Below are 55,514 nucleotides of genomic sequence, written 5' to 3' on the forward strand. Positions count from 1 at the left end.
CGGTGAGCGGCGCGGCGAACTGGATCGAGATCGTCTCGGCGAGCTGCAGGTAGCGCAGGGCCAGGAAGTTGAGCGCCGTGGAGGCGAAGAGCAGCAGGGAGCGCGCGATCTGCAGCGGCAGGCGCCGGCTCTTCACGACGCCCGGCGTGCGTACCGGGTTGATGAACAGCGAGATCATGGCGACGCTCGCCGCGTAGCGCATGAAGGTGGTGACCAGGGGATCGACGCCGGCCCGGGCCAGGGTCTTGCCGCAGGCGTCGAGGCTCGCGAAGAAGGCGACGGCCCCGCACATCAGGACGATGCCGACGATCCGCCGGCGGCCGGCGAGGTCGGCCTCCGGAGCGGCGCGCGGCGCGGCGCTGTCGTCGGGGACGGAGGTCGCGACCTGCGTGCTCATGCCTGACCAATCTCGGTAGAGGCTGAAACCCCTGCCACGCCCGGTGCCGCGCGGGTATCCGCCGGCGCGCAGGGGAACCATGCAGCCGGCACGGTCGCCCGCGCCGGCGGCGGCTCAGCGCTTCGCCGCGACCTTCTCGGCAACGGGGGCCTTCTCGGCGGAGGCCGTCTTGGTGGCGGCCTTGGCGAGCTTCGGCTTGGGCGGCGTCGCGCCGGCGATCAGGGCGGCGAGGTGCGACTGGTCGAGCCCCGCGGCGGCGCGCGCGGGCGCAGCGGGAACAGGCGCCGCCGCGGCGACCGGCGCGGGCGCCAGCGCAGCGGCCCGTTCGACCCGGCGCGGCTCGATGGAGCCGGTCGCGGCGGGCTCGGCGAGGCTCGCCGTCGCGACCGCGGGGGCGGCGGACTCGCGCTGGACCCGGAGGGTCCAGTGCGCGGCGGTGGAGAGCGCGGCGATGCCGAGAATCGCCTTGATGCCGCTGGTGAGCAGGGCTCGCATGGTCGTCAGGCCCGAGAGAACGCGGTTACGCGGAACCGGATCCCCGGCCCGGACGCATCATCGCGCGGGAGCGTGAACGAAGCCGCAACGGACCCGGACGACGCTGTCCCGGAACGGGGCAGGGACCCGCGCCCGCGACCCGTCTCGCGGGCGGAATCGGGTGGGAAATCATGTGGGCCATGCGCCGGACCCGCGGTTCCTGTTCCCCGCGCTCCCGACACTCCTGCAGCGACTCGGCCCACTGAGCCTCACAGGAACGGCCCAGAGAACTGGTCCGGACCGTCCCGTCACTGCCGACCCCGCCGCCATGCAGGCCCGAGCGGGCTCGCGAAACCTTCAGGCGCATCGGCCGCTGGGGACAGCCCGTGTAGAGGGTGACAGCCGAGCCGGCAACAGAGGCGGGGCCGTTTCCGGGACCCCGCGGCGATCAGTGCTCCGCCGCGGCCGCGGCGAAGCGCATCAGCGCGGCGATCTCGTCCGCGCCGTCCTCCGCGGCGAGGCGCCGGTAGAGCGCGGCGTAGCCGGAGAAGACCTGCCGCCCGGCCGCGTCGGGCCCGAGGAACCCGGCGATCTCCTCCATCTCGGGCGCCCAGCGATAGGCCTTCGGCACCATGTCGGGCAGCCCCCTGGCGAACCGGGCCAGCAGAGCCGGCTCGTTCTCGGCGAGCTCGGCCAGCAGCGCTTCCCCGGCGCCGGCGCGCCCGGCGGCGCCGATCACGAGCGCGGCGAGCGCCGTCAGGCCCTTGTTGAGGCCGGCATAGCTCATCTTCAGGCTGGAGGCCGCGCCGACCGCGCCGGGGCAGACGCGCAGGTCGAGGCCGAGGTCGCGCAGGACCAGGGCCGGGGCCGTGTCGGGACCCGAGACGTAGACGCGCGGTCCTGCGCTGCCGGGCCTCGGCGGCAGGCCCAGGATCGCCCCGTCGAGGAACGGCGCGCCGGTGGCCGCGACGATCCCGGCGACGCGCCCGACCGTCTCCGAGCTGACGGCGTTGGCGTCGATGTAGACCGGCTTGCGCGGGGCCGCCGCCAGGGCGGGCGCGAGCCGGCGGGCCAGCGCCTCCGCGTCGGCGGGCGGCACGATGGAGAGCAGGAGATCGGCGGCGGCGAGGTCGCCGTCCCCGGCATGCGCCATGCCGGCGGCCGCGGCCCGGGCGCGGCTCGCCGCCCCGCGCCCGTCCAGGGAGGTCAGCACCCGGGCGCCGTGCCCGGCGAGCCGGGCCCCGACGGCGCTGCCCATGGCGCCCGGGGCGATCACCGCGATCGTGGGCACGGGACCCTCCGGGACCTGGGGACCGCTACCGCAGCGAGCCGCAGAAGCGCTGGATGCGCCGGCAGGCCTCCTCCAGCATCGCGTTCGACGTCGCGTAGGAGATGCGCAGGTTCGGGCCGAGGCCGAAGGCCGAGCCGTGGACCGCCGCCACGCCCTCGGCCTGGAGCAGCTCCATGACGAAGTCCTCGTCGGTCTCGATGGTCTTGCCGGCCTCGGTCCGCTTGCCGATCAGCGCCGCGCAGGACGGGTAGACGTAGAACGCGCCCTCCGGGGTCGGGCAGGTCAGCCCGTTGGTCTGGTTGAGCATCGACACGACGAGGTCGCGCCGGCCCTGGAAGGCGGCCCGGAACGTGGCGAGGTGGTCCTGCGGCCCGTCGAGGGCGGCCACCGCCGCCCACTGCGCGATCGTGCTGGCGCCGGAGGTCTGCTGGCCCTGGACGAAGTCCATCGCCTTGATGAGCGCCTCCGGCCCGGCCGCGTAGCCGATGCGCCAGCCGGTCATGGCGTAGCCCTTCGAGACGCCGTTCATCGTCAGCGTCCGCTCGATCAGCTGCGGCTCGACCTGGGCCGGCGTGACGAACGCGAAGTCGCCGTAGGTGAGGTGCTCGTAGATGTCGTCGGTGAGGATGTGCACGTCCGGGTAGCGGAGCAGCACGTCGGTGAGCGCCTTCATCTCGGCGCGGGAATAGGCGGCGCCCGACGGGTTCGACGGCGAGTTGAGGACGATCCACTTGGTCTTCGGGGTCAGCACCCGGTCGAGCTCCTCGGCCTGGAGCTTGAAGCCGTTGGCCATGTCGGTGTCGGCGAAGACCGGCGTGCCGCCGCACAGCCCGACCATCTCCGGGTAGGACACCCAGTAGGGGCGGGGGATCACCACCTCGTCGCCGGGGTTCAGCGTGGCGAGGAACGCGTTGTACAGCACCTGCTTGCCGCCGGTGCCCACGATGGTCTGCGAGACCTTGTAGTCGAGCCCGTTCTCGCGCTTGAACTTGCGCACGATCGCCTCGCGCAGGGGCACGATCCCGGAGACCGGCGGGTAGCGGGTCTCGTTCCGGTGGATCGCCGCGATGGCGGCCTGCTTGATGTGCTCGGGCGTGTCGAAGTCGGGCTCACCCACCGACAGGCTGATGACGTCGACGCCGGAGGCCTTCAGGTCCCGGGCCTTCTGGGTCATCACGATGGTCGCGGACGGCTTCACCCGCGAGAGGACGTCGGCGAGGAGAGCCATGGCGTGCGGTGCTCCGGATTTTTGCGGTCAGGCGCCGCTTCCCCGCGGCGCGGCGGACCCTAGGCCCGGGACGCTGAGCCGGCAAGCGTGAGACGCCGCGGCGGCGCGCGGGAGCGACGTTTCTGCTATGATCCTCGGAATCGGGACGGAACGAGAGGCCCTGCCGATGGGCGAGACGATCAGCATCACCCTGGCACCGGACACGCTCCGCGCCGTGCGGGAGAGCGTCGAGGCCGGTGAGTACGCTTCGGTGGACGCGCTGCTCGACGAGGCCGTGCACGCCCTGCAGCGCCAGCGACGCGAGGATGCCGAGCGTCTCGATGACATCCGCGCCCGCATCCGGCGTTCCCTGGACGATCCGCGGCCGGATCTGAGCATCGAAGAGGTTCAAGAGGATCTCGACAGGATGTTCGCTGAAGCGCGGCACGCCACCCGCCGTGCGTAGACTGCCTGTTGCGTTTCGCCCTCAAGCGCAGGCCGATCTGGCCGGCATCTTCCGAACGGTCTTGCAGCGGAGTCAGAACGTCGCGACGGCGCAGCGCTTCACGCAGCGGATCAAGGATCGGTGCGACCGAATCGGCCACGCACCGCATGCGGGCCGACCCCGTGACGATCTCTTGGAAGGCTTGCGAACGGTGGCGTTCGAGAGATCGGCTGTGATCGCCTATCGCGTGGAACGTGGATCCGTGAGGATCCTCAATATCTTCTATGGCGGCCGCGATTTCGAGGCGGTCTATCCAGGCGATACCACGGAAGAAGCTCAGGAGCCCCCGTCCTGACGAACTGCCCTCGCACCGGCCGGCCCAGACCCCCATCTCACCCGGCATGACCCCGCTCTCCGTCCTCGACCTCTCCTTCGTCAGCGCCGACTCGACCCCGGCGCGGGCGCTGCACGACACGCTGGCCCTCGCCCGCCACGTCGATAACCTCGGCTACCGGCGCTACTGGCTCGCCGAGCACCACGCGCTCCCCAACGTGGCGAGCCCGGCACCCGAGATCATGATCGGCCAGATCGCCGCCGCGACCCGCAACCTCCGGGTCGGCTCGGGCGGCATCATGCTGCCGAACCACGCGCCGCTGATGGTGGCCGAGCGCTTCCGGGTGCTGGAGGCCCTGTTCCCGGGCCGGATCGACCTCGGTCTGGGGCGCGCGCCCGGCACCGACGGCCTCACCGCGCGGGCGCTGCGCCGCCGGGAAGCGCCGGGGGAGGGCGGGGACGACTTCCTCGACCGCCTGCAGGAGCTGCTGTTCTGGGACGGCGGCTTCCCGGAGGGGCACCCGTTCGCGCGGATCGAGGCGAGCCCCGCGGGGGTGCCGCTGCCGCCGATCTTCCTGCTCGGCTCCTCCGACTACAGCGCCCGCCTCGCCGGCGAGATCGGCTGCGGCTTCGGCTTCGCGCAGCACTTCTCCGGGATGCCCGCGGAGCCGCCGATGCTGGATTACCGGAACCGGTTCCGGCCGACGCGGCTCGGCGCGAAGCCCCACGCGATCCTGGCGGTGGCGGCGATCTGCGCCGCCACGGACGCGGAGGCCGAGCGCCTCGCCTCCAGCGCGCGGCTCGCGACGCTGCGGCGGGAGCGCGGCGAGTACCGGCCTCTGCCGAGCCTCGCCGAGGCGCTGGACTACCCGTATTCCGACGGCGAGCGGGTGCAGATCGAGCGCGGCCGCGACCGCCTGCACGTGGGCGGCCCCGAGACCCTGCGGGCCCGGCTCGCCGAGATGGTCCGGCGCACGCAGGCCGACGAGCTGATGATCGTCTCGGCGATCCCCGACCAGGCGGCGCGCCACGACTCCTACGCGCTGCTGGCGCGGGCCTGGGGACTCGGCGTCGCCTCACAGGCGGCCTGAGCCGTCACCCGGCGCCCGCCCGGGTCCTGGCGGCGGCGGCGCCGGCCGTGCAGGCTCCCGCCCGGATCACGCCCGCGACCAGACGGGCCGACCGGAGGAGAGCCAGCATGGGCAACCGACGCGAATTCCTGACCGCCACGGCCGCGGGCCTCGCCGCCGCCGCGGCGCCGGCCCGGGCCGCCGAGGAGCGCACGGCGGCGCCCGGGTCCGGCAAGCCGAGCGCGCCCGCGCCCTTGGGCATGCCCCGGGATATGGTGCTGCTCAACATGCGCCGTGGCGACGGCTACGCCCTGGGGGTGAAGACGAAGGACGGCGTGCTCGACGTCGAAGCCGCCGGCCGGGCCCTCGGGATGCCGGTTCCCGCCGACATGGACGACCTCCTCCATAACGGGCGCGGCCCGGCCCTGCGCGCCCTGATCGACGCCGTCGAGGCCGCGCCCGACGGGCGCTTCGTGCTGGCGGAAGCCGACGTCGCCTACGCGCCGGTGGTCACGCGGCCCGAGAAGATCATCATGATGGGCTTCAACTACCGCCACCACGCGGAGGAGACCGGCACGCCGATCCCCAAGGACCCGCCGCTGTTCAACAAGTACAACAACGCCCTGAACCACCACGGCGGCACGATCGCGCTGCCGACCCAGGCGGCGCGGGAATTCGACTACGAGACCGAGCTGGTGATGGTGTTCGGCCGCGAGTGCCGGAACGTGTCCGAGGCGGACGCCCTCGATTATCTCGCCGGCTACTGCACGGGCAACGATTTCAGCGCCCGGGACCTCCAGACGCTGACCTCACAGTTCATGATCGGCAAGACCTCGGACGGGTTCGCGCCGCTCGGCCCCTACCTGGTGACCGCCGACCGGGTGAAGGACCCGAACAACCTCAAGCTCAAGACGCTGGTCAACGGCCGGGTGCGCCAGGACTGGAGCACCGACGACATGATCTTCAACTGCCGCCAGCTGATCAGCTTCGCGTCGAAGGTGATGACCCTGAAGCCGGGGGACATCTTCTACACCGGGACCCCGCAGGGGGTGATCTTCGGCGAGAAGATCCCGCGCAAGGACCGCGCGTGGCTGAAACCCGGCGACGAGGTCGTATCCGAGCTGGAAGGGCTCGGTGAGCTGCGCTTCAGGCTGGTCTGATCCGTCGTCCGAGCGGTGCGACCCGCACCGTCATCACGAGCGCAGCGACGTGACCCAGGGCAGCGCGACGGCGGGAGTCGTCGCGCCGGCTGGATTGCTTCGCTCCGCTCGCAAGGACGGCTCTGTCGCAGCCATCACCTGAGACGGCCAGGGTGCGCGGGTCGTCCTCAGCGCCCGAGCAGGCGCCCGAGACGGGCCAGGAACCCCGATCCTTCAGCAGGCTTCGCACCGGGCGTCGCTGCCTGCGCGGCCCCCGCCTTCGGCGCCAGGATGAGCCCGAGGGCTGCCGTATCGGTGGTCTCGCGGTCGATCAGGATCAGGCTGCCGGTCTCGCGGTTCTCCGCGTACGGGTCCACCGCCACCGGCCGGTCGAAGCGCAGGCTCACGTCGGCGATGTCGTTCGCCGACAGGCGCTCGGCCGGGCCGGGCTGGCCGGTCTCCGGATCGATCCGCGAGGCGATCCGCTCCACGGTCGCGGTGACCGTGGCGGTGCCGATCTTGGCGAGCAGGCTCGCGCCCGGGCTGAGATCGGTCTCGGCCGCCCAGAACAGGCGCGCGTCGAGGGTCTCGGTGACCCGCATCGGCGCGTCGGTGGCCACGATCACCTGCCCGCGGGAGGCGTCGATCTGGTCGGCCAGCACCAGGGTCACCGACTCGTCCTCGCCGGCCTCGGGCAGGTCGCCGTCGGCGGTGTAGATCCGCGCCACCGTGGAGGTCCGGCCGGAGGGCTGCACCGTCACCGAATCGCCCGGCCGCACCCGGCCGCTGGCGATCCGGCCGCTGTAGCCGCGGAACTCGGAATTGGGCCGGTTGACCCACTGCACCGCCATCCGGAACGGCGCGTTCAGCGCCTCGGCGTGGACCGGCACGGTCTCGAGGTAGTGGAGCAGGGTGCCGCCCGTGTACCAGGGCGCCGCGACGCCCGCGTCCACGACGTTGTCGCCGTTCTTGGCCGAGAGCGGGATCGCCTTGACCTCGGAGAAATTCAGCCCGCGGGCGAAGTCCGAGAACCCCGACACGATGCCGTCGAAGGTGCCCTGCGCCCAGCCAGCGAGGTCCATCTTGTTCACCGCCAGCACGACGCGGCGGATCCCGAGATTCGACACGAGCAGCGCGTGGCGCCGCGTCTGCCGGGTCAGGCCCTGGCGGGCGTCGACCAGGATCACCGCCACGTCGGCCGTCGAGGCGCCGGTGGCCATGTTGCGGGTGTACTGCTCGTGGCCGGGGGTGTCGGCCACGATGAAGGAGCGCTTGTCGGTGGAGAAGAACCGGTAGGCGACGTCGATGGTGATGCCCTGCTCGCGCTCGGCCTGGAGGCCGTCGACGAGCAGCGCGAGGTCCATCTCCTGCCCCTGCGTCCCGTGCTTCCGCGAGTCGCGCTGGAGCGCCGAGATCTGGTCGTCGAAGATCTGCTTGGTGTCGTGCAGGAGCCGCCCGATCAGGGTCGACTTGCCGTCATCCACCGAGCCGCAAGCGATGAAGCGCAGCACCGCCTTGTTGCGGTGGGCGGTCAGGAACGCCGCGTAGCCGGAGGCCCGGTCGGTGAAGGCCGTGGGAGCCTGGTGGAGCGTCATCAGAAATAGCCCTCCTGCTTCTTGCGCTCCATGGCGCCGGCCCCGTCCTTGTCGATCACCCGGCCCTGCCGCTCCGAGGTGCGCGCCGCCAGCGTCTCGCCGATGATCTCAGGGAGCGAGGCGGCGTCGCTCTCCACCGCGCCGGTGAGCGGGTAGCAGCCGAGCGTCCGGAAGCGCACGAGGCGCTGCTGCGGGGTCTCGCCCGGCGCGAGCGGCAGGCGCTCGTCGTCGACCATGATGAGCTGGCCCTCGCGCTCGACCACCGGCCGCTCCTTGGCGAAGTAGAGCGGCACGATCGGAATGTTTTCCTGTTCGATGTAGAGCCAGATGTCGAGCTCGGTCCAGTTCGACAGCGGGAAGACGCGCAGGGACTCGCCGCGCTTCTTCTTGAGATTGTAGAGGTGCCAGGGCTCGGCGCGCTGGCGCTTCGGGTCCCAGCGGTGCTGCGCGGTGCGCAGGGAGATGATCCGCTCCTTGGCGCGGCTCGCCTCCTCGTCGCGGCGCGCGCCGCCGAAGGCGGCGTCGAACTTGTGCTTGTCGAGCGCCTGCCGCAGGGCCTGCGTCTTCATCACGTCGGTGTGGACCTCGGAGCCGTGGCTCACCGGCCCGACACCGCGGGCGAGCCCGTCCGGGTTGGTGTGGACCAGGAGGTCGAGGCCGAGTTCCTTCGCGCGGGCGTCGCGGAAGGCGATCATCTCGCGGAACTTCCACGTCGTGTCGACGTGGAGCAGCGGGAACGGCAGCCGCCCGGGCGCGAAGGCCTTGAGGGCGAGGTGCAGCAGCACCGAGGAATCCTTGCCGATCGAGTAGAGCATCACCGGGTTCTCGGTCTCGGCGACCGTCTCCCGGAAGATGTGGATGCTCTCGGCCTCCAGCCGCTTGAGATGGCTGAGGCGGTCGGCGGCGGTCGGTGCGGGCGTGGGGGCGCTCGGCTGCACGGCGGCGGCGAGGGCGGCGCTCATCGGGCGAACTCCGGCTGGCGGGCTGTCTGATTCGGGGTGGTCTCGAAGGCGGCGGGCTCGAGGATCGCGGGCTCTTGGCCCGGCTGCACGGCCGCACCGGGGCGTCCGACGTGCAGGCCGCACTCCTTCTTGTCTTCCTGCTCCCACCACCAGCGGCCGGCCCGCTCGGGCTCGCCGAGCTTCACGGCGCGGGTGCAGGGGGCGCAGCCGATCGACGGGAAGCCGCGATCGTGCAGGACGTTGTAGGGCACGAAATTGTCGCGCACGAAGCGATCGACCTGCTCCCGCGACCAGTCGGCCAGCGGGTTCAGCTTGATCAGGCCGCGCTCCGCGTCGAAGGCGGCGAGCGGCGTCTCGGCGCGGTTGGCCGACTGGCCGGCCCGCAGCCCGGTGAGCCAGCCGCTCGCGCCGGCGAGCGCGCGGCCGAGCGGCTCGACCTTGCGGAAGCCGCAGCAGGCCTGACGGGCCGCCACCGAGCGCCGGAAGCCGTTGATGCCCTCGCTCCGCACGAAATCCTCGGCGGCCGCGCGTTCGGGGGCGTAGGCGGTGATTCGGATGCCGTAGGCCGACTCGGTCTCGGTCCACGTGTCGTAGGTCTCGGCGAAGAGGCGGCCGGTATCGAGGGTGACGATCTCGACGCGACCCTTCGCGAGGCCCGCCATGGCCAGCGCGTGGGTGAGCGCCTGGTCCTCGACGCCGAGGCTCGTCGTGAAGACGAGGCGGCCGGGGATCTCGGCGGCGATCAGGTGGAGGCGGCCTGGAAGGTCGAGCCCGGACAGCCGCTCCGCGAGGGAGTCGGCCGCCTGTCGGTCCGGACGGGTCATCGCGCCATGTCCCGGGGTTCGCGTGGTGGAAAGGCCACGGCCAGCGCCGTGCCTGTTGTCGAGCGGTCGAAATGTTCGCTATACCGAACGAAGTCAAGGCGCCCCGGCGCGCTTGGCGGGGTCGGACCGGCGGTTCGGCGTGCGGTTGCGCACAGCTTCCGGCGCGGGCAGCATGGGCCCGAGGTAAAAGATTCTTCTCACCGGTCCCGGTAGACACGTATATGCGCTCGCGCCCCGCGCGCGGCGGAAGCCCACGGAGACAGCTTTGGACGCGATCGATCTGAAGATTCTCGCCCTGCTGCAGACGGACGCCACGCTCTCCATCGCGGCGATCGGCGAGCGCGTGGGCCTGTCGCAGACCCCGTGCTGGAAGCGCATCCAGAAGCTGGAGGCCGACGGGGTCATCGACCGGCGCGTGGCGGTGCTCGATCCGGTGAAGCTGGGCCTCGGGCTGACGGTGTTCGTCTCCATCGAGACCGCGGACCATTCCCAGGAGTGGCTGCAGCGCTTCGCCGCAACCGTCTCGGCCATGCCGGAGGTGCTGGAGTTCTACCGGATGGCCGGCGACGTGGACTACATGCTGCGGGTCGTCGTCGCCGACATGCAGGCCTATGACAGCTTCTACAAGCACCTCATCGCGGTGCTGCCGCTCAAGAACGTCACCTCCCGCTTCGCGATGGAGAAGGTGAAATCCACCACGGCCCTGCCGCTGCCGGCGCCCCCGAAGAACGGGCGGCACCTGCCGGGGACGGCCCCCGTCCTCGCCGTGGTTGGAGAATGATATTCTCTTTTTTCGCAGTGCAGCGAACGTGATGTCCTATACGCCGCCCGTTCTGCAAAACGAACGTTTCTCGATTGACACCGGCCGCGCCGGCCCCGACATGGTCCCGTGATGTCCCGCCAGAATCTCCTCCCGCGCACCGCCCCGTTCGGGGACGGCGAGCGCGCCAGCCTCGACGCGGTGCTCGGCACCGCGAGCCCCACGCAGCGCGCCTGGCTCGCCGGCTTCCTGGCGGGCCTCGACGCCGCGGGCGGCCAGCCGGCCGCGGTGCCGGCCGCCCCGCCCAAGGCCGCCGCGCCGCTGACGGTGATCTACGCCAGCGAATCGGGGAACTCCGAGGCGCTCGCCGGCAACGTCGCCAAGCTCGCGCGCAAGCAGGGCTTCAAGCCGAAGGTGGTGGACTTCGCCGACCTCGACGTCGCGACCCTGCCCAAGGCCGGCAAGCTGATCGCCATCGCGGCCACCTGGGGCGAGGGCGAGCCGCCGGCCCGGGCCGTGCGGGCCTACGGCGAGCTGATGGGGGAGGGCGCCCCGCGCCTCGACGGCGTCGAGTTCGCGGTCCTGTCGCTCGGCGACACGTCCTACGCGGAGTTCTGCGCCATCGGGAAGGCGCTCGACGCGCGCTTCGAGGCGCTCGGCGCCAAGCGCGCCGCCGAGCGGGCCGACCTCGACCTCGATTTCGAGAAGCCCGCCGCCGACTGGATCAAGGGCGCGCTGAAGGCGCTCGCCCCGGCCGAGCAGCCCGACAACGTCGTGGCGGTGGACTTCGCCCGCGCCGGCGCCGGCGAGGACGACGAGGCCGAGCCGAGCCGCGAGCCCGTCGTGGTCGAGGTCGTCGAGCACGTGAACCTCAACTCGTCGCGCTCCGACAAGGAGACGATCCACCTCGCGCTCGCCTTCGAGGACGGCGCGCCGGCCTACGAGCCCGGCGATTCGCTGGAGATCTATCCCGAGAACGACCCGCAGCTCGTGGACGAGATCCTGAACGCCGCCGGGCTCTCCGGCGACGAGGCCCTGCGCACGGCTCTGCTCGCCGAGCGGGACATCACCACGCTCTCGGCCGCCACGATCGAGCGCTTCGTGAAGGCGACCGGCCACGCGGAGGCGCAGACGCTCATCGACAGCGGCGAGGCCAAGGCCTGGATCGAGGGCCGCCACCTGATCGACCTGCTGGAGACCTACCCGGCGAAGCTCACGGCCGATCACATCGGCACCATCACCCGGCCGCTGCCGCCGCGGGCCTACTCGATCGCCTCCTCGCGCAAGGAGGTGGGCGACGAGGTCCACCTCGCGATCGCGGCGGTGCGCTACGAGACCCACGGCCGCGCCCGCTCGGGCGTCGCCTCGGTCCACGTCGCCGACCGCATCCGCGACGGCGCCAAGCTGCGGGTGCGGCTGAAGCCGAACCGCCACTTCCGCCTGCCGCAGGATCCGGCCACCGACATCATCATGGTCGGCCCGGGCACCGGCGTCGCGCCGTTCCGCGCCTTCGTGCAGGAGCGCCGGGCCGTGGAAGCCCCCGGGCGGTCGTGGCTGTTCTTCGGCGACCGGCACTTCACCCACGACTTCCTGTACCAACTCGAGTGGCAGGACGCCCTGGAGGACGGGTCGCTCACGAAGATCGACGTGGCCTTCTCGCGGGACCAGCCGGAGAAGGTCTACGTTCAGGACCGGATCACCCAGCACGCGCAGGAGTTGGTCTCCTGGCTGGACGGGGGCGCGCATCTCTACGTCTGCGGCGATGCCAAGGCCATGGCCAAGGACGTGCGCGCCGCCGTGGTGGGCGCGTACCAGAGCGCGAAGGGCCTCAGCGCCGCCGACGCCGAGGCGCAGGTCGCGGCGCTGGAGCGCAGCCACCGCTACCAGCAGGACGTTTACTGAGGACACACCGCTCCCCGCACCGCGGGGGGCCTTCAACGAGATGCGGCAGAGACAGGCGGGACGCAGGTCCCCGCTCCCGGGCGGGAGAGGGACAGGGTGAGGGATCAGGTCTTTCCGGAGAGGGCGCACCCCTCACGCCGACCCGCTCCCGCACGGGAGAGGGGGCGGGTCGCGGATCCGGTTCCAGTCCTGCACCGGCTCCGCTCCGCTCGCCACCTCCCGATCGGGGAGGAAGACGCGTTCAGACAGACGGATTCACCCCATGGACGACCACAGCCCCCGCGACGCCGCCGAGACCCCGGCCCCCGGCCCGACCACCGCCCCGGCCGAGCGCGTCTACGAGACCCCGCCGACGACGCGCCCGATCACGGATGCCGAGGCCGCGCGCGCGGAGAAGCTCGCGGCGAACGAGCACATCAAGATCGCCAGCGGCTACCTCCGCGGCACCCTGGCGGACGGCCTCCTCAAGCACGCCACCGGGGCGATCTCGGAGGATGACGGGCAGCTCGTGAAGTTCCACGGGATGTACCTGCAGGACGACCGCGACCTGCGCCCCGAGCGGACCAAGAAGAAGCTCGACAAGGCCTACAGCTTCATGATCCGCCTGCGCATCGCCGGCGGCGTCATCACCCCGAAGCAGTGGCTGATCCTCGACGACATCGCCCGGACCTACGCGGGCGGGGCACTGCGCGCGACCACGCGCCAGACCTTCCAGTACCACGGCGTGATCAAGTCGAACCTGAAGCGCACGATGGCCGCCATCGACGGCGCGCTGCTCGACACGATCGCGGCCTGCGGCGACGTCAACCGCAACGTCATGGCGGCGACGAACCCCGCTCAGACCGGCGCCCACAAGGCCGCCTACCAGCTCGCCAAGGACATCTCCGACTCGCTGCTGCCCAAGACCAGCGCGTGGCGGGAGATCTGGCTCGACGGCGAGCGCGTGGTCGGCGGCGAGGAGGAGGCCGAGGTCGAGCCGGTCTACGGCCGGACCTACCTGCCGCGGAAGTTCAAGACCGTCGTGGCGGTGCCGCCCTCCAACGAGGTCGACATCTTCGCCCACGACCTCGGCTTCATCGCGATCCTCGACAAGAAGAACCAGGTCACCGGCTGGAACGTGACGGTGGGCGGCGGCATGGGCATGACCCACGGCGAGCCCGACACCTTCCCGCGCACCGCCGACGTGATGGGCTTCGTGAAGCCCGAGGACGCCCTGAAGGTCGCCGAGGCGGTGATGACCGTCCAGCGCGACTGGGGCAACCGCAAGAACCGCAAGAACGCCCGGCTCAAGTACACGATCGAGCGCTACGGCCTCGACGCCTTCCGGGCCGAGGTCGAGAAGCGCGCCGGCAAGAAGCTCGGCGCGCCCAAGCCCTTCACCTTCACGGGCAACGGCGACCGCTACGGCTGGGTCGAGGGCGACGACGGCCGCCACCACCTGACCCTCTACGTGCCCTCGGGCCGGATCAAGGACATCGAGGGCGGCGCGCAGTTCCTCTCGGGCCTGCGCCGCATCGCCGAGGTGCATCAGGGTGATTTCCGCCTCACCGGCAACCAGAACGTCATCATCGCCAATGTCCCGGCCGAGAAGCGCGCCGAGATCGACGCGCTGGTCGACGAGTACGGCCTGACCCGGGGCGCGAGCGCGCTGCGGCGCAGCTCGATCGCCTGCGTGGCCCTGCCGACCTGCGGCCTCGCGCTCGCCGAGAGCGAGCGCTACCTGCCGGACCTGATGACCGAGCTGGAGGAGAGCCTCGCGTCCCACGGGCTCGCCGAGGAGGAGATCACGATCCGCTCCACCGGCTGCCCGAACGGCTGCGCCCGGCCGTTCATCTCGGAGATCGGCCTCGTCGGCCGCGGCCCCGAGCGCTACCACCTCTACCTGGGCGCCGCCCACGACGGCTCGCGGCTCAGCAAGCTCTATCGGGAGGACGTGGCGGCCTCCGAGATCCGCGACACCCTCGACCCGCTCTTCGCCGACTACGCGAAGGGCCGGCAGCCGGGCGAGCATTTCGGCGACTACCTGATCCGCGCCGGCCACGTGGCGCGGACCACCAACGGCCCGGACTTCCACGAGCGGACCGGCGCCCTCAAGCCGGCCACGCTCGGCTGACGAAAGGCCGCGCGCGTCCGGGACGGCGCTTCCGGACGCGCCGGGACCGCGAGGCCGCGGCGGCAGGGTCGCGGGCAGGGTTGCGGAATGCGGGTCGCGGCCCGGCCCCGCCCTGACCGGAGCCGCGCGCCGATCCCGGGCGGCCGGGCCGCGGCGCGAGGGATCCGAGCCCCGGAGGAACTCCCCGCCCATGCGTGGATCCGGACGGCCGTTCCGAGAAAACCGGAACCGCCGCCGGAGACCCGGCCGCGCTCGCGCCGGCACACCCGGTAGATCCCCGCCCTCGCATATCCCCGCCCCAGCGATGCGCTGCCGTCGCAACCCATCGCCCCCGATGAGAATGAACGTTCATTGACATGAGAATGAACGTTCATTATAAGGGTGGGGCAAACAGGAGCGCGCGATGGCTCTCACACTCGAAGGCCGCTGGTCCGATCTCGATGCTGAGCGTTTCGGCGCCCGCGGCCCGGGCGCCCTCGCCCTCGTCCGCGCCGTCTGCACCCCCGCCAACCTGACCTTCGGCGCCGTCCTGGCCCTCGCCTGGCTGGCCCTGATCAACTGGACGGGCGCCGGCCCGGACGGCTGGCAGGCCCGGATCTGCGCGGACCTGCATCAGGGACCGCAATCCTGCGCGGTCGCCAGCCTGGGCAAAGACCAGAGCCGCGTTGCCCCGGTCGCCGTCACGGCGCAGCCGGGATCGTGACCGGCGCGGCGGACAGGGTGGCGGAGGCCCGCGGCAACCCGTCCGCCCGGCGCGAGCACATCCTCGACGCCGCCGAGACCTGCTTCGCGCGCAACGGCTTCCATCGCACCACCATGCAGGACCTCGCCCGCGAGGCCGCGATGAGTCCGGGCAACTTCTACCGCTACTTCGAATCCAAGGAGGCCCTGGTCCTCGGGCTGGTGGAGCGCGAGCGCGAGCGCGGCACGCTCCTGGTCGCCGAGATGGAGGGCAGCGGCGATCCGCGCGGGACGTTGCTGGGCATCATCGCCCGCTACTTCGCGTCGATCACCCGCGAGGCCGCGACCCTGCGGGTGGAGATCTGGTCGGAATCGACCCGCAACCCGGACATCGCCGCCATGACGGCGCGGACCGAGGCGGAGAGCCGCGACTGGTTCGTGGCGACCCTGGCGGGGCTCGCCACCGCGCCGGGATGCGATCCGGCCGGGCTCTACGCCCTGCTCGCGCCGCTGATGAAGGGGATCGTCGTCGGCCGGGCCGCGCTGCCCGACTACGACGTCGCCGCGGCGATCGCCCAGCTCCACGCGCTCCTCGACGCCGGGCTCGACGGTCGCCTGCCGGCCCCGGCGCACGCGGGCCGACACGCCGGCCGCTGATCCCGGCACCGCGGCCGCCGCGCCCCCGGGACGCACCGGCGGCGCGCCGGTCGAACCGCCATCGACGATCGCGCGTCGGACACGGCGCGCGGTACGCCGGCCGGTCCGCGTTTCCCCCCTCGCGCGGGCCGGCCGGCCGTTCTCCCGGGCGATCCCGCGCGATCACGCCCGGTCCCCTGACAGACGCGACGGCGTGAGTCGGCCCGCGGCCCGGGATTCAGCCGGTTGCGAAGGCCACGCATTACACACTCTGTAGTTGGCATCTTTGAATGATTTCAAAGCATTGCCCCTCAAAGCGTGCCCTCCGCGCCACATCCGGGCAGAGGATGCGCGCGTCACCCGCGGCTTTCGGGATCGGCGTTGAGAAAGGACGGCGTTTGCACTCTAGAAACACCGCACCGCGTCGATACGCCGCTCTTGAGAACGATTTTAAACCATGCACGTCGCCCGGATCGACGCCGTCGATCGCATCAAATACTTCCGGTTGCGCCTGAATATCTGCAGCACGGGCCTCGCGACGTCGCTCCTCCTGCTCGCGCCGACGGAGATCCGCGCGCAATCCGACCCGGCCGCCGACGAGGTCGTGCTCTCCGAACTCAGCGTTGCGGGCACGGGCCCGGCCAGCGAGCGGGCCGACGGTCCCGTCGTGGGCTACCGGGCGACGCGCTCGGCGACCGCCACGCGCACCGACACGCCGGTGCGCGACTCGCCGCAATCGATCAACGTCGTGTCCCGCTCGGTGATCACCGACCAGCAGGATCTGCGGCTCACCGATGCCGTGACCAACGTCAGCAACGTGGTCCTGGGCAGCACGGTGCAGGGCCGGTCGCAGAACTACCTGATCCGCGGCTTCTCCACGCAGGTCTTCGCCGTCGACGGCGTGCTGGTCGATCCGGCCATCAACTTCTACCCGGTGACGCGCGACCTCGTGGATGCCGAGCGCGTCGAGGTGATCAAGGGCCCGGCCTCGGTGCTGTTCGGCCGGGGCGATCCCGGCGGCGTCATCAACATCGTGACCCGCCGGCCCACCTTCGAGCCCACGGCCGACGCGAGCGTGCAGGGCGGCAGCTTCGGCTTCCGGCGGTTCCAGGGCTCCGTGTCGAGCGCGCTGCCCGCCGTCGAGGGCCTCGCCGCGCGTCTCAGCTTCGCCGCCCAGGAGGATCCGACCTTCCGCAATTACGGCGGCGACACCAACCGGCGCGTCTTCGTGGCGCCGGCCTTCAGCTGGACGCCGAGCGCCGACACCCGGGTCTACGTGAACTCGGAATTCACCAACCAGCACACCCAGTACGACGAGGGGCTGGTGGCCTTCCGCGGCCGCGTCCCGCTCGACAACATCGGCCGGTTCTACGGTGAGCCGTCCTCGCGCTACTTCGGCGCGTTCAACACGATCACCATGCGGGCCGAGCACGACGTCAACGAGAACCTGACGCTCCGGCAGGTCATCGCCGGGCAATGGGGCACGTTCGACGTGTTCGCCGCCCGTGCCCTATCGGTCAACAATGCCGGCACGCTGCTGAGCCGGCGCGAAGCCACGGTCAATTCGCGCTTCGCCGCGGTCGACAGCCAGACCGAGGCCGTGATGAAGTTCGACACCTTCGGCTTCGCGCATACGGCGCTCCTCGGGTTCGAGTACTCGAACGGCTTCCGCCACGCCTTCTCCCAGCAGGGCAACCTCGCCCCGGTCAGCTTCCTCAACCCGATGTTCGGCGCGGCCTTCCAGCCGCTCCAGTTCCAGGCCGACCTGAAGCAGAAGCTGGAAGTGTTCGGGCTCTACGTCCAGGACCAGATCGTGCTGGCGCCGGGCCTGCAGCTCGTCGTCGGGGCCCGGTTCGATCTCGGCAGCCAGTACTATTTCAACCGGCAGCCGGCCTCGCGGACCCAGCCGCCCGAGCAGAACCTGTTCGGCGCCTCGCCGCGGGTCGGGCTGATCTACCGGCCGTTCGAGCCGCTGACCTTCTACGCGAGCTACGCCACGTCGTTCCTGCCGCAGACCGCCAGCGTGCTGAACGTGGCGAGCCCCCCGCCCAGCACGGGCGAGCAGGTCGAGGCCGGCACCCGGGTCGATCTCACGCCCGGCCTGACCCTGAGCGCGGCCGCCTTCCAGATTGTCCGGGACAACGTCGCGGCCACCGACCCGCGCAATCCGACCTTCTCGGTCATCACCGGCCAGCAGCGGTCGCGGGGTGTCGAGGCCGATCTGGCCGGCGAGATCCTGCCCGGCTGGAGCATCATCGGCAGTGTCGGCCTGATCGACGCGCGGATCACCAAGGACACGACCTTTGCGGTCGGCAACCGGCTCACCGGCGTGCCGGTGTTCAGCGGCAGCCTGTGGACGACCTACGCGTTCCAGGACGGCCCGCTGCGCGGGCTCGGGCTCGGCTTCGGCGTCACCCATGTCGGCCGACGCTACGGCGACCTCGACAACAGCTTCACCGTGGGCGCCTACAACCGGCTCGACGCGCTCGTGTACTACGATTTCGACGCCCACTGGCGCCTGTCGGTGAACATGCGCAACCTGACGAACGCGCGCTACATCGAGGCGCCGACCAACGCGACCAACAACACCCCTGGGGCGCCGTTCACGGTGCTGGCGACGATCACCGCCCGGCTCTGACGGGCGGTGATCGTCGCCCCGCCGGAGGCCGCCGTCAGGGGCTCGCCGTGCGGACGGCGCCCGCCGGCGCCCCGGCCGCGACGGTCCTGCGCCGGGCGCCGGCGCGGCGGCGCAGGACGTAGAGCGTCAGGCCGGTCGCCGCGAAGCCCGGCATGGCCAGCGCCGCGAGGCAGAACAGCAGCGCGACGAGGTCGCCGAAGAAGCGGCCGCGATGCACCTCCAGGACGTTGTCCAGGAGGCGCCGGCCCAGCGGCGCGTCGGCGGCCCGCTCGGAGGCCAGCAGCGCGCCCGTGGCGGGATCGTAGCGGATCTCGTTGCGGGCGCTCGGCGCGTCGACGCCCTTCGGCAGCCAGCGGATGCGGATCGCCTTCGTGTCGGCGCCCGGCAGGGTCAGGACCGCCGTCCCGGCCTCCGCGCCGGTCCGCGCGCGGAAATCCGCCCAGGCGCGGTCGACGGCCGCGCCGTCGGCGGTGGGATCGGCCGGTTTTCCGGCGGCCCTGCGGCCGGCCGGCTTCGCGGCGTCGGGGGCGCCCACGAGCAGCCGCGTCGCGCCGTCCTTGAACCACGGGTAGGACCACGTCAGGCCGCTCAGCGCGATGACCAGGTAGACCGGCAGGAGCCAAGTTCCGACCACGGCGTGCAGCGACCACCAGCGCGGCCGGCCGGGCCGCGACAGGGCCGGCTTCAGCCAGATCCGCCAGCGGTGGATCCGGGGCCAGCGCAGGTAGAGGCCGGTCGCCAGGAAGGCCAGCAGCGCCAGGGTGCAGGCGCCCGTCACGGTGCGGCCCCAGCCCTTGGACCCGCCGGGCAGCAGCAGCCAGCGGTGCAGGTCCCGCACCGTCGTGAAGGCGCCCTCCAGCCGCACCGGGCCGAGCAGCGCGCCGTCGTAGGGGTCGGCGTAGGCGGCGGGCGGCCGCGCGCGGGTCTCGGGATCGCGGGCGAAGCGGACGTGGACGCTCGCGCGCGGGTCGTCCGACAGGGTCAGCACGTTGGCGACGCGGCCGCCCGCCTGCGCGTCGATCCGCGCCGCCAGCGCCGCGGGGGGCAGTGCCGTCCGCCCGCCGGGCGCGACCTCGAGCCGGTCGCGGTTGGCGAAGGCGGTGACCGCCTCCTCGTAGCTCATCAGCGCCCCGGTCAGGCCCATCAGGGCGAGGACGAGGCCGGCGGTGAGGCCGAGCGCCCAGTGCAGGCGGAAGAGCAGGGTCCGGAGGGAGGGAATCGGCAGCGTCATGGCGGTGCCGGCTGCCTAGCAGAGTCCGGCCACGCTGACGACGCGGCGGGACGCATGCCCCGCCCGACCGTCCGGCCGTCGCGCCGGTGAGTCTCAGGTGATCGGCGCGGGGTTGAACAGGGTCAGGTCGTTGAACAGCCCCCACCGGTCCGACCAGGGGCGCTTGCGCCCGCTCGCGACGTCGAGGATCAGGTGGAACAGCTCCCAGCCGACCTCCTCGATCGTCGCCGCGCCTGTGGCGATGCGGCCGGCATCGAGGTCGATCAGGTCGGACCAGCGCTCGGCCAGCTCCGTGCGGGTGGCGACCTTGATCACCGGCGCCTGACTGAGGCCGTAGGGCGTGCCGCGGCCGGTGGAGAACACCTGCAGGGTGATGCCCGAGGCGAGCTGCAGCGTGCCGCAGACGAAGTCGCTCGCCGGGGTCGCGGCGAAGATCAGGCCCTTCTCGCGGACGCGCTCGCCCGGCGCCAGGACCCCGGAGATCGCGCTCGTGCCGGATTTGGCGACCGAGCCCAGCGCCTTCTCGACGATGTTGTTGAGGCCGCCCTTCTTGTTGCCCGGCGACGGGTTGGCCCGGCGGTCGGCCTCGCCCTTGGCGAGGTAGGCGTCGTACCACGCCATCTCGCGGACCAGCGCCGCGGCGACCTCCGGGCTCTTCGCCCGGGGGGTGAGGAGGTGGATCGCGTCGCGCACCTCGGTCACCTCGGAGAACATCACGGTGGCGCCGCAGCGGACCAGCAGGTCGGCCGCGAAGCCGAGCGCCGGGTTGGCGGTGACGCCCGAGAACGCGTCGCTGCCGCCGCACTGCAGGCCGACCACCAGCTCGGAGGCCGGGCAGGCCTCGCGCGTCCGGCGGTTCAGCACCTTCAGGCGGGCCTCCGCCATGGTCAGGATGCTGTCGATCATGGCCGAGAAGCCGTGGTGGCGCTCGTCCTGCAGCCGCACCACCCCGTCGCCGGCCGCGCCGCTGTCGGGCAGGAGCCGCTCCGAGACGAGCTTCTCGCAGCCGAGGCCGACGACCATGACCTCGCCGCCGAAATTCGGGTTCTGCGCGAGGCTCTGGAGGGTCCGGATCGGCACCACCGCCTCGGGGGCGTTGATGGCGACGCCGCAGCCGTAGGCGTGGGTCAGGCCGACCACGTCGTCGACGTTGGGGTAGCGCGGCAGCAGCTCCTGCTTGATCCGCCGGATCGCCACGTCGAGGGTGCCGGCGACGCACTGCACGCTGATCGAGATCGCCAGGATGTTCTTGGTGCCCACCGACCCGTCCGGGTTGCGGTAGCCCTCGAAGGTGTAGCCCTCGAGCGGGGGCAGGGGGGCCGGCACGCGGGTGGCCATCTCCAGGGCGTCGAGGGCGGGGGCGACCGGCGTCGCGACGCGGGATTCCTCCACCCAGGCGCCCCGCGGGATCGGTTGCGTCGCGATGCCCACCACCTCGCCGTAGCGGCGGACCTCGCCGCCCTCCGGGATGTCGGTGAGCGCGACCTTGTGGCCCTGCGGCACGAACTCGACGAGTTCCAGCCCGTCCGGGAAGACCGTGCCGGCCGGCAGCCCGAAGGCGTTGACCACGATCGCGACGTTGTCGCAGTCGCTCAGGCGGATCGTGCGCGGCACGTCGCCGGCGGCCCCTCCGGCCCCGGCGCCGGCCGGCTGCGGGCGGGTCGGGGCTTCGATCTCGGCCTGCATCGGATGCTCCTTCCGTCTCGCGCCCGTCCGGGCTCCTGTCGGGATCAGGCGGCGTCGCCGACCGCGTGGTTCGCCAGGGCCTCCAGGGCCTTCACCATGGCGGAGTGGTCCCAGGCCGCGCCGCCCTGGGCCACGCAGGCCGAGAACAGCTGCTGCGCCAGCGCCGTGGCGGGCAGGCTGAGGCCGAGCGTCCGGGCGTTGTCCAGGGCGAGGTTCAGGTCCTTCTGGTGCAGGCCGATGCGGAAGCCGGGATCGAAGGTCCGCTCGATCATCCGCGCGCCGTGCAGCTCCAGGATCCGCGAGGTGGCCAGCCCGCCGGTGATCGCCTGCCGCACCTTGGCGGGATCGGCGCCGGCCTTCGAGGCGAAGAGCAGCCCCTCGGCCACCGCCTCGATGGTCAGGGCGACGATGATCTGGTTGGCGACCTTGGCCACCTGTCCGGACCCGACCGGGCCGACATGCGTGACCGTCTTGCCCATCGCGGCGAACAGGGGCTCGGCGCGCGCGAAGGTCCCGGCCTCGCCGCCGACCATGATCGAGAGCGCGGCGTTCTTGGCCCCGACCTCGCCACCGGAGACCGGCGCGTCGAGATAGGCGCCGCCCCGCTCGGCGATCCGGGCGGCGAAATCCTTGGTGGCGAGCGGCGTGATCGAGCTCATGTCGATCACGGTCTTGCCGGGCGACAGCCCCTCGGCGACGCCGCCCGCGCCGAACAGGACCTGCTCCACGTCCGGGGTGTCGGGCAGCATCAGGATGATCGTGTCGGCGCGCTCGGCGACCTCGGCGGCGGTGGCGCAGGCGGTGCCGCCCGCCGCGAGCAGGGCCTCGGGCACGCTGCGCCGGGTCTTGAGGAACAGGCTGTGGCCCGCCGCGATCAGGTGTCCGGCCATGGGCGTGCCCATGATGCCGAGGCCGATGAATCCGATGTTCATGGGTACGATCCCGTTGCGGAACTCAGGCGCGGAAGCGGGCGGCGAGCGCCTCGGAGCTGCGGGCGAGGAGCCCCATGTCGGAGCCCACCGCGGTGAAGCGGGTGCCGGCCGCGATGTAGCGGCGGGCCAGCTCCTCGCTCGGCGTGAGGATGCCGGCCTGCTTGCCGGCCCGGACGATCCGGGCGACCGCCGCCTCGATGGTGGCGACCACCTCCGGGTGGCCCTGCTGGCCGACATAGCCGAGGCTGGTGGAGAGGTCGCCGGGCCCGATGAACACGCCGTCCACGCCCTCCACGGCGGCGATCGCGTCCAGATTGTCGAGGGCGCGGCGGGACTCGACCTGCACCGCCACGAAGATCTCGGCCTCGCAGCGGGTGTGGTAGTCCTTGATCCGGCCGAACCGGGCGGCGCGGGGCGCCTGCGAGAAGCCGCGGATGCCGCGGGGCGCGTAGCGCGTCGCCGCGACCACGCGGGCGGCCTGCGCGGCGTCGTCGATGTTGGGGATCATCAGCGACTGGGCGCCGGCGTCGAGGATCCGCTTGATGGTGATCGGGTCGTCGCTCGGCACCCGCACCATCGGGTGCGTGTCGCCCTCCATCATCGCCTGGAGCTGGGCGTAGATGTCCCGGAGGTCGTTGGCCGAGTGCTCCATGTCGAGGAGCAGCCAGTCGAACCCGGCCCCGGCGACCACCTCGGTGGAGATGGGACTGGCGAGGCTGCACCACAGGCCGATCTGCTGGCGCCCCTCGGCGAGGGCCGCCTTGAAGCGGTTGGTGAGGTTGTCCATCACGATCCTCCCTGGGGGCGTCGCGGCGTCTGCGCGCCGTCCGCCCCATCACGCGCAGCCTTCCGCCGCGAGGTCAAAGCCAAACACTGGATCGATCGATGCGGATCGCGCATCGATCGACCGTGCGGGCTCACGCGGGCGGCATCTCGGCCACGATCGAGACAAGCTGGGCGATGAGGGGGTCGTCCGCGTCGCGCCGCCACGCGAGGAGGAGTTCCACGGGGCGCGGCGCCGGCAGGACGAGGGGGCGGAACACCACGCCCTCGAAGCGCAGGCGCTCGGCGGCGGCCGGCACCAGGGCGATGCCGAGCGCCGCCCGGACCAGGGCCAGGATCGAGTGGATCTGCGTGAGCTGCTGGACCGTCGGGGGCCGGATCTCGGCCTCGGCGAGCAGGCCGAGGACGAGGTCGTGGAAGTAGCGCGCCTCGTTGGGCGCGTAGCCGATGAGCGGCTCGCGCCCGAGATCGGCGGGGGTGAGCCCGTCGCGCAGGGCCAGGGGGTTCCCGGCCGGCAGGGCCACCACCAGGGGCTCGGCCAGCGCCCGGACGGCGATCAGGTCCGGGTGCGTCACGGGCGGCCGCACCAGCGCGGCGTTGATCCGGCCGGCGAGCAGCTCCTCGATCTGGTCCTTGCTGACCATCTCGCGCAGCGCCAGCGTCACGTCCGGCAGCGCCCGCCGGAACGCGGTGACGAGGCGCGGCAGGAAGTCGTAGGCCGAGGCCGCCGTGAAGCCGAACTTGAGGACGCCCGCGCGCCCCGCCGCGACCTGCCGGGTGACGTGCGTCGCGGTCTCGGCGAGCCGCAGGATGCGCTGCGCCTCGGGCAGGAAGCTGCGACCGGCGGCGGTCAGCCGGACCGTGCGGCTGGTGCGCTCCAGGAGCTGCACGTCGAGGACGCGCTCCAGGACCTGGATCTGCCGCGACAGCGGCGGCTGCGTCATGTTCAGCCGGGCGGCCGCACGCCCGAAATGCAGCTCCTCCGCCACGGCGGCGAAGCACCGGAGCTGACTGAAGTCGAACATGAAGGCTCCCTCTCCCGGACCGCGGCGCAGTCGAGCGGGAGCTTAAGGCCTTCGCGGCGGCCACGTTGCGATCGCCGCCCTCATCCAATTAGGTAAGGCGGCGGCCTCCGGGCCCGACCGGCCTACGGGGTCACCTCGTGCCCGGCATAGTCGATCCGGCCGTCCGGCCCCTTGGTCCACTCGTAGATGACGTAGTCGGGGCGGGTGAGGTCGCCCTTCCCGTCGTAGGCGATCGGGCCGACCACCGTGTCCACCGGCTTGCCCCGGTGCAGCCAGTCGGCGAGCGCCTTGCCGTCGCTGGAGCCGGTCTCGGCCATCGCCTTGGCCAGGACCTGCACGGCCGCGTAGGCGTAGAGCGTGTAGGCCTCGGGATCGATGCCCCGGGCGTTGAACGCCGCCACCACGCCCCTGGCGTTCGGGTTCTTGCGGGCGTCCGGCGCGAAGGTCATCAGGGTCCCGGCCGCGCCCGGGCCGGCGATCTGGACGAATTCCTTGTCGGGGATGGCGTCGCCGCTCATCATGCGGGCGGCGAGGCCCTGATCGCGCATCTGCCGGATGATCAGCCCGGCCTCGGTGTGCACGCCGCCGAAATAGACGACGTCGACGTTGGCGGACTTCATCTTGGAGACGAGCGCCGCGTAATCCTTCTCGCCCGGGTTGATGCCCTCGAACAGCACCTCCTTGCCGCCCCTGGCCCTGAACGCCTTCAGCGTCTCGTCGGCCAGCCCCTTGCCGTAGGGGGTCTTGTCGTGGACGAAGGCGATCTTCTTGCCCTTGAAGTGCCCGGCCAGGTAGCTGCCCGCCACCGCGCCCTGCTGGTCGTCGCGGCTGCAGGTGCGGAACGTGTTCCACATGCCGCGCTCGGTGAACTTCACGCTCGTGGAGGCCGGCGTGACCTGGATGATGCCGGCGTCCAGGTAGACGTCGGAGGCCGGGATCGTGACGCCGGAATTGTAGTCGCCGACGACCATCTTCACGCCGTCGCTGGCGAACTTGTTGGCCACCGAGACGCCCTGCTTCGGGTCGGAGGCGTCGTCGCCGACCGTGACGGTCAGCGTCCTGCCCTTCAGCGTGCCGGCCCTGTTGATGTCCTCGACCGCCTGGCTCACGCCGTTCCGGATCTGGGCGCCGAAAGCCGCGTTCGGCCCGGTCATGGGCGCGGCGACGCCGATCTTCACCGGCGCGCCGCCCTCCTGACCTCGCGCCGCGGTCATGAACAGCAGCCCGGCCAGGCCGGCCATCAGTAGTCGCGTCATCTTTCCCCCAAGATGTGGCCGGACAGATCGCCGACGAACGCTGAATTCGGATAGATCAACGCGGATCCCCGCGCGTCGAGTCGCAGATCACCCGGCGCGATCCTGTCGCTCACCTTCACCGGGGTCAAGGTTTGGGGGTGGGCCGAGACGGTCACCGGCGCGGGCGCGCGATCGGCCGGCGGGCCCTCACGGAGCCGTGCGGCGGCCCGAAGGCCCGACGGGTCGGGATGGCGCCGATGATGCATCGGGCCGGCGCATCCGCAGCAACCCGCCGTGACCGATGACCGCCTCCCGTCCCCGCCGCACCCCCAGCCCCGGCCGACCGGGCCCGCGTCCGGGACGCGGCTGATGGGGCCGCGCGCGGACGAGGATCGGGACGGGGATCGGGACAGGGATCGGGACAGGGATCGGGGCGAGGGTCGAGACGCGTCGGTGGACTGGGCCGAGCGTCGCCGGATCGCCGAGCAGGGACGGGGCGACCGGGCGTGGTCGCTCTGGGGCCCCTATCTCAGCGAGCGGCAATGGGGGACCGTGCGGGAGGATTACAGCCCCTGCGGCAACGCCTGGGCCGCCCTGACGCACGAGGACGCCCGCTCGCGCGCCTATCGCTGGGGCGAGGACGGGCTGGCCGGGATCTGCGACGAGCGCGGCAACCTGTGCCTGGCCCTCGCCCTCTGGAACGGGCGCGACCGCATCCTCAAGGAGCGGCTGTTCGGCCTGACCAACCAAGAGGGCAACCACGGCGAGGACGTGAAGGAGGTCTACCACTACCTCGACGCGGTCCCGAGCCACGCTTACCTGAAGATGCTGTACCGCTACCCGCAGGCGGCTTTCCCCTACGCGGACCTCGTCGACGAGAACGGGCGGCGCGGGCGGGAGCAGCCCGAGTACGAGATCGAGGAGACGGGCGTCTTCGACGGGGACCGGTTCTTCGACGTCACCGTGGAGTACGCCAAGGCCGACGCCGACGACGTCCACGCGGTGATCACCGCGCTGAACCGGGGGCCCGAGCCCGCCGACCTCCACCTCGTCCCGCAGCTCTGGTTCCGCAACACGTGGTCGTGGGAGGCCGGGCAGGCGCGCCCGCGGATCGCCCGCGCGCCCGACGGGGGCGCCGTCTGCACCCACGAGCGGCTCGGGCCGTACCGGCTCGCCTTCGACGGGGCGCCGGACCTGCTGTTCTGCGAGAACGACACCAACCTGCGGCGGCACGGCGGGCAGCCGGACGCCGCGGGGCCGTTCAAGGACGGTCTCCACGCGGCGATCGTCGACGGCGATCCCGCTTCGGTGCGCCGGGACGCGGGCACCAAGCTCGGCCTGCACTACGCGCTGCGGCTGGCGCCCGGGGAGACCGCCCGGATCCGCCTGCGGCTGTCGGCGGGCCTGCGCGCCCGGGCCGTCGACGACGGGTCCCTGGTCCGCCGCCGGGTGGCCGAGGCGGACGCGTTCTACGAGGAATTGCAGGACGGCATCGCGAGCGCGGATTCCCGCGCGATCTTCCGCCAGGCCGCCGCCGGCCTGATCTGGTCGAAGCAGCTCTACAGCTACGACGTGCGGCGCTGGCTGGAGGGCGACCCGCTCCAGCCGCCGCCGCCCCGGGGGCGCGCGGGCGGCCGCAACGGCCAGTGGCGCCACTTCGCGGCGGCCGACGTGCTGTCGATGCCCGACACCTGGGAATATCCCTGGTTCGCCGCCTGGGACCTCGCCTTCCACTGCCTGCCGCTCGCCCTGCTGGACCCGGACTTCGCCAAGAAGCAGCTCCTGCTGCTCACCCGCGAATGGTACATGCACCCGAACGGCCAGCTCCCGGCCTACGAGTGGGAGTTCGGCGACGCCAACCCGCCGGTCCACGCCTGGGCCACCTACCGGGTGTTCGAGATCGACCGGGACCGGCGGGGCGGGCGCGGCGACCTCGCCTTCCTGGAAGGCGTGTTCCACAAGCTCCTGATCAACTTCTCCTGGTGGGTGAACCGCAAGGACGCGCAGGGCCGCAACGTGTTCCAGGGGGGCTTCCTGGGGCTCGACAATGTCGGCGTGTTCGACCGCTCGCGCCCGCCCCCGGGCTTCGGGGTGGTGCACCAGGCCGACGGCACCGCCTGGATGGCGATGTACGCGCTGACCATGATGCGCATCGCCCTGGAGCTCGCCCTCCACAACGACGTCTACGAGAGCACCGCCTCCAAGTTCTTCGAGCACTTCCTGCTGATCGCCGAGGCCATGACCGACATGGGCGGGTCGGGCGGAGACGGGCAGGGCTACGGCCTGTGGGACGAGATCGACGAATTCTACTACGACGAGGTCGACATCCCCGGCGGCGGGATGCTGCCGCTGCGGGTCCGCTCGATGGTCGGGCTGGTCCCGCTCTTCGCCGTCGAGGTGATCGAGCCCTCCGTGCTCCACCGGCTGCCGGATTTCGCCCGGCGCCTGAACTGGGTGCTGGAGAACCGGCCCCACCTCGCCCGCCTGGTCTCCCGCTGGACCGAGGGGGGCGTGAAGGACCGCAAGCTGCTGTCGCTGCTGCGCGGCCACCGGATGAAGGCGCTGCTGCGCCGGATGCTCGACGAGGCCGAGTTCCTCTCGCCCTACGGCGTGCGCTCCCTGTCGAAGGTGCACCGCGACGCGCCCTACGTGCTCAACGAGCTCGGCGCCTCCTTCACGGTCCGGTACGACCCGGCCGATTCCACCTCGAACATGTTCGGCGGCAACTCGAACTGGCGCGGCCCGGTCTGGATGCCGATGAACTTCCTCATCGTCGAGGCGCTGCGGCGCTTCCACACCTATTACGGCGACGACTTCCTAGTGGAGTACCCGACGGGCTCGGGCGCGATGCTGACGCTCAGCGCCATCGCGGACGCCCTCGAGGACCGCCTGATCGCGCTGTTCGCCAAGGACGGGACCGGGCGCCGACCGGCCTTCGGGACCCGACCGCCGATCGCCCCGGCGCCGGGTGCCGAGGAGGCGCTGCTGTTCCACGAGTTCTTCGACGGGGATACGGGGCGGGGCCTCGGCGCCGCGCACCAGACCGGCTGGACGGCCCTCATCATCAACCTGCTGCGCGACCGGGCACGCCCGCGATAGGCGCGCCCGGCCGGGAGCCGGCCGATCCGGTCAGCAGCTCAGCCGCCGACCTTCGCGACGCCCGAACACTTTGTAGTGGGCGGCGCCCGATTCCATCTGGCCGTTGGCCACGGCGCGGCGGACATCCGGGTTGCAGCGCAGGTACTCGCGCTCGTCGAACCCGTAATTGGCGCGGCCGCGGTAATCGTCCCGGTCGCGGTAGCCGCGGTCCCGGTAATCGTAGTCGCCGCGGTCGCGGTAGCCCCGGCCGCCGTAATCGTCGTAGTCGGGGCGCGGCTGCGCGGAGACCGGGCCGACCACGCCCAGAATGCCGAGGCTCACCGCGGCCGCTGCCAGAATCGCCTTCATCGTACCAATCCTCCCTTGTCGGTGGCCAGAAACGCGTCGGGGCGCGGATGGTTCGATCGCCTCGGACGTGGCACCCCCGGCCAGCCCGAGCCCAGCCCCCGCGATGCGAGAAGCCCGCCTCGCGGCTCTGCCCCGGCCCGCGCCGGGGCGGACGCAGCCCCGGCGCGGATGCGCGTCACATGCGGCGCATCATCTCGCGACGCATCTCGCGGTGGCGCATCTCGCGGCGCATCTCCCGATGCATCATGTGGCGCTCCATCCGGTGGCGCATCATCCGGCGCTCCATGCGACGGCGCATCATGTGGCGCTCGACGGGATCCATCTGGACCGTCGAGACCATGCCGGCGGGCGCCGACACGCCCGTGCCGGGGCCGATCGGCGCGGCGGAGGCCGGGATCGCGACGGCGGAACCGAGGGCCGCCAGCAGGGCGGCGGCAATGATCGTTGAACGCACGTGAGGTTTCCTCTCTCGCCGCCCGGGAAGACGGGCGGGCGTTTCCAGGGGACTCGCGGCCGGATCCGCCCGCAATCCCGCCCAGGAAGGCTCGGGCCGCCCGGATGGTTCCCCGGACCGGGCCGCCCCGCCAGGAACGCGCCGGAGCGGTATCGCGACGGGCATCGCGTCGGGCCGGCGGCCGGGCCCCGTGGCCGCCCTGGGTTGGACCGGGCAGGGCGCAGGTGATGCACGAACGCATCACCCGGCCGCAAAAGCGAACGGAACCAAGCCGCGGCACGACCGAAGATCAGAGCAACATCTCCGCCCACAATGACTCTAATACACCATCAAAATACTCATTCTATAAAATCTGTGAGATCTATAAAATATCATCCTCGTCTCAACGATTGCAGAGCCAGTCAAATTTGAGGGAACATCTCGAAAATCCACGCTTCAGAATCGAGACATCATGACCTATTCATGAGAACGCATCATGCGAACCGCGCGAGATCAGCAGAAGCTCCGCTTCGGCATCCGAAGCCTCACCGGCGAAGAGACCTTGACGCTCATGCCTTCGACGACGCGCGGCGGGGGACACTACATGTACCGCATCTCGAGTTCCGGACTTCTCCTGTGCCTGCTGTCGCAGACCGCGATGGCGGCGGACCTCCCGCGGCGGGCCCTTCCGCCGGCGGCGACAGCCGTGCCGATCTTCTCCTGGACCGGAGCGCATGCCGGCCTGTTCGCCGGTTACGGGACCCTCGATCGGGCCACGCAGTTCGTCTGCACAGGTCCGGACGGGCAGCCCGGAGCCCGGAACTGCCCGGTCATTCCATCGAAGCGGGCCTCGGACGGGAGCTTCGTCGGCGGCGCCGAGGTCGGCTACGATTGGCAGGTGAATTCCGGCTTCGTCGCCGGCGCCGCCGCGGATTACCAATTCACCCGGCTGTGGGGCTACGATCGCCGCGAGGGCGCCTTTCCGGCCGCGGGCGGCGGCTTCTATCGCCGCAGCGTCGCCCATTCCGGCCAGAGGCTGGACGAGCTCGCCACCCTGCGCGGCAGGATCGGCTTCGCCGTCGATCGCACCCTCGTCTACGCCACGGGCGGCCTCGCCGCGGGCACGGTCCGGACCGACAACAACCTGTCGTTGGCCGGTTTCCCGCTGTTCGACGGGCGCCAGGGCGCGGTGCGCCTGGGCTACGTGGCCGGCGCCGGCATCGAGCACGCCTTCAGCGAGCACCTCTCCGCCAAGGTCGAGGGTCTCTACTACGATCTCGGCTCCCGGGCGGTCCTCCCGGCTCCGTCGTACCCCGTGCTGACCGGCTACCACGCCGGCACGCGGGTCGCGACGGACGGCTTCCTGGCCCGCGTCGGCCTCAACTACCGGTTCGGAGCCGGGCTTCCCACCCTGGCCCCGATCGCGTCGGCAGGCCCGGCCACCTGGGATTTCGAGGGCGGCCTGCGCTACTTCTTCAGCTCCGGGACACCGCGCGAGAAGCTCGGCGACCCCGACGTGCCCGGCCAGCTCAATTCGCGCCTGACCTACAACAACACCCAGGCGCATGCCGGCGAGAGCTTCGCACGGCTCGAGCACAACCCCACCGGCCTGTTCGCCAAGGGCTTCCTCGGCTCGGGCGGCGTCACCGGCGGCCGCCTCGCCGACGAGGACTTCCCGCCCGCCCTGCGCCGCTATTCGAAGACGCTGTCGCCGATCAAGGACGGCGACATCGGCTACGGCGTGATCGATCTCGGCTACGACGTGCTGCGCCGGGACGGGTACAAGCTCGGCGGCTTCCTCGGCTACCAGTTCGCGTCCGAACTGTATAACGGCTACGGCTGCCGTCAGGTGGCGGGCGGGACTCCCTGCGCCAGACCCTACCCGACCAGCATGAAGACGCTGGGCGAGAGCATGCAGTGGAACGCGCTGCGCGTCGGCGTGATCGGCGAAGCGCGGTTCGACCGGGTCCGGCTGAGCCTGGAAGGCGCCTACCTGCCGGTCGTGAGCCTGAGCGGCGTCGACCGGCACTGGCTGCGGCCCGACATCAATCCGGGGCCGGAAGGCGGCCGCGGCGACGGCTACTTCCTGGAGGGGATCATCTCGTACGACCTGACGCCGTCCGTCAGCGTCGGCGTCGGCGGCCGCTACTGGCAGCTCCAGGCCGACAAGGCGCACACGACGGCCTTCCCGTTCTCGCCGCCCAGCCCGATGAAGTTCGAGACCGGTCGCTACGGCGGCTTCGCGCAGCTCTCCTACCGGCTGGCCGATTTCGGCTTCGGCGAGACAGGCGCTCCGGCGGCCCCGATCCGCAAGGACTGATCCAGCCGCCACGCCGCGCCCGAACGCGGGCGCGGCAGGCCAGGGGACGGGCCGCGCCGGCCGTTCGATTCCGGTGCCTCGATATCCCGGTGCCTCGATCCCGGTGCCTCGATCCCGGCATCGGCTCCACCCGGCCCGCGGCAGCGACGCCGCGGGGCCGCTCAGCTTGGCCGCGCGGCCGCGTGAACCGGCCGCGACCGGTCGTCGGCGTCCCCGGCAGGTCCGGCCCGGACAAGAGTTCCGGCCCGGACGGGAGCGCCGGCACGGACGGGAGCGCCGGCACGCTCGACGGAGGGCCGACGCGGCCGGACCGCTTCCGCACGGAGCGCGTGCCCCGCGCGCGCGCCACTCACGGCCGCGGCCGGGCCGGGTTCCCCACCACGGTGGCGCCGGCCGGGACGTCGCGCGTCACCACGCTGCCCGCCCCGACGATCGCGTCGTCGCCGATCGTGACCCCGGGGAGGATGATCGCGCCGCTGCCGATCCAGACATTGGCGCCGATCACCACCGGGCGGGCGAATTCCAGCATCTGCCGGCGCTGGGCCGGGTCGCGCGGATGATCGGGGGTCAGGATCTGCACGGCCGTGCCGATCTGCGTCAGGTCGCCGATCGTGACCGACATCACGTCGAGGATGCTGCACCCGAAGTTCAGGAACACGCCGCGGCCCAGGCTGATGTTGTAGCCGTAGTCGCAGTGGAACGGCGGCCGGATATTGCAGCCCGGGCCGACCCGCGCGAAGGCCTCCTCCAGGAGCGCCTGCCGCTCGGGCTGGCTCCGCGTCTGCGCGGCGTTATACCGGTCCATCCATTCCGAGATGCGCCGGTTGTCGGCGGCCAGTTCCGGGTCGTCGGCGCAGTACAGCTCGCCCGCCAGCATCCTCTGCTTCTGAGTCTTCACGATCTCTGTCTTCATGGTGGGGACCTCCCTCCGGCCGCGTCGGACCCTAGCTATGCGTACAGATGTACATATCAAGGCCGCGCGCGTCACGGCCCGGCTGCCCTGAACCGGATCCGAGGAGGTCCCCTTGCCCGCCGCCCAGCGCCGTTTCGACCCGGATCGCCGGGCGCGCATCATCCGGGCGACCCTCGACGTCGTCGCCGAGCACGGCGTCGCCGGCACGACCCACCGCCGGGTCGCGGCGGCGGCCGACGTGCCGCTGGGCTCCATGACCTACCATTTCGACAGCCTCGACGCGCTTCTGACCGAGGCGTTCACCGGGCTCGCCGACACGGTCTCGGCGCGGTTCGCCGACCGGCTCGCCGCGGCCGCGACCGTCGACGAGGCCTGCGAGGCCGTGGTCGACCTGATCGTGAGCGACCTCTGGGCGAGCCCGCGCACGATGCTGCTGAGCTACGAACTCTACGCCTTCGCGGCCCGGAACCCGCCGCTGCGCCGGGTCATGCAGGACTGGATGGCCAAGAGCCGGGCCGCCCTGGAACGGCACTTCGCGCCGGAGACCGCCAAGGCCCTCGACGCCGTGATCGAGGGCCTGACGATCCACCGCTCGGTCGACCCGCAGCCGGCGGATCGGGCGCAGGTGCGGGCGATCGTGGAGCGGCTGGTGCGGTAGGGCCGCACCCGTCCCCGCACCCGTCCCCGCACCCGGCCGGGGACGCCGCGCACCGGCCGGGGACGCCGCGCACCGGCCCCTCAAGCGATCGTGATCGCCGGCCGGACAGGTGCCGAATGCCGCACGGTGCCGGCAAGGAATCAGCAACCGTCGCGCGAGCAGGTTCGCCCCGATGCGTGCCGAGGGCGCGCCCGGGCGCGGTCCGCGCCGGTGGTGGGGAACCCTGGGGCCGATGCAGACTGACGCGACCCGCCCGGCCGCGCCGCCGGATCCCGCTCCGCACCGGGCCGCGGGCGAGCCTGCACCCTGGGACGGGGGCCCCGGCTTCGGGCAGTGGCGTCTCGATCCGCGGACCCGCCGGGTGACCCGATCGGCGAGTCTCGCGCGGCTGCTCGGGACGCCCGGCGCGTGCGACCTGCCGCTCGCCGAGCACGTCGCGTGCTATCATCCGGACGACCGCGCCGCCCTGGTCGCGCGGCTCGAGGGGATCCTGGAAGGAAGCCGGCCGGCAATCCCCTACCAGGCGCGGGCCCGCATCGTCCGCCCGGACGGGACCGTGCTGGACGCGATCATCCAGGGGCTGCCCGAGTTCGGGCCCGAGGGCGCGCTCGTCGCCCTGCACGGCCTCATCCTCGACGTGACCGACCTCGTCCGGTCGGAGCGGCGGGCGCGCGAGACCGACATGATCCTGCGCGGCACGCTGGACAGCTTGGACCAGGGCCTCGTCGTCCTCGACGCCGACCAGCGGGTGCGCGCGTTCAACCGGAGCGCCGCGGACCTGCTCAACCTGCCGGACGACGTCCTGCGGGCGGGCGTCGCCCTCCCGGACATCCGCGCCTACCAGCGGGCCCGCGGCGACTGCGCGGCGGCCGGGTCCGATCCGGGCCTCGGAACGGGCGCGCGCGCCGGGCTGCCGCCGCTGTTCGACTGGCGCCTGCCCGGCGGCCCGATCCTGGAGGTCCGGTGCGCGGCCCTGCCGGACGGCGGCACGGTCCTGACCTTCGGCGACGTGACCCAGAACCGGATCGCCGAGCGGGACCTGGAGGAGAGCGAGCGCCGCTACCGGCTACTGGCCGAGAACGCCACCGACATCATCATCTGGTCCGACCTGACCGCCCGCCGCCGCTACGTCTCGCCGGCGGTGCGCGCCGTCCTGGGCTACGACCCGCAGGAGCTGATCGGCACCCATCCCCTCGACTTCGTCCATCCCGACGAGGTCGGCGCGTACCGCCGCGTCCTCGACGACCTCACCGGCGGCCGCGCGTCCCGCGCCCTGACCTCCCAGCGCTACCGGCACCGGGACGGGCACTGGGTCTGGGTGGAGATCTCGTTCAGCCTGACCCACGATCGGGCGACCGGCGCCCCGGACGGCTACGTGGCGACCCTGCGCGACGTGAGCGCCCGCAAGGCCGCGGAGGACGCCCTGCGGTTGAGCGAGGCCCGCTACCGCGCCCTGGCGGACGCGCTGCCGCAGCTCGTCTGGATCGCCAGCACGGAGACCGGCGACGCCTCCTACGTCAACCGGCGCTTCGAGGATTACTACGGCCCGATCGGCCCGACGCGCGCCGCCCGGATCGCCCGGACGCATCCCCACGACACGGAGCGGATGGAGCGGCTGTGGTCGGAGGCGCCCGCCCGCCGCGCGCCCTACGAGGTCGAGGGCCGCCTGCAGCGGCACGACGGCGCCTACCGCTGGCACAAGATCGTGCTCCTGCCGATCTGGCATGGCGAGAGCATGGTGGGCATGCTCGGCACCGCCCTCGACATCGACGAGATCGTCACCGCCCGGCGCGCGGTGGAGGACGCCAGCAGCCTGCTGCACCTCGCCCAGCAGGCCGCCCATGCCGGGACGTGGCACCTCGACCTCGACAGCGGCCGGATCGAGTGGTCCCCCGAGAGCGCGCGGCTCCACGGCATCGAGACCGACCGGAACCACGCCCTCGACACCCGGGACTGGCTCGCCCTGATCGACCGCACCGACGGCGAGCGGGCGCTGCGGATCGCGGCCGCGGCCGCGGCCGCCGGGCAGACCTTCTCGATCGAGTTCCGGGTCCCCACCGCGGACGGCGGGGTGCGCTGGATCAACGGCGTCGGGCGCGGCGCGCCCGGGCAGGCGCGGCGGATGATCGGCCTCAACATCGACGTCACCGCCCGCAAGGCCGCCGAGGCGGCGCTCCTCGCCGCCAAGGCGGCGGCCGACGCCGCGCGCCTGGAGGCGGAGCGGGCGAGCGCGGCCAAGAGCGAGTTCCTCGCTGCCATGAGCCACGAGATCCGCACGCCGCTCAACGGGGTGATCGGCTACGCCGACCTGCTCCTCGACGGGACGGATCTCGGACCGTCGGCGCGCCGGAACGCCGACCGCATCCGCACCGCCGGGGCCGCGCTCCTGACCGTGGTCAACGACGTCCTCGACTTCTCGAAGGTCGAGGCCGGGCAGATCGAGATCGTGCCCCGGCCCTTCGCCCTGGAGGCGCTGATCGACAACGCGGTGTCGATCGTGCGCCCCTCCGCGGAGCGCAAGGGGCTCGCCCTCACGCTCGCCCAAGGCCCGGGCCTGCCCGACTGGGTCGAGGGCGACGAGGACCGCCTCCGGCAGATCCTGCTCAACCTGCTCAACAACGCCGTGAAGTTCACCGCGTCGGGCGGCATCGACCTGTCGGTCCGGGTCAGCCCGGACGCGATCGGCGGGACGCGGCTGCGCTTCGCGGTCCGCGACACCGGCATCGGGATCCCGACCGACAAGTGCGACCGCCTGTTCCGGCGCTTCTCGCAGGTCGACGGCTCGATCAGCCGCGAGTACGGCGGCACCGGGCTGGGGCTCGCCATCTCGAAATCCCTCGTCACGCTGATGGGCGGGACGATCGGCGTCGCGAGCACGGTCGGGCACGGCTCGACCTTCTGGTTCGAGGCCGACCTGCCCGCGGCGGTCCCGCCGGCCCGCGCGACCGCGCCGGCCTCGGCGATCGCCCGCGCGACCGGCCGCCGCCTGCTCCTGGCCGAGGACGTGCCGCTCAACCAGGACCTCGCCCGGATGATCCTGGAGCGCGCCGGGCACGCGGTGGACGTGGTGGCCGACGGGGTCGCCGCGGTGGCGGCCGTCCAGGCGCGGTCCTACGACGTCGTCCTGATGGACGTGCAGATGCCCGTGATGGACGGCATCGCGGCGACCCGGCGGATCCGCGCCCTGGGCGCCGCCGCCGGCCGCCTGCCGATCCTCGCGATGACGGCGAACGTCCTGCCGCAGCAGGTGGCCGAGCTGCGCGCCGCCGGGCTCGACGACCATATCGGCAAGCCGTTCCGCGCGGACGCGCTGCTCGCCGCGATCGACCGGTGGGCGGCCCCTCGCGCCGAGCCGCCGCGCCGCGCGGGGACGATCGACCGGGCCACCCTGGACGAGATGACCGCGATGGTCGGCCAGGCGCGCATGGGCGACCTCCTGGCGATGCTGGCGAAGGAGCTCGCCGAGCGGTTCGGGCCGGCGGCGACCGACGGCGACCGGACGCGGCTGATGGGGGACGCGCACGCCATGGTGTCGGCGGCCAGCATGATCGGCTTCCTGGATCTGGCCGCGACCTGCCGGGCCTTCGAGACGGCCTGCCGCGCGGGCGAGGACGTCACCGCGCTGCTGGCCGCGCTCCGGGCCCAGGCGGCCGCCACGATCGACGAGATCGTCGCGCTGCGCGCGGCCTGAGCGGGGGCGCCGCCGGAGCCGGCCCGCGGGTTTTGCACGCCCAAATTCTCGTCTCCCAGCCACGCGGCGGCTAGGAACGATCTTCCAGCCCGGCGGTCCGCCCAGCTCCCCAGGCCGCGAGCCGCGCCCCGGCCCGCCGGGCCGCGACTCCGGGACGACGATGACGGGTGCCTCCGGCGAGGGCGGTTCGGAGAACGGCACCGGGTATCGCGCGCGTCCGGGGAGATGGATATTCCGGCGCGCGCGGTCCGCGCACCGCCGCGGTCGGATGCCCGCGACCCGCACCGCCGCGGGGGCCGCGGCGCGAGGCGGATCCCGGGCGCGACCCGGGCAGGGCGCGGGCCCTTGCCTTCGTGGCCGAGCTCGGTCGACCCTGCGCCCGGCCGCCCGAGTCGCTCCCGCGCCGGGCCGGCCGGAATGGGGGACATCTCATGACATCTGCCGGTCCGCACCGCCGCGCCGTCGCGCTGGCCGCCCTGGCCGCCCTGGTTCTCGCCGCGCCGTTCCCCGGCACCGCCCGCGCGGCCGACCGGGAGGTCACCTTCGCCCACCAGGACATGGTGGTGCCGTTCCGCGCCCTGATGGCCTCCGGGGCGATCGAGAAGGCGACCGGCTACACGATCCACTGGCGCAAGTTCGGCGGCGGCGGCGACGTGATCCGCGCCATGGCCTCGGGCAGCGTCCAGATCGGCGAGGCGGGGTCGAGCCCGATCGCGGCGGCCGCCTCGCAGGGGCTCGACATCCAGCTGTTCTGGATCCTCGACGAGATCGCCGACGCCGAGCAGCTCGTGGCCCGCGCCGGCAGCGGCGTGACGGGCGTGGCCGACCTGCGCGGCAAGACGGTCGCGGTGCCGTTCGTGTCGACCGCGCATTACCAGCTGATCGCCGCCCTGGCGGAGGCCGGGCTGACGCAGGCCGACGTCCGGATCCTCAACATGCGGCCGCCCGAGATCGCCGCCGCCTGGGAGCGGGGCGACATCGACGCGACCTTCATCTGGGACCCGGTGCTCGCCCGGGTGAAGAAGTCCGGCACCGTGGTGGTCTCGGCCGGCGACCTCGCCCGCCGGGGCAAGGCGACCTTCGACGGCCTCGTGGTCGACCGGGCCTGGGCGGCGCGGAACCGGGACTTCCTGGTGACGCTCGTCCGGCTGATCGCCGCCCAGGACGCGGCCTACGCCGCCAGGCCCTGGGGCGCCGACGCGCCGGAGGTGGCGGCGGTGGCCCGGATCAGCGGCTCGGCGCCCGCGGAGGTGCCCGCGAGCCTCGCGGCCTACCGGTTCCCGACCCTGGAGGCGCAGGCCTCCCCGGCCTGGCTCGGCGGCGGCGCCGCCAAGGCGCTCACCGAGACCGCCGCCTTCCTGAAGGCGCAGGGGCGCGTGCAGGCGCTGGCGCCCGACTACGCCCGGTTCGTCACGACGGAGGTCGTGGACGCGGCCCGGAAATAGCCTGTCCCCGGACCGGAGGGCCCATGATCGAGATCCGCAACCTGAGCGTCCGCTACGGGCAGGGCGCCGACGCGGTCGCCGCGCTGTCGGGGATCGACCTGACCATCGGTCCCGGGGAGTTCGTGGTGGCGCTCGGCGCCTCGGGCTGCGGCAAGACCACCCTGCTCTCGGCGATCGCGGGATTCCTGGCGCCCACCGAGGGCCGCATCCTCCTCGACGGCGCGCCGGTCCGGGGTCCGGGAGCCGAGCGGGGCGTGGTGTTCCAGCGCCACGCCCTGATGCCCTGGCTGGACGTCGCCGAGAACGTGGCCTTCGGACCGAAGATGCGGGGCGTGCCCCGGGCGGAGCGGCGGCGGATCGCCCTGGCGACGCTCGACCTCGTCGGCATGCCCGACTGCGCCGACCGGAAGGTCTACGCGCTCTCGGGCGGTATGCAGCAGCGGGTCGGCCTCGCCCGGGCGCTCGCCGGAGACCCGCGCGCCCTGCTGATGGACGAGCCGCTCGGCGCGCTGGACGCCTTCACCCGCGAGCAGATCCAGGAGCTGATCCTCCGGATCTGGCACCGGACCGGCAAGATGGCCTTCTTCATCACCCACGACGTCGAGGAAGCGGTGTTCCTCGCCACCCGGCTGGTGATCATGAGCCCGCGGCCCGGCCGCATCGTCGAGACGCTGGACCTGCCCTTCTCCCGGGCGTTCGTCGAGGGCCGCGACGCCCGGGCCGTGAAGTCGGACCCCGCCTTCATCGCCGTGCGCGAGCGCGTGCTCGCGCGCATCCGGAGCGGCGCCGCCGCGGCACCGGAGGCCGTCCGATGAGCGGTCTGCCCCGCGCCGCGCCGGACGCGGTCCCGGACGCGGTCCCGGACGTGATCCCGGACGTGATCCCGGACACGGCCCCGGCCCCGGCTCCGGCGGCGGCCCCGCTGGCGCGCACCGGAATCCGCCGCCGCGGTGGGATCCTGGTGCCGACGGTCAGCGCCGCCACGGTGCTGGCAGCCCTCGGCCTCTGGCTGGTCGCCACCCGTGCCGGCTGGGTGAAGCCGCTGTTCCTGCCGCCGCCGGAGGCGGTCCTGGCGGCCTTCGGTCAGGCCTGGCGCGGGGAGATCGACGGCGCCCCGCTCGGGCTCCACATCGGCGACAGCCTCCTGCGCGTCCTCGGCGCCTTCGCGCTCGCCGCCCTGGTGGGCATCCCGGCCGGGCTCGCCATGGGCACGAGCCGGATCGCCCGGGGCATCCTCGACCCGCCGATCGAGTTCTACCGGCCGCTGCCGCCGCTCGCCTACCTGCCCCTGATGATCATCTGGTTCGGGATCGGCGAGCTGTCGAAGGTGCTGCTGATCTTCCTCGCCTGCCTCGCCCCGGTGGCGCTCGCCGCGCGGGCGGGGGTGCGCTCCGCCTCGGTCGACCAGATCAACGCCGCGCGCGCCCTCGGGGCGAGCCGCTGGCAGGTCCTGCGCCACGTGGTCTTCCCGGCGGCGCTGCCGGAGATCCTGATCGGCCTGCGGATCGGCATGGGCGTGGGCTGGACCACCCTGGTGGCCGCCGAGATGGTGGCGGCCCAGGCCGGGCTCGGCCAGCTCGTCCTCAACGCCTCCAATTTCCTGCGCACCGACGTGGTGGTGATGGGCATCCTGCTGATCGGCCTGTTCGCGGGCCTGTTCGAGCTCGGGATGCGGGGCCTGGAGCGCGTGCTGGTGCCCTGGAAGGGCCGACACTAGCGCCGCCGCAGCACCCGCTTGAGCCGGCTGCCCGCGTGCGGATCGACGTAGTGCAGCAGGGCCGTGGCCCGGATCGCGTCGGACGCGCAGGGCTCGTTCGTGTGCAGCGAGCGGTAGCCCCAGAAGAAGTACAGGCTTCCCGGCTTCAGCGGCAGGCGGATCGCGCGGTCGCTGCCGCGGTCGTAGGCGCGGGTCAGGAGCTTCTGCGCCAGCGGATTGTCGACCAGCGCCTTGTCGACGAGGTTGCGGAGGTAGCTCCGACGCAGTGCGCGGGTGTTCGGGTGGATGATCAGGCGCCCCGGAGTACCGTGGTCCGGCATCGTGACGGGGACGAGGGCCGTGAGCACGTACGAGTCGAAGTGGAAGCGCATCGAGTGCGTCCTGGCGCCATGTCCCGCCAGACAGCGCAGGATCTGGTAGTAGCCGACATCCGGCGCGGGCCGTCCCACGGCGCTCTCGTAGATGCCGCGGCACAGGGCGTTGAAGGTCGGGTCGTCCGGCAGGGCGGCCAGGAACGTGCCGCCGAGATCCTTCGTCCCGCTGAAACCCGCGTACTCACCGCCCTTCGCGGCGACCGCCCGCGCGACGAAAGCCTGCGCGACGCGCAGGTCCTCCGGGCTCACGTAGTCCTCGAGAACCGCGTAGCCCTGTGACGTGATCTGCTGCGCGATCGCCCCCGCCACGGCGCCGGAGGGGACCTTGAACATGTAGCTCATGGGACCGAACCTTGCCGACCCGAGCCAGACGACACCTGAGAGCCGGTCCGAACGCCATCAGGCGCATTATCTGAGCCGATAGATCCGGATTCGTCAATCATTAAGCAGGGCAAATAGCTGCACAAGATGGCGCAAGTTGCGCCATTACTGCACAGGCCGCCGGGACGAAGGGGGCCATGGGTTCACGGCGCGGCGGCGGATGGGTCCGCGCGGAGATTCTGCGGATCGGAGGAACGGGCCGGCCCGCGCGCGGCTCTGCATCCACGTCCGCGTCCCGACAAGATGTGGGGCCCACCAGGCAGCGGACGTGGAGGTCGGCAGAACCAACCCGTCCTTGATCGCGTCGGCCCGCTCGGCGGTCGCCCTCATTTGATGCGCTCGCTGCGCTGACGAACCGCGTCCAGCGCCCGCGCGGACGCGCAGGGCGCGCAGGGCGCGCAAGCTCCGGCCCGGATCGGGACATCCCAGGACCCTCGGCCTGCATGCGGGGCTTGGACGCGGGGCCTCGCCCCGTCCCCGCCGGCGGAGTCAGGTGTCGGCCAGTGGAGGGACGGCACGTCGCGGCGGCCAGCAGAAGAAAATTCCCTTCGAGTCCGCCGCTCAACTCTGACGGAAGCCTAGGGCGGGCGAACCGGGCACGGCGAGACAACACATATATTTGAATACAAGATCTTTACGGGAATTTGTATTGGGCTATAACGGATTTTGCAGGATCACAATCGTCGCGCAGCGTCGCCTCTGGTTGCGGTGAGATCGGGGAGGTCTCGGATGGACCACGCGGACGACGTCGTATCCGAGGCGGCGCTCGTCGCGGCGCTCGAAGCCTCGGGCGGCGTCGGCTTCTGGATGTGGGACATCCTCCGGGACGAGGCGCGGGCCGATCCGGTGAGCGCCCTGCTGTTCAACATCAGCCCGGCCCGGTCGCGGGTCGGGGTCAGCCTCGCGGAGCTCCTGAAGGCCGTCCATCCGGACGATCAGCCCCACATCTCGCAGGTCATTCTGGACTGCGTCCGGACCGGCGGCTCCTACACGGCGGAGTACCGCGTCTGCTCGCCGGAGGGGCGGCTGCGGTGGCTGTTCACCCGCGGGCACTTCTACCTGGACCAGGACGGGCGACCGACCACCGGACGGGGCGTGATCGTCGAGATCTCGGACAGCAAGGCGGCCGGCGCGGCTTTCGCGGAGCGCGACGGGGACACGATCGACGACGCCCTCAGCCGCACCGCCGACCTCTGCCTGTCGCTGCACAACACGGTCTCGGTCGTCGGCGACACCGCCCTCGTGGCGCTGACCGAGACGCTGCTCCTCGAGATCGGCAAGCGCCTCGCGGAGCGCCAGCGCGCCGAGCGCAGCGGCGGCCTGCACTGAGCGGGGCAGCCTGCCGGAGGTCGCGGATCGTCCGCTCGATGCGCGCCGCCCTGGCTTCGTCGACCGGCACCGGCCGACCGGTCTCGTCCGGCCCGTCCGGGACCGGCGCCCCCCGCGCCTGCGACCTTCCGACCGGAACTTGGCCGTGCGGCACCCGTGTTTGCCGGTTGAATGAGCCCCGCGCTCGCAACTGCTGAGAGGTGAACGCCATGACCACGGACGCCCGCGAGATCTACGTCACGGCCCTGAAGAACACCCATGCTGTGGAGATGCAGGCGCTGCAGATCATGGAGCGGCAGGTCGAGCGCCTGGAGCGCTATCCCGAGATGGAGCAGGCCCTGCGCCGCCACATCGAGGAGACGCACGGGCAGCGCCACCGGCTGGAGGAGGCGCTCCAGAGCCTGGGCGACAGCCCCTCGACCCTCAAGGAGGGCTTCCTGGGCTTCGTCGGCAACATGATGGCGCTGGGTCACACGCCGGCCCAGGACGAGATCCTGAAGAACACCTACGCCAACCACGCCTTCGAGAATTTCGAGATCGCCGCCTACGAGTCGCTGCTCACCATCGGCGACGCCGCCGGCCAGCAGGGCCACCGGACGGCGTTCGAGCAGTCCCTCAAGGAGGAGCAGGCCATGGCGGAGGCGGTGCGCAAGCTGATCCGCCCGACCACCGAGCGCTACCTCTCCCTGACGGTATCCGGCGCCAAGGCCGACCGCTGAGGTCCCGCCGTCCCCGCCCCGAGACCGGGCGGGGACGGCCCTTCGTCCACCTTCGCCCCCACCCGAGCCACGCTGACCCGGTCTGATCGCGCGCCCATGGACATCGGAAGCCGCCCATCGACGGACAGTCCCCGGCCGGAGCCGGAAACCGCCGGCGGGGCCCTGGGGAGGGGGTGCGTCCACCTCTGCGTGGACATGCAGCGCATGTTCGCCGAGCCCACCGACTGGCAGACCCCGTGGATGAACCGCGTCCTGCCCCATGTCTGCCGCCTCGCGGCGGCGCATCCGGAGCGGACCGTCTTCACCCGCTTCATCCCGGCCGCCCGGCCGGGCGAGGGCCGCGGGACCTGGGCGACCTACTCGCGGCGCTGGGCCGGCATGACCCGGGAGCGCCTCGACCCGGGCCTGATCGACCTCGTCCCGGACCTCGCCCGACTGGCTCCGCCCGCCGAGATCGTCGACAAGACCGTCTACTCGCCCTGGCTGGAGACGGGCCTCGACGCGCGCCTGCGCGCGCGGGGGGTCGACACGCTGATCGTCACAGGCGCCGAGACCGACGTCTGCGTGCTGGCCGCCGTGCTCGGCGGGGTCGATCTCGGCTACCGGATCGTGCTGGCCACCGACGGCCTGTGCAGTTCCTGCGACGAGGCGCACGACGCCCTCCTGCTGATGTACCGGATGCGCTACGGCCACCAGGTCGAGACGATGACGACCGCCGAGATCCTCGACCGCTGGCACTGAGCCGGCCGCGCGCCCTCCCGCCGGGCCCGAGCATCCGATCTGTAATGGCCAAGCTCAAGGCGAGTTCTCGGCCCGGCTCCGCCGGCCACCCCGGCTCACGAACACTCGATCCGTGCGGCCGCGCACGCGAAAAACAGTCGCGGCGCATGAACCGGTGGCCGGTGAGACCGTTATGTTCCTGAACAGGGTTCCGGAGGAAAGGTTATGGCCAAGCACGAGATCCTCGGCTACTTCGAGCACCGCCGCGACGGGGCCTGGGTCTGCGTCCGTCCCTTCACCCTGACCACGCGGGACGCGAGCGTCGACATCCGCCAGGGCATGCGCTTCGACTATGGCAAGCGCGTCGGGGGCGTCGATCTGGCCGAGTACCTCGAGCGCCTGGGTTCGCAGTTCGGTTCCTGAGGCGCGGTCACGCGCGAGCCGCAGATCGCAGACCCTTCGACGCGGCGCCGGGCGTGACCCCTGCGCCGCGCTTCGTCGTTCCGAGCGCCGCTTAGGCGCCGCCCCACTGCATCGTCAGGCCGCCATCGACCACCAGGGTGTGGCCGGTGACGTAGGCGGCGTCCTCCGAGGCGAGGTAGAGGATCGCCCGGGCGATCTCCTCGGGCTGGCCGGCCCGGTGCCACGGGATCCGCTCCAGGGACTCGTCGAGAACCTCCGGCTTCTCGAACCGGTCGGCGGTCATCGGCGTCTCGATCAGGCCCGGGGCGACGTTGTTGACGTTGATCCGGTCCTCCGCGAGTTCGCGCGACAGGGACCGGCAGAGGGAGCCGAGCCCGGCCTTCGACATGCCGTAGGGGGCGCTCTCCGGCGTGGGCAGGTGCTGGGCCACGGAGGAGACGAACACGATCTTTCCGTTGCCGCCCTGGGCCCGGCGCATCCGGATGAAGGGGCGGGCGCAGAACAGCGGCCCCATGAGGTTCACCCGCAGGATCCGCTCCAGCACCGCGTCGTCCATCTCGGCGACCGGCATCCCGCTCATGGCCTGCCCGGCATTGGCCACGAGGATGTCGAGGGTGCCGAACTCGCTGCCGATGCGGTCGAAGGCCGCCGTGACCGCCGCCGGGTCGCCGACGTCGAGCTGGAGCACCAGCGCCCGCCGGCCCGCGGCCTCCACCCGCGCGGCGGTCTCGCGGATGCCCTCCGCGTCGCTGTGATAGGTGATGGCCACGTCGGCGCCCGCGCGGGCGAGCAGTTCCGCGGTCGCCTGCCCGATGCCGGAATCGGCCCCGGTGACCAGGGCGCGGGTGTCGGTGAAGCGCATCGCGGATCTCTCGCTGACGCCGCCGTCGCGGCGGGGTGCCTGGGCAATGGGCGCCGCCCGGGCCGGTTCCGGGCGCGCGCAGCCGCCGCAGGGGAACCCGATCCGGGTTCGCGTCTTTGACGCCCCGCCGCCGCATGGCCTAGTGAGGTCGCATGTCCCTGGAAGATACGACCCGCTCGCTCGCGGAGGAGTGCGCGCCCGACACGCGGAGCCGCATCCTCGCGACGGCGGGCACGTATTTCCGCGAGATCGGCTACCAGAAGACGACCGTGGCCGACATCGCCCGGACGCTGAAGATGAGCCCGGCCAACGTCTACCGCTTCTTCGAGTCGAAGAAGGCGATCAACGAGGCGGTGCTGGAGCGGCTGATCGGCGAGAGCGAGGCGGTGATCCTCGGCATCGCCGACCGGCCGGGCCTCGACGCCACCGCGCGCCTCGCGGCGGCGATCGAGGCCCTGCATCGCGACTCCACCCGGCGCTGCGAGACGTTTCCCCGCCTGCACGAGATGATCGAGGCGGCGATGGCGGAGAGCTGGGACGTCTGCCGCCACCACGTCGCCCGGATCACCGCCGGGTTCGAGCGGATCATCCGCGACGGGGTGGCGCGGGGCGAGTTCGAGGCGGCCGATCCCGCCGAGGCGGCCGCCTGCGTCCACGTCGCCATCGCCCGCTACACCCACCCGCTGCTGGTGGGCTGCTCCACCCTCCAGCCGGTGCCGCCCATGGCGGCGATGACGGCGTTCCTGCTGCGGAGCCTCGCGCCGCGCGGGCCGCTCCCGTAGCGCGCCGCCGCCTACTCGGAGGCCGGCCCCGCCTCCGGCGCCGGCTCGGAGGCGCTGGGCTGCGGCCCGTCATAGCCCTCGATCACCAGGATCTCGGCCTCGACGCCGCCGCGCTGCTTGGCCTTGGCGGCCTGGTAGAGGTCGGAGTTCCAGCAGGCGAGGGCGTCGGCGTAGCTCGGGAACTCGATCACCACGTTGCGGGACCGGGCCGGGCCCATCACCGCCTCGTGGGCGCCGCCGCGCACGAGGAACCGGCCGCCGAACTTGGCGAAGGCCGCGCCGTTGGCCGCCACGTAGTCCTTGTAGGCCTCCGCGTCGCGGACATCGACCCGCGCGATCCAGTAGCCCTTGGTCATGCTGCGTCTCCTGCCCTGCGGAGCGAAGTGGGACCGCTCCGCCCGAAGGCAATCCCGCTCGGATCAGGCGAGGTCCGCCACGATCGCCCGCGCCACCGCGCGGGGGTCGGCGGCGCCGGTGATCGGGCGCCCGACCACCACGTGGTCGATCCCGGCCCGGCGGGCATCGCCCGGCGTCATGACCCGCTTCTGGTCGCCGGCCGCGGCGCCCGCCGGGCGGATGCCCGGGGTGACGATCAGCCGGTCCGGACCGACGACGCGCCGGACCGCGCCCGCCTCGGCGGCCGAGCAGACGAGGCCGTCGATGCCGATCTCGGCCGCCTGCGCGGCGCGCTTGGCGACGAGCTCCGCCACCGGCAGGCCGTAGCCGGCCTCCGCGGCGTCGGCGTCGTCGTAGGAGGTGAGCACCGTCACGGCGAGGATCCTGAGTCCCGCGCCCCGGCCGCGGACCGCCGCCCGCATGGTCTGCGGGTAGGCGTGGACGGTGAGGAAGGTGGCGCCGGAGCCCGAGGCCGAGCGCACGCCCTCCTCGACGGTGTTGCCGATGTCGTGGAGCTTCAGGTCGAGGAAGACCTTGAGCCCGCGCGCCGCCAGCCGCTCGGCCAGGGCGAGGCCGCCCGCGTATCCGAGCTGGTAGCCGATCTTGTAGAAGGTCGCGGCGTCGCCGATCCGGTCGATCAGCGCCTCGGCGGCCTGCACGCTCGGCAGGTCGAGGGCCACGATCAGGCGGTCGCGGGGGTCGGCAATCTCGGTCATCGGCGCGTCCTTCGGGGGTCGCGGCACGGATCACGCGCCGGCGATGCCTGTCAATGCGGGCGGGTCCGGGCGACGCCGTCACCGACCTGCCGTGCGCGCCCCGCCTCGCGCGCCGTCCTTGCGAGCGCAGCGAAGCAATCCAGGGCGGCGCGCCGGTCTCGGATTTGATGTGTCGCTGGATTGCTTCGCTGCGCTCGCAAAGACGGGCGCGACCCTTCAGTCCCGAGGGATATGGGATGCGCATGTCGTCGCTGCCTGGACGAGGCCCCTCATCCCGCCATCACCCGCGCCACCTCGGCGCGCAGCACCGGCAGCAGCTCCGCCTCGAACCAGGGCTCGCGCTTCAGCCAGCCGTTGTTGCGCCAGGACGGGTGGGGCAGGGGCAGGACCCGGGGGCGGCGCGGCTCGGCCAGGATCTCCCGCCAGCGCCGCACCGTCCCGGTGAGGCCGCCCTCCATCCGCCCGAGGTGCCAGCCCTGCGCGTACTGGCCGATCACCAGGATCAGCTCCAGGTCCGGCAGGCCGGAGAAGAGTTCCGCCCGCCAGCGCTCGGCGCATTCCCGGCGGGGCGGCCGGTCGCCGCCCTTCGCGTCGAGGCCGGGGAAGCACGACCCCATCGGCACGATGGCCACCCGGGCGGGATCGTAGAACCGCGCCGCGTCGAGGCCGAGCCAAGCGCGCAGCCGCACGCCCGACGGGTCGGTGAAGGGCTGCCCGGTGCGGTGGGCGCGGGTACCGGGAGCCTGGCTGGCGATGCAGAGGCGGGCCGTGGCCGAACCCTGGACGATCGGCCGGGGCTCCTGGGGCAGGGGCGGCCCGTAGCGCGGCGTGTCGCGGCAGAGGCGGCAGGCGCGCAGGCGCGCGGCGGTGTCGTCGAAGGCGGGCATGGCCCGGAGATGGCGTCGCGGCGCGCGAAAAAGAAACGGCGCGGTGTCGCGCCGCGCCGTCGTCAGTCGGGTCTCTTGCCTTGGGGGGAAGGCCCACCCTTCCTACGCCGATCCGGGCCGGCGGAACGTGCGTTTCCTCACGCGCCCTTCACGCCGGAGAGGTCGAGCGGCAGCGAGCGCAGGCGCCGGCCGGTCGCGGCGAAGACCGCGTTGGCGATCGACGGCCCGAGCACGGGCACGCCCGGCTCACCGATCCCGGTGGGCGCCGCCTGGCTCGGCACGATGTGCACCTCCACCTTCGGCATCTCGCTCATCCGGGTCGGCTCGTAGGCGTCGAAATTGTGCTCCTGCACCTGCCCGTCCTTGAGGGTGATGCGGTTGCGCAGCACCGCCGACAGGGCGAAGCCCACCGCGCCCTCGACCTGCGCGCGGATCACGTCCGGGTTGACCGGAACGCCGACATCCACCGCCGCCACGATCCGGTTAACGCGGATCGCGGCGTCGTGCGCCGTGACGTCGGCCACCATGGCGACGTAGGAGCCGAAGGATTCGTGGACCGCCACCCCGAGGCCGCGTCCCTGGTCCTGCGGCTTGGCGCTCCAGCCGGCCTTCTCGGCGGCGAGCTTGAGCACGCCGGACAGCCGCGGCGCCTGGGTCAGGAGGGAGAGCCGGTAGGCGACCGGATCGACGTTGGCGGCGTGGGCCAGCTCGTCGATCATCACCTCCATCACGTGGGCCGTGTGGGTGTGGCCGACCGAGCGCCACCACAGGACCGGCACGCCCTCGCGGCCGTTATGGACGCCGAACCGGTAGGCCGGCAGCGCGTAGGCGGTGTCGGAGGCGCCCTCCACGGTGGTGGCGTCGATGCCGTTCTTGACGATCATCGCCTCGAAGGGCGAGCCGATCATGATCGACTTGCCGACCATCACGTGGTCCCAGCCGACCACCGCGCCCTTGCCGTCGATGCCGGCCCGGACCCTGTGCAGCACGGTCGGGCGGTAATAGCCGCCGGCCATGTCGTCCTCGCGGGTCCAGACGAGGTGGAGCGGGGCCTTCTCGCCGGACGCCTTGAAGACGGTGGCGGCTTCCGCGAGGTAGTCGGCGGTGGGCGTCGCCCGGCGCCCGAACGAGCCGCCGGCCCAGTTGCTGTGCAGCCGGACCCGGTCGGCCGTCACGCCGAGGATCGCCGCCATGGTGGCCTGCTCGACGGTCTGGAACTGGAAGCCCGCGTAGACGTCGTAGCCGCCGTCGGCCCCCTTCTCGATCGTGGCGTTCAGAGGCTCCATCGCCGCGTGGGCGAGGTAGGGGAAGGTGAACTCGGCCTCGACGACCTTGGCGGCGCCCTTGAGCGCCGCCTGCGGGTCGCCGCGCTCGGAGGCGGTCAGGCCGGGACCCTTGGCGCGCTCGCGGTACTCGGCCAGGATCGCGTCGGACGAGCGGGTCTCGGCGGTGCTGTCGTCCCAGGCGACGGTCAGCGCCTCGCGGCCCTTCATGGCCGACCACGTGTCGCGGGCGATCACCGCCACGCCGGTCGGCACCTGCACCACGTCGAGGACGCCCGCGACCTTCCGGGCGGCCGCGGCGTCGAAGCTCTTCACGGTGGCGCCGAAGCGCGGGGCCCGGGCGACGAGGGCCGTGACCTGATTCGGGCGGCGGATGTCGAGGGAGTAGACCGCCGTGCCGTTCGTCTTGGCGACGGAATCGAGGCGCGGCACCGTCTGGCCGATCAGCGTCCACTCGCTCGGGTCCTTGAGCCGCGGCTCGGACGGCACCGGCAGCGAGGCGGCCGAGGCCGCGAGCTCCCCGAACCGGGCCTGCCGGCCGGACGGGGCGTGGCGCACGAGACTGTCGGCGACCGTGATCTCGGAGACCGGCACCTTCCAGCGGAAGGCGGCCTCGGCCATCAGCATCTCGCGGGCGGCCGCGCCCGCCTTGCGCAGCTGGAACCAGGAATTGGCCACCGCGGTCGAGCCGCCGGTGCCCTGGATCGGGCCCATCAGGGTGTTGTTGTAGAGCGCCGCGTCGGCGGGCGCGAACTCGGTGCGGACGTGTCGCCAGTCGGCGCCGAGCTCGTCGGCCAGGATCGTGGCGAGCCCGGTCGTGTTCCCCTGGCCCATGTCGAGGTGCTTGATCACCACCGTGACGGTGTCGTCCGCGCCGATCCGCACGAAGGCGTTGGGCTGCGCCTTCACGTCGGCGAGGTTCGGGCCGGGCGCGGCGCGGGCGGGTTTCGGGTCGAGCCGGAACGCGACCACGAGGGCGCCGGCGCCCGCGAGCAGGCCGCGGCGGCTCGGACGGACGGGGAGGGGGTTCGGTCGACGGGCGTTCAGCATGGCGGCGAGGCTCCGGTCGGGACCGCGGGGGAGGGCGGGAAGGTGGGCGCCGGGACGGATCAGGCGAGGCTGCGCGCGGCTTCGTGAATCGCCGCGCGGATGCGCTGATACGTGCCGCAGCGGCAGATGTTGCCGTCCATGGCACCGTCGATGTCGGCGTCGGTGGGCTTGGCGTTGCCCGAGAGCAGGCCGATCGCCGACATGATCTGGCCGGACTGGCAGTAGCCGCACTGGACCACGTCGAGCTTGCGCCAGGCCGCCTGGACGGCCTCGGCCACCCGGCCCGACACGCCCTCGATGGTCGTCACCTGCGCGGCGCCTACATCGCCCAGCCGCGTCTGGCAGGCCCGGACCGGCTGGCCGTCGAGGTGGACCGTGCAGGCGCCGCACTGCGCGATGCCGCAGCCGTACTTGGTGCCGGTGGCGTCGAGCCGGTCGCGCAGCACCCAGAGCAGGGGCATGTCGGGATCGGCGTCGATCGCGTGCGCGACGCCGTTGACGGTGAGATTCGGCATGGTCGGCGACCCTCTCTCGACGCGCGTGTCCGGGCGCCCCGGATCGCGGCGTGCGACCGCGCTCGGGCCGGCGGGCCTCCACCCGAGACTAGCGGGCGCGGGCCCCGACACGATGTGCGGCACCGCACGTCGATCCGGCGGCACGACAGTCTCGATACAGCCCGCGATGCTTAAGATTGCAGGGATGTCGGCAGCCGCTTCTTAACATATCCGCCCCATCCTCACGGAGTGCTTCCCCGCCACCGCCGCCCGTCCGCGCATTCGAGCCGAGTTTGAAGACGCGCATGTCCGATCTCACCGTCGAGATGGTCCAGCGCGGTCGCGGCCCCTCGACGGAGGAGGCGGCGCGCCGCCGCGGGGTCGCCCGGGAAATCCGCTCGGCCCGGGAGAAGCTGACCTCGCGGACCGGCCTCGAACGGGCCTTCGACTACGAGCTGCTGCGCCACTACGCCCAGTACCGGGTCGGCGCGGGCATCCCGCTGGTGGGGTTCGCGGCGGTGCTGGCCGCGGCGTCGACCTTCTGGATCGCGCCGCCGGTGGCGGCGATCTGGGCGCTCGGCGTGGTCCTGATGATCTCGCTCAACACGACGTTGAGCCGGCGCTTCCTCCGCGCCGACCCGGCGACGATCCCGCTCGCCCGCTGGCGCCGCCGCTTCCTGGTCGGCGAGGTGCTGCAGAGCCTGTCGTGGGCCGCGATGATCGGGCTCGGAACCACCGGCGGCTGGACCTTCGCGCTGTTCGGCCTCGTCATCGCCTCCGCGGTCACCACCATGCTGGCCGCGACGGTGCCGCTCGCCGCCGTCGCCGCCCTGGTGCCGCTGGCCCTCGCCACCGCCTCGCTCGCGGCCTTCTCCCGCGGGATGGACCTGCTGATGCTGGTGGTCATGGCCGGCGGGGCGCAGGTCTTCTTCCTCGGCCTGTCCCGCCGCCTCTACACCTCGACGGTGGGCGCCCTGCGCTCCCGCGCCGAGAAGGACGCGGTGTTCGGCGAGTTGGAGCAGGCCAAGGCCAATTCGGACGAGGCCCGCCGCCGGGCCGAGGAGGCCAACCTCGCCAAGTCGCGCTTCCTCGCCACGATGAGCCACGAGCTGCGCACGCCGCTCAACGCCATCCTGGGCTTCTCGGAGGTGATGAAGAACGAGGTGTTCGGCACCCATACGGCGCCGTCCTACCGCGAGTACTCGCACGACATCCACGACAGCGGGATGCACCTCCTGAACCTGATCAACGAGATCCTCGACCTGTCGCGGATCGAGGCGGGGCGCTACGAGCTGAACGAGGAGCCGGTGCAGCTCGCCCACGTGGTCGAGGAGTGCCGCCACATGATGGGCCTGCGGGCCAAGGCGAAGAACCAGACTTTCCACGACCTCGTCGACGGCTCGCTGCCGCGGCTCTGGGCCGACGAGCGGGCTCTGCGCCAGATCGTCCTGAACCTCCTGTCGAACGCCGTGAAGTTCACGCCCCCGGGCGGCGAGATCTGGCTGAAGGTCGGCTGGACCGCCTCGGGCGGGCAGTACGTCTCGGTGAAGGACAGCGGCCCGGGCATTCCCGAGGACGAGCTCGGCACGGTCCTGTCCTCGTTCGGGCGCGGCTCGCTCGCGATCAAGACCGCCGAGCAGGGCTCCGGCCTCGGCCTTCCGATCGTGAAGGGCCTCGTGGAGCTGCACGGCGGGCAGTTCCAGCTGTCCTCCAAGCCCCGCGAGGGCACCGAGGTGGTGGTGACCCTGCCGGCCGCCCGGGTCATGGACACGCTGCCGCCGGTCGAGGTCGAGCCGGACTTCGTGGGCCCCGTGCGCGGCCCCCTCAACCGCGCCGCCTGAGCGGCCCGTCGGGCCGCGCGCCCCGGCTCAGCCGAGACCGCCGAGGGCGCAGACCCGCGCCCACTCGGCCTCGGTCACCGGCTGCACCGACAGCCGGGAATTGTTGACCAGCACCATGTCGGCGAGCGCCGCGTCGGCCTTGATCGCCTCGAGCGTGACCGGGCTCGGCAGCGCCCGCACGGCCCTGACGTCGACCATGCCGAAGCGGCCGGTCTCGTCGGTGTGGTCGGGATAGTAGGCGCGGATCACCGCCACGATGCCCACCACCGCCTTGCCCTCGTTCGAGTGGTAGAAGAAGCCCTCTTCGCCGACCTGCATGGCCATCAGCTGCTTCTTGGCGAGGTGGTTGCGCACGCCGTTCCAGTGCGTGCCGGCCTCCCCGGCCGCGACCTGCTGATCCCACGACCAGGTCGCGGGCTCGGATTTGAACAGCCAGTACGCCATCGCTGAAGTCCCAGTAGACCGCCCGGCCGGGCGGCGCGCCCCGCCATAGCCCAGCTTCGCCTCCCGGGAACAGGCCGGTCCGGCCCCGGCCGCGCGCGGGACCGGCGGTCAAGCAGAACCCGCGTAGAACGCCGCAGCTCTGCTATCGCAAGCCTTGGGCAAATATTAAATTCTGCATGCAAATAGCCGTATAGCGCGTCACGCACCAATCGCCGGTTGCATACATGATCTCAGTCATCGGTTGCTTTATCGGTGAACACAACCTGTGGATGGTAGGCCTCGCGGCCCTGGTCTGCGCGCTGGCGAGCGGCACCGCGATCGAGCTTCTCACCCATGCCGGCCGGACCGGCGGCCGCGGCCGCTACGTCTGGGTCGCGGTGGCCGCCGCCGCCGGGGGATCGGGGATCTGGGCGACGCATTTCCTGGCGATGCTCGCCTTCGAGCCCGGGCTGCCGTCGGGCTACGGCGTCGGGCTGACGCTCCTCTCCTACGTGGACGCCGTCGCGATCACCGGGCTCGGCTTCGCCCTGGCCGTCTCCGGCCGGGCGGTCCAGGCGGGCCTCGGCGGCGCCGTGGTCGGCGGCGGCATCGCGACGATGCACTACACCGGCATGGCCGCCTATCAGGTGGCGGGGCACCTCGCCTGGACCCCCGCGCTGGTCGTGGTCTCGGTCGGCCTCGGGGCGGGGCTCGGCGCCGCCGCCCTGGTGGTCGGCCTGTCGGCCACCACGTTCCGGGGTCGGTACGGCGGCGCCGCGCTGCTGATCCTGGCGATCTGCGGCCACCACTTCGCCGGCATGGGCGCGGTGACCCTGCATCCCGACCCCACCGTGGCGATCCCCTCGGGCGCGCTCCGGAGCGGGTGGCTCGCCGCGGCCGTGGCGGTGGCGAGCTGCCTGATCCTGCTGCTCGCCGGCGCCGCCCTCGTGGTCGACCTGCGCGAGCGCCGCCGCGCCGATCTCGAGCGCGAGCGCCTGCGCAGCCTCGCCAACGCGGCCGTGGAGGGCCTCGTCGTCTGCCGCGGCGGCGAGATCGTCAGCGCCAACGAGGCCTTCGCCCGGCTCGCGGGCCTGGAGGCGGCCCTCCTGACGGGCCGGAGCCTCAGCGCCTACCTGCCGGACCTCGTGCCCGGCTCAGGGACGGCTGACCAGCCCCTGGAGACCGAACTCGTCCCGGCGGCGGGCGCCTCCATTCCCGTCGAGGTGATCATGCGCCCGGTCGCCGAGTACGGGCGCCTGCCGCACCACGCCGTGGCGGTGCGCGACCTGCGCGCGCGGCGCCGGGCCGAGAGCGAGATCCACTACCTCGCCCACCACGACGCGCTCACCGGCCTCGCCAACCGCACGAGCTTCCACGCCCGGCTCGAGCGCGCGATGCGCGCCGCGGACGCCCAGGGCGGCCGGCTCGCGGTGCTGTGCCTGGACCTCGACCGCTTCAAGGAGGTCAACGACCTGTTCGGGCACGCCGCCGGCGACGCGATGCTGCGCGACCTCGCGCTGCGGGTCGGCGGTCTCCTCGATGCCGAGCAGCTGATGGCGCGGCTCGGCGGCGACGAGTTCGCCATCCTGACGCCGCAGGCGGAGGGACAGGCGGAGCGGCTGGCCGAGCGGATCCTCGCCACCCTGGCGGCGGTACCGGCCGCCTCCGGCCCGGTGATCGCCACCAGCATCGGCATCGCGGTCTATCCCGACGACGCCGCGGACCTGCGCGCGCTCCTCAGCCACGCCGACGCCGCCCTCTACCGGGCCAAGAGCGAGGGGCGCGGCACCTGCCGGCGCTACGACGCCAGCATGGGCGCCGAGATCCGCGACAGGCGCCAGCTCGAGCACGACCTCCGCCACGCGGTGGCGCGGGGCGAGCTGGAGCTCGTCTACCAGCCGCAGAGCCAGATCGAGTCCGGCACGGTCACGGGCTTCGAGGCGCTGCTGCGCTGGCACCATCCGGCCAGGGGCGGCATCTCGCCGGCCGTGTTCATCCCGATCGCCGAGGAGACCGGGGCGATCCTCGAGATCGGCGCCTGGGTGCTGCGGGAGGCCTGCCGGGCGGCGGCCGGCTGGCCGAACCCGCTGGCGATCGCCGTCAACGTCTCGGCGGTGCAGCTCCACAACCCGCACTTCGTCCCGTTCGTCCACGGGACCCTGTACGAATCCGGATTGCGGGCGGAGCGCCTGGAGATCGAGATCACCGAGACCGCGCTGATCCGGGATCCGGCCCGGGCGCTCCTCACCCTGCGCCAGCTCAAGGCCCTCGGCGTGCGGATCGCCATGGACGATTTCGGCACCGGCTACTCGTCGCTGTCGAACCTGCGCGCCTTCCCGTTCGACCGGATCAAGATCGACGGCTCGTTCATCAGGGCGGTCCACAGCAACCCGCAGGGGGCCGCGATCGTGCGCTCCGTCCTGGGGCTGGGGCGCGGCCTCGGGCTCGCCGTGGTGGCGGAGGGCGTGGAGACCGCCGAGGAGCTGTCCTTCCTGGCCGGCGAGCAGTGCCACCTCGCCCAGGGCTACCTGCTGGGTCGGCCGGCGCCGATCGCGCGCTTCGCGGCCCACACCCACGGCCACGGCCAAGGACAAGGACAAGGCCACGCTGTGCCGGCGGCCTCGGTGGCGTGACGCGGGTTGCGGGGCGGGGCCGGCGCTCAGTCGGTCTCCCCGCGCAGCGGACGGGCCAGCAGGCCGGCGATCACGTCGTCGACGCTGGCGGTGCCCGCCACGATGGCGGCGACGGCCGCCGCCACCGGCATCTCGATGCCCCTGGCGGCGGCCAGCCCGGCCAGCGCCGCGGCCGTGAACGCCCCCTCGGCGAGCTTGCCGCCCGCGGCCTCGGCCGG

General features: G+C 72.5%; 49 protein-coding genes (2 of these 49 cut by a window edge). 24 read left to right on the forward strand and 25 right to left on the reverse strand.

Annotated elements, in window-relative coordinates:
* The 4 genes from ACX9MN_RS16155 to ACX9MN_RS16170 form a co-directional block, all read right to left on the reverse strand.
* Positions 1-397 carry the start of a DMT family transporter gene (locus ACX9MN_RS16155; protein WP_489724914.1) on the reverse strand. The gene continues 557 nt to the left of window position 1, outside the view, so only the first 397 of its 954 coding nucleotides appear in the window; it begins with the start codon at positions 395-397; its stop codon lies off the left edge, out of view.
* Between the two features lie 114 nt (positions 398-511).
* On the reverse strand, positions 512-892 hold the full coding sequence (locus ACX9MN_RS16160; RefSeq protein ID WP_020093179.1) for a hypothetical protein: 381 nt from the start codon (positions 890-892) through the stop codon (positions 512-514).
* Between the two features lie 427 nt (positions 893-1,319).
* Complete coding sequence (locus tag ACX9MN_RS16165; RefSeq protein ID WP_489724915.1) at positions 1,320-2,162, reverse strand: NAD(P)-dependent oxidoreductase; 843 nt, start codon at positions 2,160-2,162, stop codon at positions 1,320-1,322.
* A gap of 25 nt (positions 2,163-2,187) precedes the next feature.
* On the reverse strand, positions 2,188-3,390 hold the full coding sequence (locus tag ACX9MN_RS16170) for a pyridoxal phosphate-dependent aminotransferase (protein ID WP_489724916.1): 1,203 nt from the start codon (positions 3,388-3,390) through the stop codon (positions 2,188-2,190).
* 166 nt (positions 3,391-3,556) lie between these two features.
* Between ACX9MN_RS16170 and ACX9MN_RS16175 the strand changes: the two genes are divergently transcribed.
* The 4 genes from ACX9MN_RS16175 (at position 3,557) to ACX9MN_RS16190 (ending at position 6,377) form a co-directional block, all read left to right on the forward strand.
* Complete coding sequence (locus tag ACX9MN_RS16175) at positions 3,557-3,835, forward strand: ribbon-helix-helix domain-containing protein (protein WP_489724917.1); 279 nt, start codon at positions 3,557-3,559, stop codon at positions 3,833-3,835.
* A complete protein-coding gene (locus ACX9MN_RS16180) occupies positions 3,828-4,169 on the forward strand; it encodes a type II toxin-antitoxin system RelE/ParE family toxin (protein WP_026604932.1) in 342 nt (113 codons plus the stop codon). Before ACX9MN_RS16175 ends, ACX9MN_RS16180 begins: the two co-directional genes overlap by 8 nt.
* A 46-nt stretch (positions 4,170-4,215) precedes the next feature.
* Positions 4,216-5,238 (forward strand): LLM class flavin-dependent oxidoreductase, encoded by a 1,023-nt coding sequence (locus ACX9MN_RS16185; protein ID WP_489724918.1) that lies wholly within the window; start codon positions 4,216-4,218, stop codon positions 5,236-5,238.
* A gap of 107 nt (positions 5,239-5,345) precedes the next feature.
* Positions 5,346-6,377 carry a fumarylacetoacetate hydrolase family protein gene (locus tag ACX9MN_RS16190; protein WP_489724919.1) on the forward strand — a complete coding sequence of 344 codons (1,032 nt, stop codon included), beginning with the start codon at positions 5,346-5,348 and terminating at the stop codon, positions 6,375-6,377.
* A 167-nt stretch (positions 6,378-6,544) separates the two neighbouring features.
* Here the strand turns inward: ACX9MN_RS16190 and cysN are convergent, their stop codons facing one another.
* The 3 genes from cysN to ACX9MN_RS16205 are packed head-to-tail and all read right to left on the reverse strand — an operon-like array spanning position 6,545 to position 9,737.
* Positions 6,545-7,951 carry a sulfate adenylyltransferase subunit CysN gene (gene cysN / locus ACX9MN_RS16195; RefSeq protein ID WP_489724920.1) on the reverse strand — a complete coding sequence of 469 codons (1,407 nt, stop codon included), beginning with the start codon at positions 7,949-7,951 and terminating at the stop codon, positions 6,545-6,547.
* Positions 7,951-8,913: a sulfate adenylyltransferase subunit CysD gene (gene cysD, locus ACX9MN_RS16200; RefSeq protein ID WP_091926378.1), complete on the reverse strand. Its 963-nt coding sequence runs from the start codon at positions 8,911-8,913 to the stop codon at positions 7,951-7,953. The genes cysN and cysD overlap by 1 nt, the downstream gene beginning before the upstream one ends.
* The gene (locus ACX9MN_RS16205; RefSeq protein WP_020093186.1) at positions 8,910-9,737 is read right to left on the reverse strand and encodes a phosphoadenylyl-sulfate reductase; all 828 of its coding nucleotides are present in this window, start codon (positions 9,735-9,737) and stop codon (positions 8,910-8,912) included. The genes cysD and ACX9MN_RS16205 overlap by 4 nt, the downstream gene beginning before the upstream one ends.
* A gap of 265 nt (positions 9,738-10,002) precedes the next feature.
* On the opposite strand from ACX9MN_RS16205, the gene ACX9MN_RS16210 reads away from it, so the two are divergent.
* From ACX9MN_RS16210 to ACX9MN_RS16235, 6 genes are all read left to right on the forward strand, one after another.
* Positions 10,003-10,518, forward strand: coding sequence for an Lrp/AsnC family transcriptional regulator (locus tag ACX9MN_RS16210; RefSeq protein WP_010686224.1), 516 nt, complete (start codon positions 10,003-10,005; stop codon positions 10,516-10,518).
* Between the two features lie 111 nt (positions 10,519-10,629).
* Positions 10,630-12,399 (forward strand): diflavin oxidoreductase, encoded by a 1,770-nt coding sequence (locus ACX9MN_RS16215; protein WP_489724921.1) that lies wholly within the window; start codon positions 10,630-10,632, stop codon positions 12,397-12,399.
* 262 nt (positions 12,400-12,661) lie between these two features.
* On the forward strand, positions 12,662-14,512 hold the full coding sequence (locus ACX9MN_RS16220) for an NADPH-dependent assimilatory sulfite reductase hemoprotein subunit (RefSeq protein ID WP_489724922.1): 1,851 nt from the start codon (positions 12,662-12,664) through the stop codon (positions 14,510-14,512).
* Positions 14,513-14,915: 403 nt separating this feature from the next.
* Positions 14,916-15,215, forward strand: a complete 300-nt coding sequence (locus ACX9MN_RS16225; protein WP_020093189.1) for a hypothetical protein — start codon at positions 14,916-14,918, stop codon at positions 15,213-15,215.
* Positions 15,212-15,850, forward strand: coding sequence for a TetR/AcrR family transcriptional regulator (locus tag ACX9MN_RS16230; protein ID WP_489724923.1), 639 nt, complete (start codon positions 15,212-15,214; stop codon positions 15,848-15,850). Before ACX9MN_RS16225 ends, ACX9MN_RS16230 begins: the two co-directional genes overlap by 4 nt.
* Before the next feature lie 436 nt (positions 15,851-16,286).
* Entirely contained in the window at positions 16,287-18,467 is a 2,181-nt protein-coding gene (locus ACX9MN_RS16235) for a TonB-dependent siderophore receptor (protein WP_489724924.1), read from the forward strand.
* Between the two features lie 34 nt (positions 18,468-18,501).
* Here the strand turns inward: ACX9MN_RS16235 and ACX9MN_RS16240 are convergent, their stop codons facing one another.
* The 6 genes from ACX9MN_RS16240 to ACX9MN_RS16265 all read right to left on the reverse strand — a co-directional run bounded on the left by ACX9MN_RS16240 (position 18,502) and on the right by ACX9MN_RS16265 (position 25,380).
* Entirely contained in the window at positions 18,502-19,698 is a 1,197-nt protein-coding gene (locus ACX9MN_RS16240; protein WP_489724925.1) for a PepSY-associated TM helix domain-containing protein, read from the reverse strand.
* Positions 19,699-19,791: 93 nt separating this feature from the next.
* Positions 19,792-21,384 (reverse strand): galactarate dehydratase, encoded by a 1,593-nt coding sequence (gene garD, locus ACX9MN_RS16245; protein ID WP_489724926.1) that lies wholly within the window; start codon positions 21,382-21,384, stop codon positions 19,792-19,794.
* Positions 21,385-21,428: 44 nt separating this feature from the next.
* Positions 21,429-22,316 carry a 2-hydroxy-3-oxopropionate reductase gene (locus ACX9MN_RS16250; protein WP_489724927.1) on the reverse strand — a complete coding sequence of 296 codons (888 nt, stop codon included), beginning with the start codon at positions 22,314-22,316 and terminating at the stop codon, positions 21,429-21,431.
* A gap of 22 nt (positions 22,317-22,338) precedes the next feature.
* Positions 22,339-23,103 carry an HpcH/HpaI aldolase family protein gene (locus ACX9MN_RS16255; protein WP_056523353.1) on the reverse strand — a complete coding sequence of 255 codons (765 nt, stop codon included), beginning with the start codon at positions 23,101-23,103 and terminating at the stop codon, positions 22,339-22,341.
* 130 nt (positions 23,104-23,233) lie between these two features.
* The gene (locus ACX9MN_RS16260) at positions 23,234-24,124 is read right to left on the reverse strand and encodes a LysR family transcriptional regulator (RefSeq protein ID WP_489724928.1); all 891 of its coding nucleotides are present in this window, start codon (positions 24,122-24,124) and stop codon (positions 23,234-23,236) included.
* A 122-nt stretch (positions 24,125-24,246) separates the two neighbouring features.
* Positions 24,247-25,380, reverse strand: coding sequence for a branched-chain amino acid ABC transporter substrate-binding protein (locus ACX9MN_RS16265; protein ID WP_489724929.1), 1,134 nt, complete (start codon positions 25,378-25,380; stop codon positions 24,247-24,249).
* A gap of 348 nt (positions 25,381-25,728) precedes the next feature.
* Here ACX9MN_RS16265 and ACX9MN_RS16270 point away from each other — a divergent pair, with 348 nt between their 5' ends.
* Positions 25,729-28,458, forward strand: coding sequence for an MGH1-like glycoside hydrolase domain-containing protein (locus tag ACX9MN_RS16270; protein ID WP_489724930.1), 2,730 nt, complete (start codon positions 25,729-25,731; stop codon positions 28,456-28,458).
* Positions 28,459-28,488: 30 nt separating this feature from the next.
* On the opposite strand, the gene ACX9MN_RS16275 is transcribed toward ACX9MN_RS16270, so the two are convergent.
* Together ACX9MN_RS16275 and ACX9MN_RS16280 are read right to left on the reverse strand one after the other, a co-directional pair.
* The gene (locus tag ACX9MN_RS16275; RefSeq protein ID WP_020093199.1) at positions 28,489-28,806 is read right to left on the reverse strand and encodes a hypothetical protein; all 318 of its coding nucleotides are present in this window, start codon (positions 28,804-28,806) and stop codon (positions 28,489-28,491) included.
* A 175-nt stretch (positions 28,807-28,981) separates the two neighbouring features.
* A complete protein-coding gene (locus tag ACX9MN_RS16280; protein ID WP_012318753.1) occupies positions 28,982-29,260 on the reverse strand; it encodes a hypothetical protein in 279 nt (92 codons plus the stop codon).
* Between the two features lie 550 nt (positions 29,261-29,810).
* Here ACX9MN_RS16280 and ACX9MN_RS16285 point away from each other — a divergent pair.
* Positions 29,811-31,559: an outer membrane beta-barrel protein gene (locus tag ACX9MN_RS16285; protein WP_489724931.1), complete on the forward strand. Its 1,749-nt coding sequence runs from the start codon at positions 29,811-29,813 to the stop codon at positions 31,557-31,559.
* Between the two features lie 349 nt (positions 31,560-31,908).
* Here the strand turns inward: ACX9MN_RS16285 and ACX9MN_RS16290 are convergent, their stop codons facing one another.
* A complete protein-coding gene (locus tag ACX9MN_RS16290; protein WP_091926364.1) occupies positions 31,909-32,472 on the reverse strand; it encodes a sugar O-acetyltransferase in 564 nt (187 codons plus the stop codon).
* 112 nt (positions 32,473-32,584) lie between these two features.
* Between ACX9MN_RS16290 and ACX9MN_RS16295 the strand changes: the two genes are divergently transcribed.
* From ACX9MN_RS16295 to ACX9MN_RS16315, 5 genes are all read left to right on the forward strand, one after another.
* Positions 32,585-33,130 (forward strand): TetR/AcrR family transcriptional regulator, encoded by a 546-nt coding sequence (locus ACX9MN_RS16295; protein WP_056523340.1) that lies wholly within the window; start codon positions 32,585-32,587, stop codon positions 33,128-33,130.
* A 232-nt stretch (positions 33,131-33,362) separates the two neighbouring features.
* Positions 33,363-36,821, forward strand: coding sequence for a PAS domain S-box protein (locus tag ACX9MN_RS16300; RefSeq protein ID WP_489724932.1), 3,459 nt, complete (start codon positions 33,363-33,365; stop codon positions 36,819-36,821).
* 431 nt (positions 36,822-37,252) lie between these two features.
* Positions 37,253-38,266, forward strand: a complete 1,014-nt coding sequence (gene tauA / locus ACX9MN_RS16305) for a taurine ABC transporter substrate-binding protein (protein WP_489724933.1) — start codon at positions 37,253-37,255, stop codon at positions 38,264-38,266.
* Between the two features lie 23 nt (positions 38,267-38,289).
* Positions 38,290-39,081: a taurine ABC transporter ATP-binding protein gene (locus ACX9MN_RS16310; protein ID WP_489724934.1), complete on the forward strand. Its 792-nt coding sequence runs from the start codon at positions 38,290-38,292 to the stop codon at positions 39,079-39,081.
* Positions 39,078-39,983, forward strand: a complete 906-nt coding sequence (locus tag ACX9MN_RS16315) for an ABC transporter permease subunit (protein ID WP_489724935.1) — start codon at positions 39,078-39,080, stop codon at positions 39,981-39,983. Before ACX9MN_RS16310 ends, ACX9MN_RS16315 begins: the two co-directional genes overlap by 4 nt.
* On the opposite strand, the gene ACX9MN_RS16320 is transcribed toward ACX9MN_RS16315, so the two are convergent.
* Positions 39,980-40,699: a phytanoyl-CoA dioxygenase family protein gene (locus ACX9MN_RS16320; RefSeq protein WP_489724936.1), complete on the reverse strand. Its 720-nt coding sequence runs from the start codon at positions 40,697-40,699 to the stop codon at positions 39,980-39,982. The two genes, ACX9MN_RS16315 and ACX9MN_RS16320, sit on opposite strands and share 4 nt — an antisense overlap.
* 768 nt (positions 40,700-41,467) lie before the next feature.
* On the opposite strand from ACX9MN_RS16320, the gene ACX9MN_RS16325 reads away from it, so the two are divergent.
* From ACX9MN_RS16325 to ACX9MN_RS16340, 4 genes are all read left to right on the forward strand, one after another.
* Positions 41,468-42,067, forward strand: a complete 600-nt coding sequence (locus ACX9MN_RS16325; RefSeq protein WP_020093209.1) for a PAS domain-containing protein — start codon at positions 41,468-41,470, stop codon at positions 42,065-42,067.
* A 209-nt stretch (positions 42,068-42,276) separates the two neighbouring features.
* Positions 42,277-42,786, forward strand: a complete 510-nt coding sequence (locus tag ACX9MN_RS16330) for a ferritin-like domain-containing protein (protein WP_056523329.1) — start codon at positions 42,277-42,279, stop codon at positions 42,784-42,786.
* A 96-nt stretch (positions 42,787-42,882) separates the two neighbouring features.
* The gene (locus tag ACX9MN_RS16335) at positions 42,883-43,527 is read left to right on the forward strand and encodes a cysteine hydrolase family protein (protein ID WP_082557760.1); all 645 of its coding nucleotides are present in this window, start codon (positions 42,883-42,885) and stop codon (positions 43,525-43,527) included.
* 204 nt (positions 43,528-43,731) lie between these two features.
* The gene (locus ACX9MN_RS16340) at positions 43,732-43,929 is read left to right on the forward strand and encodes a hypothetical protein (RefSeq protein WP_012318739.1); all 198 of its coding nucleotides are present in this window, start codon (positions 43,732-43,734) and stop codon (positions 43,927-43,929) included.
* Between the two features lie 91 nt (positions 43,930-44,020).
* Here the strand turns inward: ACX9MN_RS16340 and ACX9MN_RS16345 are convergent, their stop codons facing one another.
* Positions 44,021-44,791 carry an SDR family NAD(P)-dependent oxidoreductase gene (locus ACX9MN_RS16345; protein WP_132367614.1) on the reverse strand — a complete coding sequence of 257 codons (771 nt, stop codon included), beginning with the start codon at positions 44,789-44,791 and terminating at the stop codon, positions 44,021-44,023.
* Between the two features lie 152 nt (positions 44,792-44,943).
* Here ACX9MN_RS16345 and ACX9MN_RS16350 point away from each other — a divergent pair, with 152 nt between their 5' ends.
* Complete coding sequence (locus ACX9MN_RS16350) at positions 44,944-45,573, forward strand: TetR/AcrR family transcriptional regulator (protein ID WP_056523325.1); 630 nt, start codon at positions 44,944-44,946, stop codon at positions 45,571-45,573.
* A gap of 11 nt (positions 45,574-45,584) precedes the next feature.
* On the opposite strand, the gene ACX9MN_RS16355 is transcribed toward ACX9MN_RS16350, so the two are convergent.
* From ACX9MN_RS16355 to ACX9MN_RS16375, 5 genes are all read right to left on the reverse strand, one after another.
* Complete coding sequence (locus ACX9MN_RS16355) at positions 45,585-45,929, reverse strand: DUF1330 domain-containing protein (RefSeq protein ID WP_020093214.1); 345 nt, start codon at positions 45,927-45,929, stop codon at positions 45,585-45,587.
* A gap of 63 nt (positions 45,930-45,992) precedes the next feature.
* Entirely contained in the window at positions 45,993-46,685 is a 693-nt protein-coding gene (gene pyrF / locus ACX9MN_RS16360) for an orotidine-5'-phosphate decarboxylase (RefSeq protein WP_056523322.1), read from the reverse strand.
* A 269-nt stretch (positions 46,686-46,954) separates the two neighbouring features.
* Positions 46,955-47,572, reverse strand: coding sequence for a uracil-DNA glycosylase family protein (locus tag ACX9MN_RS16365; protein WP_056523320.1), 618 nt, complete (start codon positions 47,570-47,572; stop codon positions 46,955-46,957).
* A 137-nt stretch (positions 47,573-47,709) separates the two neighbouring features.
* A complete protein-coding gene (locus ACX9MN_RS16370) occupies positions 47,710-49,905 on the reverse strand; it encodes a xanthine dehydrogenase family protein molybdopterin-binding subunit (RefSeq protein ID WP_100252079.1) in 2,196 nt (731 codons plus the stop codon).
* Between the two features lie 59 nt (positions 49,906-49,964).
* A complete protein-coding gene (locus ACX9MN_RS16375; RefSeq protein WP_020093218.1) occupies positions 49,965-50,420 on the reverse strand; it encodes a (2Fe-2S)-binding protein in 456 nt (151 codons plus the stop codon).
* A 284-nt stretch (positions 50,421-50,704) separates the two neighbouring features.
* Here ACX9MN_RS16375 and ACX9MN_RS16380 point away from each other — a divergent pair, with 284 nt between their 5' ends.
* Positions 50,705-52,240 carry a sensor histidine kinase gene (locus ACX9MN_RS16380; RefSeq protein WP_020093219.1) on the forward strand — a complete coding sequence of 512 codons (1,536 nt, stop codon included), beginning with the start codon at positions 50,705-50,707 and terminating at the stop codon, positions 52,238-52,240.
* Between the two features lie 27 nt (positions 52,241-52,267).
* On the opposite strand, the gene ACX9MN_RS16385 is transcribed toward ACX9MN_RS16380, so the two are convergent.
* A complete protein-coding gene (locus ACX9MN_RS16385; protein WP_020093220.1) occupies positions 52,268-52,684 on the reverse strand; it encodes an EVE domain-containing protein in 417 nt (138 codons plus the stop codon).
* Positions 52,685-52,908: 224 nt separating this feature from the next.
* Here ACX9MN_RS16385 and ACX9MN_RS16390 point away from each other — a divergent pair, with 224 nt between their 5' ends.
* Positions 52,909-55,296 carry a bifunctional diguanylate cyclase/phosphodiesterase gene (locus tag ACX9MN_RS16390; RefSeq protein WP_489724937.1) on the forward strand — a complete coding sequence of 796 codons (2,388 nt, stop codon included), beginning with the start codon at positions 52,909-52,911 and terminating at the stop codon, positions 55,294-55,296.
* Positions 55,297-55,322: 26 nt separating this feature from the next.
* On the opposite strand, the gene ACX9MN_RS16395 is transcribed toward ACX9MN_RS16390, so the two are convergent.
* Positions 55,323-55,514: the 3' portion of an NAD(P)H-dependent glycerol-3-phosphate dehydrogenase gene (locus ACX9MN_RS16395; RefSeq protein WP_100252081.1), read on the reverse strand. It continues 807 nt past the right edge of the window; the window shows 192 of its 999 coding nt (coding positions 808-999); its start codon lies off the right edge, out of view; the stop codon is at positions 55,323-55,325.

The organism is Methylobacterium sp. 1A, assembly GCF_058072805.1.

What these genes read in the sequence shown, in the direction of transcription:
- ACX9MN_RS16265 (WP_489724929.1), bottom strand. Translation starts at nt 25,380, where the DNA reads ATGACGCGACTACTGATGGCCGGCCTGGCCGGGCTGCTGTTCATGACC.
- ACX9MN_RS16240 (WP_489724925.1), bottom strand. Translation starts at nt 19,698, where the DNA reads ATGACGCTGCCGATTCCCTCCCTCCGGACCCTGCTCTTCCGCCTGCAC.
- ACX9MN_RS16375 (WP_020093218.1), bottom strand. Translation starts at nt 50,420, where the DNA reads ATGCCGAATCTCACCGTCAACGGCGTCGCGCACGCGATCGACGCCGAT.
- ACX9MN_RS16290 (WP_091926364.1), bottom strand. Translation starts at nt 32,472, where the DNA reads ATGAAGACAGAGATCGTGAAGACTCAGAAGCAGAGGATGCTGGCGGGC.
- ACX9MN_RS16220 (WP_489724922.1), top strand. Translation starts at nt 12,662, where the DNA reads ATGGACGACCACAGCCCCCGCGACGCCGCCGAGACCCCGGCCCCCGGC.
- ACX9MN_RS16320 (WP_489724936.1), bottom strand. Translation starts at nt 40,699, where the DNA reads ATGAGCTACATGTTCAAGGTCCCCTCCGGCGCCGTGGCGGGGGCGATC.
- ACX9MN_RS16350 (WP_056523325.1), top strand. Translation starts at nt 44,944, where the DNA reads ATGTCCCTGGAAGATACGACCCGCTCGCTCGCGGAGGAGTGCGCGCCC.
- ACX9MN_RS16325 (WP_020093209.1), top strand. Translation starts at nt 41,468, where the DNA reads ATGGACCACGCGGACGACGTCGTATCCGAGGCGGCGCTCGTCGCGGCG.
- ACX9MN_RS16370 (WP_100252079.1), bottom strand. Translation starts at nt 49,905, where the DNA reads ATGCTGAACGCCCGTCGACCGAACCCCCTCCCCGTCCGTCCGAGCCGC.
- ACX9MN_RS16345 (WP_132367614.1), bottom strand. Translation starts at nt 44,791, where the DNA reads ATGCGCTTCACCGACACCCGCGCCCTGGTCACCGGGGCCGATTCCGGC.
- ACX9MN_RS16380 (WP_020093219.1), top strand. Translation starts at nt 50,705, where the DNA reads ATGTCCGATCTCACCGTCGAGATGGTCCAGCGCGGTCGCGGCCCCTCG.
- ACX9MN_RS16205 (WP_020093186.1), bottom strand. Translation starts at nt 9,737, where the DNA reads ATGACCCGTCCGGACCGACAGGCGGCCGACTCCCTCGCGGAGCGGCTG.
- ACX9MN_RS16330 (WP_056523329.1), top strand. Translation starts at nt 42,277, where the DNA reads ATGACCACGGACGCCCGCGAGATCTACGTCACGGCCCTGAAGAACACC.
- ACX9MN_RS16175 (WP_489724917.1), top strand. Translation starts at nt 3,557, where the DNA reads ATGGGCGAGACGATCAGCATCACCCTGGCACCGGACACGCTCCGCGCC.
- ACX9MN_RS16365 (WP_056523320.1), bottom strand. Translation starts at nt 47,572, where the DNA reads ATGCCCGCCTTCGACGACACCGCCGCGCGCCTGCGCGCCTGCCGCCTC.
- ACX9MN_RS16225 (WP_020093189.1), top strand. Translation starts at nt 14,916, where the DNA reads ATGGCTCTCACACTCGAAGGCCGCTGGTCCGATCTCGATGCTGAGCGT.
- ACX9MN_RS16190 (WP_489724919.1), top strand. Translation starts at nt 5,346, where the DNA reads ATGGGCAACCGACGCGAATTCCTGACCGCCACGGCCGCGGGCCTCGCC.
- garD (WP_489724926.1), bottom strand. Translation starts at nt 21,384, where the DNA reads ATGCAGGCCGAGATCGAAGCCCCGACCCGCCCGCAGCCGGCCGGCGCC.
- ACX9MN_RS16310 (WP_489724934.1), top strand. Translation starts at nt 38,290, where the DNA reads ATGATCGAGATCCGCAACCTGAGCGTCCGCTACGGGCAGGGCGCCGAC.
- ACX9MN_RS16170 (WP_489724916.1), bottom strand. Translation starts at nt 3,390, where the DNA reads ATGGCTCTCCTCGCCGACGTCCTCTCGCGGGTGAAGCCGTCCGCGACC.
- ACX9MN_RS16235 (WP_489724924.1), top strand. Translation starts at nt 16,287, where the DNA reads ATGCACGTCGCCCGGATCGACGCCGTCGATCGCATCAAATACTTCCGG.
- ACX9MN_RS16275 (WP_020093199.1), bottom strand. Translation starts at nt 28,806, where the DNA reads ATGAAGGCGATTCTGGCAGCGGCCGCGGTGAGCCTCGGCATTCTGGGC.
- ACX9MN_RS16255 (WP_056523353.1), bottom strand. Translation starts at nt 23,103, where the DNA reads ATGGACAACCTCACCAACCGCTTCAAGGCGGCCCTCGCCGAGGGGCGC.
- ACX9MN_RS16250 (WP_489724927.1), bottom strand. Translation starts at nt 22,316, where the DNA reads ATGAACATCGGATTCATCGGCCTCGGCATCATGGGCACGCCCATGGCC.
- pyrF (WP_056523322.1), bottom strand. Translation starts at nt 46,685, where the DNA reads ATGACCGAGATTGCCGACCCCCGCGACCGCCTGATCGTGGCCCTCGAC.
- tauA (WP_489724933.1), top strand. Translation starts at nt 37,253, where the DNA reads ATGACATCTGCCGGTCCGCACCGCCGCGCCGTCGCGCTGGCCGCCCTG.
- ACX9MN_RS16270 (WP_489724930.1), top strand. Translation starts at nt 25,729, where the DNA reads ATGGGGCCGCGCGCGGACGAGGATCGGGACGGGGATCGGGACAGGGAT.
- ACX9MN_RS16315 (WP_489724935.1), top strand. Translation starts at nt 39,078, where the DNA reads ATGAGCGGTCTGCCCCGCGCCGCGCCGGACGCGGTCCCGGACGCGGTC.
- ACX9MN_RS16335 (WP_082557760.1), top strand. Translation starts at nt 42,883, where the DNA reads ATGGACATCGGAAGCCGCCCATCGACGGACAGTCCCCGGCCGGAGCCG.
- ACX9MN_RS16390 (WP_489724937.1), top strand. Translation starts at nt 52,909, where the DNA reads ATGATCTCAGTCATCGGTTGCTTTATCGGTGAACACAACCTGTGGATG.
- ACX9MN_RS16385 (WP_020093220.1), bottom strand. Translation starts at nt 52,684, where the DNA reads ATGGCGTACTGGCTGTTCAAATCCGAGCCCGCGACCTGGTCGTGGGAT.
- ACX9MN_RS16185 (WP_489724918.1), top strand. Translation starts at nt 4,216, where the DNA reads ATGACCCCGCTCTCCGTCCTCGACCTCTCCTTCGTCAGCGCCGACTCG.
- ACX9MN_RS16340 (WP_012318739.1), top strand. Translation starts at nt 43,732, where the DNA reads ATGGCCAAGCACGAGATCCTCGGCTACTTCGAGCACCGCCGCGACGGG.
- cysN (WP_489724920.1), bottom strand. Translation starts at nt 7,951, where the DNA reads ATGACGCTCCACCAGGCTCCCACGGCCTTCACCGACCGGGCCTCCGGC.
- ACX9MN_RS16300 (WP_489724932.1), top strand. Translation starts at nt 33,363, where the DNA reads ATGCAGACTGACGCGACCCGCCCGGCCGCGCCGCCGGATCCCGCTCCG.
- cysD (WP_091926378.1), bottom strand. Translation starts at nt 8,913, where the DNA reads ATGAGCGCCGCCCTCGCCGCCGCCGTGCAGCCGAGCGCCCCCACGCCC.
- ACX9MN_RS16285 (WP_489724931.1), top strand. Translation starts at nt 29,811, where the DNA reads ATGCCTTCGACGACGCGCGGCGGGGGACACTACATGTACCGCATCTCG.
- ACX9MN_RS16160 (WP_020093179.1), bottom strand. Translation starts at nt 892, where the DNA reads ATGCGAGCCCTGCTCACCAGCGGCATCAAGGCGATTCTCGGCATCGCC.
- ACX9MN_RS16355 (WP_020093214.1), bottom strand. Translation starts at nt 45,929, where the DNA reads ATGACCAAGGGCTACTGGATCGCGCGGGTCGATGTCCGCGACGCGGAG.
- ACX9MN_RS16260 (WP_489724928.1), bottom strand. Translation starts at nt 24,124, where the DNA reads ATGTTCGACTTCAGTCAGCTCCGGTGCTTCGCCGCCGTGGCGGAGGAG.
- ACX9MN_RS16215 (WP_489724921.1), top strand. Translation starts at nt 10,630, where the DNA reads ATGTCCCGCCAGAATCTCCTCCCGCGCACCGCCCCGTTCGGGGACGGC.